This is a genomic window from Xanthomonas sp. LMG 12462, assembly GCF_009192885.1.
GTDB lineage: Bacteria > Pseudomonadota > Gammaproteobacteria > Xanthomonadales > Xanthomonadaceae > Xanthomonas_A > Xanthomonas_A sontii.
In genome coordinates, this window is record NZ_NMPP01000059.1 from 1 (window position 1) to 57,671 (window position 57,671).

Annotated in this window: 45 protein-coding genes (1 of these 45 running past the window's edge); 17 read left to right on the forward strand and 28 right to left on the reverse strand. The window is 66.8% G+C overall.

Going from position 1 to position 57,671, the window contains the following annotated elements; all coding sequences use genetic code 11:
* From CEK69_RS21080 to xerD, 5 genes are all read right to left on the reverse strand, one after another.
* Nucleotides 1-2,974, reverse strand: a 2,974-nt coding sequence (locus CEK69_RS21080; RefSeq protein WP_255424821.1) for an ESPR-type extended signal peptide-containing protein, incomplete at its 3' end; no start/stop codon positions are given.
* 1,095 nt (nt 2,975-4,069) lie between these two features.
* Nucleotides 4,070-8,125 (reverse strand): phosphoribosylformylglycinamidine synthase, encoded by a 4,056-nt coding sequence (purL, locus tag CEK69_RS14515; protein ID WP_152246337.1) that lies wholly within the window; start codon nt 8,123-8,125, stop codon nt 4,070-4,072.
* 300 nt (nt 8,126-8,425) lie between these two features.
* Nucleotides 8,426-9,232, reverse strand: a complete 807-nt coding sequence (locus tag CEK69_RS14520) for a DsbC family protein (protein WP_017915605.1) — start codon at nt 9,230-9,232, stop codon at nt 8,426-8,428.
* 106 nt (nt 9,233-9,338) lie between these two features.
* Nucleotides 9,339-11,534 carry a hypothetical protein gene (locus tag CEK69_RS14525; protein ID WP_152246339.1) on the reverse strand — a complete coding sequence of 732 codons (2,196 nt, stop codon included), beginning with the start codon at nt 11,532-11,534 and terminating at the stop codon, nt 9,339-9,341.
* A 57-nt stretch (nt 11,535-11,591) separates the two neighbouring features.
* Complete coding sequence (xerD, locus tag CEK69_RS14530) at nt 11,592-12,566, reverse strand: site-specific tyrosine recombinase XerD (protein ID WP_152246342.1); 975 nt, start codon at nt 12,564-12,566, stop codon at nt 11,592-11,594.
* 203 nt (nt 12,567-12,769) lie between these two features.
* Between xerD and CEK69_RS14535 the strand changes: the two genes are divergently transcribed.
* Complete coding sequence (locus tag CEK69_RS14535) at nt 12,770-13,246, forward strand: RDD family protein (RefSeq protein WP_152246344.1); 477 nt, start codon at nt 12,770-12,772, stop codon at nt 13,244-13,246.
* 185 nt (nt 13,247-13,431) lie between these two features.
* Here the strand turns inward: CEK69_RS14535 and CEK69_RS14540 are convergent, their stop codons facing one another.
* From CEK69_RS14540 to lptF, 3 genes are read right to left on the reverse strand one after another with little or no spacing between them, the layout of a single operon-like run.
* Complete coding sequence (locus CEK69_RS14540) at nt 13,432-13,761, reverse strand: hypothetical protein (RefSeq protein ID WP_043093260.1); 330 nt, start codon at nt 13,759-13,761, stop codon at nt 13,432-13,434.
* 2 nt (nt 13,762-13,763) lie between these two features.
* Nucleotides 13,764-14,870 carry an LPS export ABC transporter permease LptG gene (lptG, locus tag CEK69_RS14545; RefSeq protein ID WP_017916644.1) on the reverse strand — a complete coding sequence of 369 codons (1,107 nt, stop codon included), beginning with the start codon at nt 14,868-14,870 and terminating at the stop codon, nt 13,764-13,766.
* The gene (gene lptF / locus CEK69_RS14550) at nt 14,867-15,952 is read right to left on the reverse strand and encodes an LPS export ABC transporter permease LptF (protein WP_152246346.1); all 1,086 of its coding nucleotides are present in this window, start codon (nt 15,950-15,952) and stop codon (nt 14,867-14,869) included. The genes lptG and lptF overlap by 4 nt, the downstream gene beginning before the upstream one ends.
* A 107-nt stretch (nt 15,953-16,059) precedes the next feature.
* Here lptF and CEK69_RS14555 point away from each other — a divergent pair, with 107 nt between their 5' ends.
* The 3 genes from CEK69_RS14555 (at nt 16,060) to CEK69_RS14565 (ending at nt 21,295) form a co-directional block, all read left to right on the forward strand.
* Nucleotides 16,060-17,541 (forward strand): leucyl aminopeptidase, encoded by a 1,482-nt coding sequence (locus tag CEK69_RS14555; protein WP_152246348.1) that lies wholly within the window; start codon nt 16,060-16,062, stop codon nt 17,539-17,541.
* Nucleotides 17,542-17,652: 111 nt separating this feature from the next.
* On the forward strand, nt 17,653-18,078 hold the full coding sequence (locus tag CEK69_RS14560) for a DNA polymerase III subunit chi (protein WP_026144777.1): 426 nt from the start codon (nt 17,653-17,655) through the stop codon (nt 18,076-18,078).
* Between the two features lie 115 nt (nt 18,079-18,193).
* The gene (locus CEK69_RS14565) at nt 18,194-21,295 is read left to right on the forward strand and encodes a valine--tRNA ligase (RefSeq protein ID WP_152246350.1); all 3,102 of its coding nucleotides are present in this window, start codon (nt 18,194-18,196) and stop codon (nt 21,293-21,295) included.
* A 447-nt stretch (nt 21,296-21,742) separates the two neighbouring features.
* On the opposite strand, the gene CEK69_RS14570 is transcribed toward CEK69_RS14565, so the two are convergent.
* The 4 genes from CEK69_RS14570 to pssA form a co-directional block, all read right to left on the reverse strand.
* Nucleotides 21,743-22,897: a pectate lyase gene (locus CEK69_RS14570; protein WP_017907928.1), complete on the reverse strand. Its 1,155-nt coding sequence runs from the start codon at nt 22,895-22,897 to the stop codon at nt 21,743-21,745.
* Nucleotides 22,898-23,513: 616 nt separating this feature from the next.
* Complete coding sequence (gene rimI, locus CEK69_RS14575) at nt 23,514-24,002, reverse strand: ribosomal protein S18-alanine N-acetyltransferase (protein ID WP_010343574.1); 489 nt, start codon at nt 24,000-24,002, stop codon at nt 23,514-23,516.
* Complete coding sequence (locus CEK69_RS14580) at nt 23,999-24,475, reverse strand: alanine acetyltransferase (RefSeq protein ID WP_193314001.1); 477 nt, start codon at nt 24,473-24,475, stop codon at nt 23,999-24,001. The genes rimI and CEK69_RS14580 overlap by 4 nt, the downstream gene beginning before the upstream one ends.
* 14 nt (nt 24,476-24,489) lie before the next feature.
* Nucleotides 24,490-25,266 (reverse strand): CDP-diacylglycerol--serine O-phosphatidyltransferase, encoded by a 777-nt coding sequence (pssA, locus tag CEK69_RS14585; RefSeq protein ID WP_017913906.1) that lies wholly within the window; start codon nt 25,264-25,266, stop codon nt 24,490-24,492.
* Nucleotides 25,267-25,343: 77 nt separating this feature from the next.
* Here pssA and CEK69_RS14590 point away from each other — a divergent pair, with 77 nt between their 5' ends.
* The 3 genes from CEK69_RS14590 (at nt 25,344) to CEK69_RS14600 (ending at nt 28,232) form a co-directional block, all read left to right on the forward strand.
* On the forward strand, nt 25,344-25,736 hold the full coding sequence (locus tag CEK69_RS14590; protein ID WP_148828843.1) for a DUF4124 domain-containing protein: 393 nt from the start codon (nt 25,344-25,346) through the stop codon (nt 25,734-25,736).
* Nucleotides 25,737-25,825: 89 nt separating this feature from the next.
* Nucleotides 25,826-27,520, forward strand: coding sequence for a proline--tRNA ligase (locus tag CEK69_RS14595; RefSeq protein ID WP_152246354.1), 1,695 nt, complete (start codon nt 25,826-25,828; stop codon nt 27,518-27,520).
* Between the two features lie 250 nt (nt 27,521-27,770).
* Nucleotides 27,771-28,232 carry an H-NS histone family protein gene (locus CEK69_RS14600; RefSeq protein ID WP_148828841.1) on the forward strand — a complete coding sequence of 154 codons (462 nt, stop codon included), beginning with the start codon at nt 27,771-27,773 and terminating at the stop codon, nt 28,230-28,232.
* 59 nt (nt 28,233-28,291) lie between these two features.
* Here the strand turns inward: CEK69_RS14600 and CEK69_RS14605 are convergent, their stop codons facing one another.
* Complete coding sequence (locus CEK69_RS14605) at nt 28,292-29,551, reverse strand: threonine/serine exporter family protein (protein WP_017907457.1); 1,260 nt, start codon at nt 29,549-29,551, stop codon at nt 28,292-28,294.
* 100 nt (nt 29,552-29,651) lie between these two features.
* Here CEK69_RS14605 and CEK69_RS14610 point away from each other — a divergent pair, with 100 nt between their 5' ends.
* From CEK69_RS14610 to CEK69_RS14625, 4 genes are all read left to right on the forward strand, one after another.
* Nucleotides 29,652-30,764 (forward strand): ABC transporter permease, encoded by a 1,113-nt coding sequence (locus CEK69_RS14610; RefSeq protein WP_010340194.1) that lies wholly within the window; start codon nt 29,652-29,654, stop codon nt 30,762-30,764.
* An 81-nt stretch (nt 30,765-30,845) separates the two neighbouring features.
* Nucleotides 30,846-31,667: an ABC transporter ATP-binding protein gene (locus tag CEK69_RS14615; RefSeq protein ID WP_017914623.1), complete on the forward strand. Its 822-nt coding sequence runs from the start codon at nt 30,846-30,848 to the stop codon at nt 31,665-31,667.
* Between the two features lie 4 nt (nt 31,668-31,671).
* The gene (locus tag CEK69_RS14620) at nt 31,672-32,598 is read left to right on the forward strand and encodes an MlaD family protein (RefSeq protein ID WP_152246356.1); all 927 of its coding nucleotides are present in this window, start codon (nt 31,672-31,674) and stop codon (nt 32,596-32,598) included.
* Nucleotides 32,595-33,269 carry an ABC-type transport auxiliary lipoprotein family protein gene (locus tag CEK69_RS14625; RefSeq protein ID WP_017907454.1) on the forward strand — a complete coding sequence of 225 codons (675 nt, stop codon included), beginning with the start codon at nt 32,595-32,597 and terminating at the stop codon, nt 33,267-33,269. Before CEK69_RS14620 ends, CEK69_RS14625 begins: the two co-directional genes overlap by 4 nt.
* 287 nt (nt 33,270-33,556) lie before the next feature.
* Here the strand turns inward: CEK69_RS14625 and CEK69_RS14630 are convergent, their stop codons facing one another.
* Complete coding sequence (locus CEK69_RS14630; RefSeq protein WP_152246358.1) at nt 33,557-34,132, reverse strand: alpha-ketoglutarate-dependent dioxygenase AlkB; 576 nt, start codon at nt 34,130-34,132, stop codon at nt 33,557-33,559.
* Nucleotides 34,133-34,245: 113 nt separating this feature from the next.
* Between CEK69_RS14630 and CEK69_RS14635 the strand changes: the two genes are divergently transcribed.
* Entirely contained in the window at nt 34,246-35,889 is a 1,644-nt protein-coding gene (locus tag CEK69_RS14635; RefSeq protein ID WP_152246360.1) for an electron transfer flavoprotein-ubiquinone oxidoreductase, read from the forward strand.
* Nucleotides 35,886-37,952, forward strand: a complete 2,067-nt coding sequence (locus CEK69_RS14640) for a glycoside hydrolase family 99-like domain-containing protein (RefSeq protein WP_152246362.1) — start codon at nt 35,886-35,888, stop codon at nt 37,950-37,952. The genes CEK69_RS14635 and CEK69_RS14640 overlap by 4 nt, the downstream gene beginning before the upstream one ends.
* Nucleotides 37,953-37,970: 18 nt before the next feature.
* Here CEK69_RS14640 and CEK69_RS14645 read toward each other — a convergent pair whose 3' ends face one another.
* Nucleotides 37,971-38,603: a CoA transferase subunit B gene (locus tag CEK69_RS14645; RefSeq protein WP_152246364.1), complete on the reverse strand. Its 633-nt coding sequence runs from the start codon at nt 38,601-38,603 to the stop codon at nt 37,971-37,973.
* 1 nt (nt 38,604) lies between these two features.
* The gene (locus tag CEK69_RS14650) at nt 38,605-39,342 is read right to left on the reverse strand and encodes a CoA transferase subunit A (RefSeq protein WP_152246366.1); all 738 of its coding nucleotides are present in this window, start codon (nt 39,340-39,342) and stop codon (nt 38,605-38,607) included.
* 133 nt (nt 39,343-39,475) lie between these two features.
* Here CEK69_RS14650 and CEK69_RS14655 point away from each other — a divergent pair, with 133 nt between their 5' ends.
* The gene (locus tag CEK69_RS14655; protein ID WP_152246368.1) at nt 39,476-40,822 is read left to right on the forward strand and encodes a phosphomannomutase; all 1,347 of its coding nucleotides are present in this window, start codon (nt 39,476-39,478) and stop codon (nt 40,820-40,822) included.
* A 44-nt stretch (nt 40,823-40,866) separates the two neighbouring features.
* Entirely contained in the window at nt 40,867-42,270 is a 1,404-nt protein-coding gene (locus CEK69_RS14660) for a mannose-1-phosphate guanylyltransferase/mannose-6-phosphate isomerase (RefSeq protein ID WP_152246370.1), read from the forward strand.
* An 82-nt stretch (nt 42,271-42,352) separates the two neighbouring features.
* Here the strand turns inward: CEK69_RS14660 and rfbD are convergent, their stop codons facing one another.
* The 4 genes from rfbD to rfbB are packed head-to-tail and all read right to left on the reverse strand — an operon-like array spanning nt 42,353 to nt 45,819.
* Nucleotides 42,353-43,267, reverse strand: coding sequence for a dTDP-4-dehydrorhamnose reductase (gene rfbD, locus CEK69_RS14665; RefSeq protein WP_152246372.1), 915 nt, complete (start codon nt 43,265-43,267; stop codon nt 42,353-42,355).
* Nucleotides 43,264-43,821, reverse strand: a complete 558-nt coding sequence (gene rfbC, locus CEK69_RS14670; RefSeq protein WP_152246374.1) for a dTDP-4-dehydrorhamnose 3,5-epimerase — start codon at nt 43,819-43,821, stop codon at nt 43,264-43,266. Before rfbC ends, rfbD begins: the two co-directional genes overlap by 4 nt.
* A complete protein-coding gene (gene rfbA, locus CEK69_RS14675) occupies nt 43,818-44,705 on the reverse strand; it encodes a glucose-1-phosphate thymidylyltransferase RfbA (RefSeq protein ID WP_152246376.1) in 888 nt (295 codons plus the stop codon). Before rfbA ends, rfbC begins: the two co-directional genes overlap by 4 nt.
* A gap of 58 nt (nt 44,706-44,763) precedes the next feature.
* Nucleotides 44,764-45,819: a dTDP-glucose 4,6-dehydratase gene (gene rfbB, locus CEK69_RS14680; RefSeq protein WP_152246378.1), complete on the reverse strand. Its 1,056-nt coding sequence runs from the start codon at nt 45,817-45,819 to the stop codon at nt 44,764-44,766.
* Nucleotides 45,820-46,045: 226 nt separating this feature from the next.
* Between rfbB and CEK69_RS14685 the strand changes: the two genes are divergently transcribed.
* Both CEK69_RS14685 and CEK69_RS14690 read left to right on the forward strand, forming a co-directional pair.
* Nucleotides 46,046-46,792 (forward strand): electron transfer flavoprotein subunit beta/FixA family protein, encoded by a 747-nt coding sequence (locus CEK69_RS14685; RefSeq protein WP_010340209.1) that lies wholly within the window; start codon nt 46,046-46,048, stop codon nt 46,790-46,792.
* Nucleotides 46,792-47,730: an electron transfer flavoprotein subunit alpha/FixB family protein gene (locus CEK69_RS14690; RefSeq protein ID WP_152246380.1), complete on the forward strand. Its 939-nt coding sequence runs from the start codon at nt 46,792-46,794 to the stop codon at nt 47,728-47,730. Before CEK69_RS14685 ends, CEK69_RS14690 begins: the two co-directional genes overlap by 1 nt.
* 129 nt (nt 47,731-47,859) lie before the next feature.
* Here the strand turns inward: CEK69_RS14690 and CEK69_RS14695 are convergent, their stop codons facing one another.
* The 8 genes from CEK69_RS14695 to CEK69_RS14735 form a co-directional block, all read right to left on the reverse strand.
* Complete coding sequence (locus CEK69_RS14695; protein WP_152246382.1) at nt 47,860-48,423, reverse strand: HAD family phosphatase; 564 nt, start codon at nt 48,421-48,423, stop codon at nt 47,860-47,862.
* Nucleotides 48,420-50,327 carry a lysylphosphatidylglycerol synthase domain-containing protein gene (locus CEK69_RS14700; protein ID WP_167522062.1) on the reverse strand — a complete coding sequence of 636 codons (1,908 nt, stop codon included), beginning with the start codon at nt 50,325-50,327 and terminating at the stop codon, nt 48,420-48,422. Before CEK69_RS14700 ends, CEK69_RS14695 begins: the two co-directional genes overlap by 4 nt.
* An 8-nt stretch (nt 50,328-50,335) precedes the next feature.
* Nucleotides 50,336-51,082 carry an NTP transferase domain-containing protein gene (locus CEK69_RS14705; protein ID WP_152246386.1) on the reverse strand — a complete coding sequence of 249 codons (747 nt, stop codon included), beginning with the start codon at nt 51,080-51,082 and terminating at the stop codon, nt 50,336-50,338.
* A complete protein-coding gene (locus CEK69_RS14710) occupies nt 51,075-51,869 on the reverse strand; it encodes a glycosyltransferase family 2 protein (protein WP_193314000.1) in 795 nt (264 codons plus the stop codon). The genes CEK69_RS14705 and CEK69_RS14710 overlap by 8 nt, the downstream gene beginning before the upstream one ends.
* A gap of 437 nt (nt 51,870-52,306) precedes the next feature.
* Complete coding sequence (locus CEK69_RS14720; RefSeq protein ID WP_152246392.1) at nt 52,307-54,061, reverse strand: hypothetical protein; 1,755 nt, start codon at nt 54,059-54,061, stop codon at nt 52,307-52,309.
* Between the two features lie 262 nt (nt 54,062-54,323).
* Complete coding sequence (locus CEK69_RS14725) at nt 54,324-55,445, reverse strand: hypothetical protein (RefSeq protein ID WP_338420208.1); 1,122 nt, start codon at nt 55,443-55,445, stop codon at nt 54,324-54,326.
* A gap of 140 nt (nt 55,446-55,585) precedes the next feature.
* Nucleotides 55,586-57,154, reverse strand: coding sequence for a glycosyltransferase family 2 protein (locus CEK69_RS14730; RefSeq protein WP_152246408.1), 1,569 nt, complete (start codon nt 57,152-57,154; stop codon nt 55,586-55,588).
* Nucleotides 57,155-57,475: 321 nt separating this feature from the next.
* Nucleotides 57,476-57,671, reverse strand: the final stretch of a protein-coding gene (locus CEK69_RS14735) for a class I SAM-dependent methyltransferase (RefSeq protein ID WP_152246396.1). 1,220 nt of this gene lie beyond the right edge of the window; 196 of the gene's 1,416 nt are visible here — the last part of the coding sequence; the start codon falls outside the window, past its right edge; it ends in the stop codon at nt 57,476-57,478.

Here is a 57,671-nt window from a genome sequence, read left to right on the forward strand (position 1 = left end):
CGCCGGCGGCGAGCGCGTCGTCGCCTTCGACGTAGGCGCCGGCATCGCTGTTGCCGGCGCTGGCCTGCAGGTACTTGCCGGCCTCCTGCAGCTGCGCCACGTTGACCGCGTCGGTGGCTTCGGTGCCGGCGGCGACGCTGGTGATCTGCCGGGTCAGGCCGTTGCCGACATCGCCGACCGACACGCTGTTGTCGCGCGCGGCGTAGGAATGCGCGCCGAGCGCGACCGCATTGGTCGGCGCCTGGTTGCGCGCATCGTCCAGCCAGGTGCTGACCCGCGCGCCGTAGCCGATCGCGGTGGCATCGCTGCCGTTGGCCTGGCTGTCGGTGCCGAGCGCGGTGCCGTTGTTGTTGTAGATCGACGTCACCGCACGTGCGCCCAGCGCGACGCTGTCGGGGTTCCAGGCGGTGGCCTTGTAGCCCAGCGCGATGCCGCTGTCGCCGGCGGCCAGCGCATAGCTGCCCAACGACACCGTGCGCGGCGCGAACGAACCGGCGCTGTGGCCGATGGCGACCGAATCGACGTTGCCCGGAAGGTTCGGGAACACGTTGGCGTTGTAGCCCAGCGCGATCGCGTAGTCGGACTGGCTCTGCGCGCCGGCGCCCAGGGCGATGCCGCCGACGCCGGTGGCGGCGGCGATGCCCACGCTGTTGCCGGCGCTGGCCGCGGCGGTGCTGACGCCGCCCACGGCGACGCTGTCGGTGCCGCTGGCCAGCGCGTTCATGCCCATCGCCACCGCACTGGTGGCGGTGGCGCGCGCGCCGATGCCCATCGCGGTGGCGTAGTCGCCTGCGGCGCGAGCGCTGTAGCCCACCGCCGTGCCCAGGTCGCCGGCCACTTCGGACAGGCCGCCGACCGCGGTGGCGCCATCCTTGAAGGTCTGCGCGTGATAGCCCAGCGCGGTGCTCTGCACACCGCCGGCCGAGGTGCCGGTGCCGACCGCGGTGGTCAGCGGATCCAGCGCCTGCGCGCCGCCGCCGACCGCGGTGGCGGCCACGCCCAGGGCCTGGGTGGTCTGCTCGCGGCTGCCGACGATGAAGCCGTTCTCGTCGTACTCGTACACCGTCGCGGTGCTACCGATGGCCGTGGCCGAGGTGCCGACCGCCGTGGCATCGGTACCGACCGCACTGGCGTGGGCGCCGCTGGCGACCGCGCCGCTGCCCAGCGCCGAGGCGCCGAGGCCGGCGGCGGTGCTGGTGGACCCCACGGCGGTGGTGTAGTCGCCATCGGCCAGCGCATCGGCGCCGGCGGCGGTGGCCTGCTGGCCCTGCGCCAGCGCGGTGCCGTCGCCGCTGCCGGCGAACAGCCGCGCGGTGCCGTCGGCCACCTGCTTGACCGCGTCGAGCTGGTCCAGGTTCACCGCATCGGTGCCTTCGGTGCCGGCGGCGACGTTGGCGATCTGCCGCTCCTTGCCGGCGCTGCCCACCGAGACGGTGTCGGCGCGATCGGCGACCGATCCCTGGCCGAGCGCGACGCTGCCGCTGGCCGCGGCCTTGGCGCCGTAGCCCAGCGCGGTGGAATCGTCGGCCTGCGCCCAGGACGCGGCGCCGAACGCGGCGCTGGACGCGCCATCGGCCGAACTGAGCCAGCCGACCGAGGTGGAGAACGCACCGTTGGCCCAGGCACCGGCGCCGAATGCGCTGCCGCCCTCGCCCTGCGCCTCGGTGGTGAACAGGCCGAGCACGCTGCCGCCGACCGCGGTGCTGGACGCCCCGCTGGCCAGGCTCGAATAGCCCAGCGCCACGGCATTGCCGCCGCTGGCGTTGGCGCCGTAGCCGACCGCGGAAGCGAAATCGCCGCCGGCCTGGCTGAAGCCGCCGTTGGCGGTCGCGGCCAGCCCGGTGGCGGCAGCGGAGAAACCGGTGGCGGTGCTCTGCAGGCCGTCGGCGCGTGCCGCCGTGCCCAGTGCGGTGGAGAACGCGCCATTGGCCTGCGCGCCGGCGCCGAACGCGCTGGCGCCCTGCTCGGCCGCGGTGGTGGTGCCTTCCAGCAACACCTCGCCGTTCTCGTCGACGATCGACAACGCGCCGCCGACCGCCGTTGCCGAGGCGCCGACGGCGGTGGCGTTGCTGCCGACCGCGGTGGCGTTGCCGCCGAGCGTGGTGGCGCCGCTGCCCAGCGCGCTGGCGCCGTTGCCGATGGCGTTGGCGCCTTCGCCAGCGGCGATCGCATTGGCGCCCTCGACGTAGGCGCCGGCATCGCTGGCGTCGCTGCCGCTGGACTGGAAATACTTGGCGGTGGTGTCGGCGGTCTGCCTGACCGCGTCGAGCTGGGCCACGTTGACCGCATCGGTGGCCTCGGTGCCGGCGGCCACGTGGGTGATCTGGCGCTCGCCGCCGGCCTTGCCGACCGAGACGCTGTCGTCGCGGTCGGCCACCGCGTCGGCGCCCAGCGCCACGCTGTTGCGGCCCTGCGCGACGGCGCTGTTGCCCAGCGCGGTGCTGTTGAAGCCGCTGGCGCTGGAGAAGCCGCCGACCGCGGTGGCGTAGTCGCCGGTCGCGTCGGCCGCCACGCCGACCGCGGCGCTGGCCGCGCCGGAGGCGATGCTCTCGGCGCCGAGCGCGGTCGCGCCGTCGCCACTGGCGGTGCTGTAGTAGCCGAGCGCGCTGGCCTCCACGCCGCTGGCGTCGCTGAGGGTGCCGCTGGCCACGCTGCCGTCGCCGCTGGCGTTGCTGGCCGCGCCGGTCGCGGTGCTCTGCGCGCCGCTGGCGTTGCTCTCGGCACCGACCGCGGTGGCGTAGTCGCCGCTGGCGCTGGCGTTGTCGCCGATCTGCAGGGCCTGCGCCTGGGCGCTGGTGGGCAGGACGCCGGCACCCAGCGCCAGCGCGATCGCGCCGGCCAGGGCCAGGCCGTGTGCGCGTGCGGCGCGGCGGTCGCGGACGACGGCCCCGCGCGCATCGCCGCTGGCCAGTTCCGATGCCACGACCCACATCCCCAGTGCGTTGTTCCAGACCTTGCGATAAATCCGATTCATCGACGACTGCTCCTCAATTCGGCTGGTTTTTGGTCAAAAAGCCACCCTCGCCCGGCGTTCCGGCCGGCCGACCCCCTGTCGGTTTTTTGGTGCCGCACGTCCCTTAGCGGGACGCGAGAGGCTCACGCCTGTCGCTGCTCGGAGCTGTAGATGAACCGAGGTGGAATGCGGAACTGACCCGAGTGTTAACTCGGCCTCTCGAGTACGTCAAGTTTTTGACTTAATGCGACACGCGCCGTGACACAGACCGCGAATTCAGCCTGATTTCGTTAAAGTTTCGATAAATATCAATGAAAACAACCAGCTCGCGCCAATTTTTCGGCACATACCTTGCCAGCCTTGACACCCCGCGCTTCGGGCGATTTCGTTTCCTGTCAAGGACTTGACGCAACCGGGTGGTAGAGGCGCAAAAGCGCGCCCAGGCATGCCGGGTGACGGCTCCAGACGGCTGCGCATGGCGCCGACTGCGCGAAATGGGGCGAGCGGTCGCGCGGCGGAGCGACCTTGTGCAGGACGACGGGCGGGTGCTGCCGGGCTGTCGCTACACGGCGAAGAGCACCACGCGCGGGAGGACGCACCATTCGCTTGCAAGCGGTGGCGGATGGCGCAGGCACACGCACGCTGCAGCGATGACGGCACCGCGCAAGGCGCACCGCACCGCGATATCCCGCAGGAACGGCTTCAGCCGCGACAGCGCACGGTCAGCTCATGCAGGCGGGATGCGCCGAGGAAACGCACTCGACACACAGGAAATCGACGGCATCGGCCGTCAAACCGCCAGTTCGGCCGGCCTGGATGCGGTCCTGCGTCGGGACTGAAGTCCCTCCCACATGGGACACTGCGACGCGCGATTCGGCGCATGCGCCACGCCACCAATCCCGGCAGTGCATTCTGCATCCCACGGCGATGGCAGCGCGGCACAGACCCGAGCAACGCAGCCGGCAGCGCCGCCCCGAACATCGCGGCTACAGGCACTGCCGACGGCGCCCTGGCAAGGGCCAGCGCCAGCACGCGATCAGGTCGCCGAACACGTTACCGTCGGAAGCCCACCAGGCAGGCGCGTCGCCATCGCGGCGAGCGCGCCAGGGGCGGGCTTCAGCCCACCCACACCCGCGCATTGCGGAACATGCGCAGCCACGGCGCCTCGTCCGGCCACTCGGCCGGATGCCAGCTGAGGTTGAGCGAGCGCAGGGTGCGTTCCGGGTGCGGCATCAGGATCGTCACCCGGCCGTCGTCGCTGGTCAGGCCGGTGATGCCGTCGGGCGAGCCGTTCGGGTTCAGCGGGTACTGCGTGGCGACGGCGCCATGGCCATCGACGAAGCGCAGCGCCACGCGCGCGGCGGCCTGGTCCACGGCAGTGTCGAACTCGGCACGGCCTTCGCCATGCGCCACCGCCACCGGGATCCGCGAGCCGGCCATGCCGCGCAGGAAGATCGACGGCGATTCCACCACTTCCAGCAGGCTGGTGCGCGCCTCGAACTGCTCGCTGCGGTTGCGCAGAAAGCGCGGCCAGTGCTCGGCACCGGGAATGATGTCCTTGAGCTGGCTGAGCATCTGGCAGCCGTTGCACACGCCCAGGGCGAAGGTATCCGGACGCGCGAAGAACGCGGCGAAGGCATCGCGCAACGCCGGCCGCTCCAGGATCGAGGTGGCCCAGCCGCGGCCGGCACCGAGCACGTCGCCGTAGCTGAAGCCGCCGCAGGCGGCCAGGCCGACGAAGTCGGCCAGGTCCACGCGGCCGGCGATCAGGTCGCTCATGTGCACGTCGAAGGCGCGGAAGCCGGCGCGTTCGAACGCATTGGCCATCTCGATCTGGCCGTTGACGCCCTGCTCGCGCAGGATCGCCACCTTCGGCCGCTGGCCGCTGGCGACGAACGGCGCGGCGACGTCCTCGGCCGGGTCGAAGGCCAGTTTCGGCTTCAGCCCGGGCGCGGCGAAATCGCGCGCCAGCGCGCGTTCCTCGGCGGCGCTGTCGGGGTTGTCGCGCAGCGTCTGCATGGCGTGGGTCACCGACCACCAGGCATCGAACAACTCGTCCCAACGCCATTCGGCCAGGGTCTTGCCGCCCAGGCCCACGCGTACCGCCGCAGCGGTGCTGGGGCGGGCGATGCGCTGCGCACACTCGGTCAGCGCATGGCGCTCGACCAGGTCGGCGAACGCCGCGCGGTCTTCGCGCGCGACCTGCACCACCGCGCCCAGTTCCTCGTTGAACAGGCTGCGGAACGGATCGTCGCCCCAGGCATCGAGGGTGATGTCCAGGCCCTGCCGCGAGGCGAACGCCATTTCGCACAGCGCGGCGAACGCGCCGCCATCGCTGCGGTCGTGATACGCCAGCAGCAGGCCGGCCTCGCGCGCATCGCGGATCAGCTCGAAGAACGCACGCAGCCGCTGCGGATCGTCCAGGTCCGGCACCGCCCCGCCGAACGCCGGCAGCGCACCGTCGCCATGCACCTGCGCCAGCACCGAACCGCCCAGGCGCTGTTTGCCGCCGCCCAGCCCGATCAGCCACAGCTCGCTCTCGGCCTCGCGCGCCAGCAACGGCGTCAACTGCGCCCGCGCATCGGCGACCGGCGCGAAGGCGGAGACGATCAGGGAGACGGGCGAGACGCTCTTGTGCGTCTCGCCGGGACTGGAGAATGGGGAATCGGGAATCGGAGAAGCGGCGGCATCGGTGGCGGACGCATCGCGCTTTTCGCCATTCCCGATTCCCGATTCCCGATTCACGGCGGTCACCGACCACTGCGCCTGCATCGACAGCGAGTCCTTGCCCACCGGGATGCTCAGGTCCAGCTGCGGGCACAGTTCCATGCCCACCGCCTTGACCGCGGCGTACAGGCGCGCGTCCTCGCCGTCGTGGTTGGCCGCGGCCATCCAGTTTGCCGACAGCTTGACCTGGTCCAGCGCCTGCACCGGCGCCGCGCACAGGTTGGTGATCGCCTCGCCCACCGCCATCCGCGCCGCCGCGGCAGCGTCGAGCAGGGCCAGCGGGGTGCGCTCGCCGATCGCCATCGCTTCGCCGGCGTGGGTGTCGAAGCCGGCCAGGGTGATCGCGCAATCGGCCAGCGGCAACTGCCAGGGACCGATCATCTGCTCGCGCGCGGTCAGGCCGCCGACGCTGCGGTCGCCGATGGTGACCAGGAAGCTCTTCGCCGCCACCGTCGGATGGGCCAACACGCGCAGCCCGGCCTCGCGCAGATCCAGCGCCTCGGTGTCCAGCTCCGGCCAGCGCGGCGCCGGCGGCTGCCGGGTGTCGCGGTGCATCTTCGGCGGCTTGCCGAAGAGGACGTCCATGGGCAGATCGATTGGATGCTGGGAATGGGGAGTGGGGAATGGGGAATGGGCAACAGCGGAGCCTGCCTGCATTTCACCATTCCCGATTCCCGATTCTCCATTCCCACCGCCGAGCACCCCGTACCCCACGACGAGCCGTTCCTCGGCGGTCGCCACGCCCACGGCGGCAAACGGGCAGCGCTCGCGTTCGCAGATCGCGGCGAATTCGGCCAGGCGCGCCTGCGGCACGCCGAGCACGTAGCGCTCCTGCGATTCGTTGCACCACAGCTGCATCGGCGACAGCGAGGGGTCGTCGCTGGGCACGCGGTCCAGGTCGATGAGGCCGCCTACGTTGGAATCGTGCAACAGTTCGGGAATGGCGTTGGACAGGCCGCCGGCGCCGACGTCGTGGAACCAGCGGATCGGGTTGTCCGCGCCCAGCGCCACGCAGCGGTCGATGACCTCCTGCACGCGCCGCTCCATCTCCGGGTTGTCGCGCTGCACGCTGGCGAAATCCAGGTCCTCGGCGCTGTCGCCGGAGGCCACCGAACTGGCCGCGCCGCCGCCCAGGCCGATCAGCATCGCCGGGCCGCCGAGCACGATCACCGCGTCGCCGGGCTGCAGCGGGATCTTCTCCGCCTGCACGCGATCGATCGCGCCCAGGCCGCCGGCCAGCATGATCGGCTTGTCGTAGGCGCGGGTCAGGTCCTGCGTCTCCGGCAGCTCGAAGCTGCGGAAATAGCCGAGCAGGTTGGGCCGGCCGAATTCGTTGTTGAACGCGGCGCCGCCGAGCGGGCCGTCCAGCATGATTTCCAGCGCCGGGGCCATGCGCGGGTTGAGCGGACGCGCGCCCTCCCACGGCTGCGGCAGGCTGGGGATGCGCAGGTGCGAGACGCTGAAGCCGGTCAGGCCGGCCTTGGGCTTGCCACCGCGACCGGTGGCGCCCTCGTCGCGGATCTCGCCGCCTGCGCCGGTGGAGGCGCCCGGGAACGGCGCGATCGCGGTCGGGTGGTTGTGGGTCTCGACCTTGATGCAGAACGCCGACGGCGTCACCGCCTCGCTGCGGTACTCGCAGCTGGCCGGATCCGGGCGATAGCGCGCGGCCGGATGCCCTTCCACCACCGCCGCGTTGTCGCTGTACGCGCTGAGCGTGTGCTGCGGGGTCTGCTGGTGGGTGTGCTTGATCATCCGGAACAGCGAGCGGTCCTGCTCCTTGCCGTCGATGGTCCAGCTGGCGTTGAAGATCTTGTGCCGGCAGTGCTCGGAATTGGCCTGCGCGAACATCATCAGTTCCACGTCGGCCGGATCGCGGCCGAGTTCGCCGAAGCGCTGGCGCAGGTAATCGATCTCGTCCTGGGCCAGGGCCAGGCCCAGCCGCGCGTTGGCCGCTTCCAGCTGGTCCAGCGGGATGCGCTCGACCTCGCCGCGCGCCGGCGCCTGGAACAGCGCCTGCGCCTGCGCGGCATCGTCCAGCAGCGACTGCGTCATCGGATCGTGCAGCAGCTTGGCCAGCGCGGCCTGGTCGGCCGGCGCCTGCGGCCAGCCGGCCAGGTCCAGGCGGGTACCGCGCTCGACCCGGCGGATCGCCAGCCCGGCACCGCGGACCAGTTCGGTGGCCTTGCTCGACCACGGCGAGCGCGTGCCCAGCCGCGGCACTACGTAGCGCGAGCAGGTGCCCGCCTCCGCCGGCGCCGGCGCGTCCTGCGCCTGCAGGATGCGGCGGGCCGCGACCAGGTCCAGTTGCCCGGCGTCGTCGCCGTCGAGGAAGTACACGTGCCAGGCGCCGACGATGCGCACGCCGGAAACGAGGGACTGCAGGCGGGTTTCGAGCCGAGCGCGACGGAACGGCGAAAGGGCGGAAGCGCCCTCGAGGACGATCATGTCCGGGGAACCGTGTGAGGAAACGGGCTGGCTATTGTAGCGGAGAGCTGGGAATGGCGATTCGGGAATAGGGAATCGGCACAGCCGGCCGCCGAGCGGGGTCGGCGCCAGCGGACGTGCTAGAGGTGGTTGGGCGACAGCGGACGCGGTGCTCCAGCGGCAAAACGCGCGGTGGCACCAACGGTGGCGCAAAGGCCGCACCGCCGACCAAGGGGGAGAGACGGGCGTTCAGCGGCCGTGGCCGCGGGAACGAGCGACGTCGCACCCATTCCCGATTCCCGTTTCCCCATTCCCGGCCGCTCAGCGGCTTCCGCCCGCCTTGGTCGCTTCCGCCGCGCGCTTGTCCAGCGCCTCGCGCATCTTGGCCGGGGGCAGGTAGCCGCCGATCTGGGTGCCGTCCGGGGCGAAGATCGCCGGGGTGCCGTTGACGCCCAGGCGCTGGCCCAGGTTGTACTGCATGGTCACCGGGTTCTTGCAGTTGGTCGCGCTCGGCACCTTGCCGTTGGCCTTGGCGTCGGTCAGCGCCTGCTTCTTGTCGGCCGCGCACCACACCGCGACCATGTCCTTGTAGTCCTGGCTGCCCAGGCCCATGCGCGGGTACGCCAGGTACTCCACGGCGATGCCCTGCTTGTTGAGTTCGCCGATCTCGCTGTGCAGCTTGCGACAGTAGCCGCATTCGATATCGGTGAACACGCTGATGGTGTACTTGGGATTGGCCGGGGCGAACACGATGCGGTCGGCACGCGGCGCCGACTCCAGCAGCTTGCGGCGGTAGCTCAGCAGGCCTTCGCTGGAGGCGAACTGCTTTTCCTGGATGTCGAACGGCTGCGCCTGGAACAGGTAGCGGCCGTCGTCGGAGACGTACAGCACCTGCCCGCCGACCACCACTTCGCGGAAGCCGGGGAACGGCGCGGCGCCGATGTAGTCGGGCTTGAAGTTGGGATCGAGCTGCAGCAGCGCCGAGCGTACGCGCTGCTCGCCCGGTGCGCCGGCAGGAGCGGCGGCGGCCGGCTTGGCAGCGGCAGCGCCGCCGGTGGGCGAAGCCGGCTGCGCGCAGGCGGAAAGAGAAGTGGCGCACAGCAGCGCAAAAAGAGCAAAACGGAGCATTGGCTATCCATGAGGGCTGCGAACCGGCTGGATTGTCGCATACCCCCTTGTCCGCTCGATGTAGACAGGCTGAGCGGGGGGCACGCCGTCGCAGCAAGGGCGCGGATCAATATTTCGCGTGCTCCGGATAGCCGCCCGCACCCGCCGGATCGCGCAGCGCCGGTGGCAACGACCAGCGCAGCAGGCCGCCATCGGTCAAGGCCCAGAGCGTGGCGCCGTCCCACGAAAACGCCAGTGCGTTCAGCGAACCGCGCGCCGGCGAGGCCAAGCGCAGCGGTGTCTGCGCGGCGGCGATCTGCCACAGCGCCAGCTGCGGCCCGGCCGCGGCGGGGGCATCGCTGCCCAGCGCCAGCAGCCGGCCGTGCGCCGAACGGGCCGCCGCCTTCAGCGCGTCGGCGCACCCCAGCAAGGCCGACAGGCGTACGCGGCCGTCGTCCATATCCAGCACGTGCATACCGACGAAGCGCGCTTCGGGCTGCGCCTTCGACGCGCCGGACGGCGCGAACTGCGGCGTCCCGGTGCCGTGGTCGGCCAGCATCAGCACGAAGCCGCTGGCGATCCAGCGACCCTGCAGCGACCCCAACGGGGTGGGCACCCACTGTGCCACGCCGGAGGCGTCGACCGGATCGGGGCGACCGAAACGCTGCGGCAACGCGAACGCGCGCAGGACACGCCCGCTGGTCGGATCGAGGGCGGCGATGCCCTGGGCATCCTCCACCCACAGCGCATGCGGGTCGCGCAGGCGCACCGGCCACAGCTGCGCATTGCCCTTCTTCGCCGCATCCATCAACGCCTGTCGCGGCGCGCCGAACACCGGCGCGAACGCCCAGGGTCCATCCGCCGCCGGTACCGCGGCGGTCGGCGCATTCAGGATGAACCGACTGCTGCCGAACGCACCGCCGCCGCTAGCGTAGCTGTGATCGAAATACACGGGGCGCTGCGCGGCGTCCAGTTCCCAGCGCGCGTAGCCATCGCTGCCCTCGCCATCGACCCGGTAGCGATGCAGGCGCCGCGAGGCGACGTCATAGGCATACAGGACGGCGGACTCGCCAGCGGCGCCGGCCAGGAACCACACGCGGCCGCCCTGCGCATCGGGCATCAGCCGCTGCGCACCGCCCTCGCCCTGCCAGACCGTTTCTGTCTGCCAGCGCGTGCCGTCGTGATGCAGCCGCCACAGCCGGGTGCTGGCGCCCGTCCCGCCCAGCACCTGCATGCTGAGCAACAGATCGCCGTCGGGCAGCGCCAGCAGATCGCGCGGGTAGCGGGCGCCGCTGTCCGCCGTGGCCAGTTCGCCGCCGAGCGCGTCCCAGGGCAGCGCGTCGAACGGCAACAGCGGCACGTCGTTGCGCGGCGGGACAAACGCGATGGCCGGCGCCGCACCGGCGCGCTGCGGCGGCAACGTCCATGCCAACGGCGACGCGGCCACACGCACCGGCTGCTGCGGCACGCTCGCGGCGAGCGCCTGGCGCACGGCCTGGAACAGCACCGCCGGCACCACGCGCTGGCTCAACCGCGACGGCTGCGACGCACCGCCCAGCGGATTGAACTGGGTGATCTGCCTGATCACGCTGTAATCCGGATTGGCGTAGTTGTCGGTGCGCTCGATGCTCAGCGCGGTGGTCGCATGCCCCATGGCCGCGGTCATGTCGAAGACGCATACCCTCAGTTCCAGACGCCCGCTCATTCCCTGGCGTTCGCTGCGCGTGGCGCAGTATTCCGCATAGCGCGTCTCGCGGAACACAGCCAGTTCGGCGCGATCCTGTGGCGCCCAATCGCTGCGCTCGCGCGCCTGTTGCAGGCGCGTGCGCGCCTCCTCCTCAGTCAGCGCGCCCTGCTCCACCGCCGCCTGCAGCATCGGCTGCGCGAAGCGCTCGGCCAGCGCCGCGCGCAGGTCCTGGCGGCGTGACAGCAGGACCCGGCCCCAATCGTCGGGCAGATACGACAGCGGCAAGGTCTCGTTGCCTTCCTGGAAGCCCCCCTGCGCCTGCACGACGCCACGTACCGCGGCCTGCACCTGGGCATAGGGCGCTGCGATCAGCAGATGCGCAGCCGTGGCCGGTTCGCGCTGCCCGCCCGGCAGCGTCCAGAACAGCAGATCCTCGTGGCGACGCACCGCCGGTGCCTGCGCCTCCAGCGCCGTGCCGGCAGCCGCGATCTGCCACGCGCTGTCGCCAGGCTCGGCCGCCGGCATGGCGGACGGCTGCACCGGCCCGGCCGCGAACGCGCTGCCGAGCGCGAGCAGCAGCAGGCCGGCACAAGCTCGTGCTGGCGCATGGGAAACGCGATGTCGCAACTCGCTCATGGACGCACTCGATGGAAGGAAAAGGATGCCATCGCCAGCGGCAGCTGCAGTTGCCGCTCAGCCACGCGGATGATGCTTGCGGTGCAGGCTCTGCAGGTGCTCGCGCGCCACCAGCGTGTAGATCTGGGTGGTGGACAGGGAACTGTGGCCGAGCAGCATCTGCAGCGCCCGCAGGTCGGCGCCGCGGTTGAGCAGATGCGTGGCAAAGCTGTGGCGCAGGCCGTGCGGGCTGATCCGCACCGGATCGATCCCGGCCACCGCCGCATAGCGCTTCACCAACACCCAGAACTGCTGGCGGGTCAGCGCGCGGCGCGCGGCGTCGATGAACAGCGGCACCACGCCATCGCTGGCCGGGACCGCCTGCCCCGCCGCCAGCGCCGGGCGGGCGCTGTCCAGATAGCGCTGCAGCCAGTGCTGCGATTCCTCGCCCAACGGCACCAGCCGCTCCTTGCTGCCCTTGCCGGTGACCCGCAGCACGCCCTGGCGCAGATTGACCGCGTTGGCCGGCAGGTTGACCAGCTCGCTGACGCGCAAGCCGGCGGCGTACATCAACTCGAGCATGGCGCGGTCGCGCAGGCCTGCCGGCGCGGTCGCGTCCGGCGCCGCCAGCAGCGCATCGATCTGGCTTTCGGCCAGTGCCTTGGGCAGCGACCGCGGCAGCCGCGGCGGCTCCAGCAGCGCGGTCGGATCGTCGCTGCGCTCGCCGCGGCGCACGCGCAGCGCGAAGAACGCGCGCAGCGACGACAGCCAGCGGGCGTTGCTGCGCGGCGAATAGCCCAGCTCGGTACGCCATGCCAGGTATTCGAACAGCGCCTGTCGATCGGCACCGGCCAACCCGCCGCCGGCACCGTCGCGCCAACGCGCGAAGCCCTCCAGGTCGCGGCGGTAGTTGTCCAGGCTCTGCCGCGCCAACCCCTGCTCGGCCCAGGCCGCATCCAGGAACTGCTGGATCGCCGCCGCATCGGCCTCGCGCAGCGGCGCGAGCCGTTGCGTCTGCTGGCGGCGTTCGGCGGGGGAATGCAGGGAGGGCATTTTGGGGATTGGAGATTCGGGAATCGGGAATCGGGAATCGGGAATCGGGAATCGGGAATCGGGAATCGGGAATCGGGAAAGCCTAGCGGCTTTACCGGGGGGCGCAAGGTCGATGTGGGCGGGACGAGCGCAGGGCTGCCCATGCCCGCGCCGCGCGCAACGCAGTCCACCGCAAAGCGTGCGACTGGCTCTAAGCTGTGCCGATGAGCGCACCGCCTCCCGCTTCCGCCCCCCGTCCACGCGCGCTGCTGCTGTGGCGACTGCTGGCACTGTTCTACGACGCCTGGCCGGTGCTGGCGCTGTGGTTCGTGGTCTCGGCGCTGTTCACCCTCGGCTACACGCTGGAAGGCCATGCGCCGCGCGAGAACATCGCACCGTTCAGCGCCCTGCAGTGGCTGCTGTGGCTGTGCTGCTGGGTGGTGGCCGGCCTGTACGCGACGCTGAGCTGGCGTCGCGGTGGCCAGACCCTGGGCATGCGCCCATGGCGGCTGCGCCTGCACGGCGCCGATGGCACCACGCCGCGTTGGGGCGCACTGTGGCGGCGTTATCTGGTCGGTACCGTGTCGTTGCTGCTGGGCGGGCTGGGGTTCTGGTGGGCGCTTTTTGATCGGGAGCGGTTGACGTGGCACGACAGGGCCAGCGGCACCCGCTTGAGCCGCCAGCCCAAGGCCAAGCCCTGACCGCAGCACATGGCCGCGCGGCAGCGCGCCAACCGCTCCTGGCACATCGAGACCGCTGCGGCGCGGCATGACCGCGCCAGCGGCACTCGCCTGACCCGGCTACCGAAAACGAAGCCCTGACTGCACTGCCTGGGCGCGCGGCGGGGTGTGACCCACGTGGCGTGCGAAGACGGCGAGCATCGTCATTACCGATCCTGGTGCTTGCGCAGCGATTCGGCCTTGCGCGAGGCGAGCTTGGCGCCGATCCACCGCTCCAGGAATCGGCCAAGCCAATAGCTCGCCCACAGCATGCACAGGAGCAACAGCAACGGCACGACGGCCTGCGGCAACCGATCCAGCAGCGGCATCAGTCCGATTGTGGCCAGCGGAAGCAAGATGGGCAGGAACGGCAGTATCTTCACCAACGACCGGACATGGCCATCGAAATGCGGATTGCTCGCCAGCCACTGGCAGCACGCCATCGTTGCCAGATACAGAACGCAGAACGCCAGCCCGGTCGTGCTCGGACGCCGCATCGCTAACTGCTGCGTTTGCGGAACAGCAACCAGGACACGGTGAGCATCACCAGCGGCGGCAAGGCGTAGGCGATGCGGTAGTCGAACTTCAGAGCGCCGGCCATGCGGCCAAAGAACAGCTGCAGCAGCCAGAACACCAGGGCGAACAGGATGCCCAGGAACAGGCGCTTGCCCATGCCGCCGCTGCGCAGCGCGCCGAACGCGAACGGGATCGCGGCGAAGCACAGCGCCAGCACGTTCAGCGGATAGAACCAGCGGCTCCAGTACTGGTCCTCGTAGTCGCGCGCGTCCAGGCCGTTGCGGCGGCGGTACTCGATGCTGGTGTGCAGGTCGCGCGCCGACAGGTTGCGCGGCTTGGCCAGGCCCGAGGCCAGCGCCGCCGCGTCCAGCTGCGATTGCCACGGCAGGCTGTCGAACTTCTCGCGCTGCACCGAGCGTTCGGCGAAGGTGTCGCGGTAGGCCTGCTTGAGCGTCCAGCCGTTGTGCCGGTGCTCGGCGATGGCGGCATGGGTCAGCGACGCCAGCCGGCCGCTCTCGTCCAGCGTGTACAGTCGCACGTCGCGCAGCTCCAGCCAGGTGCCGCCCCCGTCCTCCAGGTGCTCTTCGCCGGCCTGGGCATTGAGGAAGGTGTTGCCCTCGCGCGCCCACAGCCCGGAATAGCGCGCCATGCTCATGTCGCCGTTGTACTTGGCGTTGGCCTTGATCGCATCGGCCTGGTTCTGCGCCCATGGCGCCAGGGTCTCGCCGTTGACCACCATGACCACGGTCAGCACGGCCATGGTCGAGGCCGCGGCCAGGCTCAGCCGACGCCGCGACAGACCCAGCGCGCGCAGCGCGGTCAGTTCGGAGGTGGCCGCAAGCTGGCCCAGGCCCATCAGCACGCCGATCACCGCGCCGGTGGGGAACAGGGTGTAGGCGCGGCGCGGCACCGTGTAGGCCACGAACGCGGCGGCATGGCCCAGGCTGTAGCTGCCGGTGCCGATGACCTTGAACTCGTTGGACAGGGCCATGATCACGTCCAGGCCCAGCAGCACCGCCCAGGTCAGCAGCACCGTGCCGAGCACGGCGCGGCCCACGTACACATCGTGCAGGTTCGGACGCAGCCTCATGCCGGCTGCCTCCGCGGCCGCGACAGCCGGCCATCGCGCAGGTACATCCACACCGCCAGCGTCAGCAACGGCAGCGTCAGCCACCACAGGCCGAGCGCGCGCGGCAGCTTCTCGGTGCTCAGCCACTGGGTGCCGAGGAACATCAGGTTGGTGCCGACCAGGTAGGCCAGGAACGCCAGCATGATCCGGCCATAGCGCTGCTGCCGCGGCGAGCTGCGCGACAGCGGCAGGGTCAGCAGCGCGAAGGCCAGCGCCAGCAGCGGCGGCGCCAGGCGCGCATGCAGTTGCGCGTTGGCCTGCGGGCGCGGATCGCCGATCAGCTTGGCGGTGGGCAGCAGTTCGGGGTCATCGTCCTTGCGCGCGGCGTTGCGGTCGGGCAGCGCCACGTCGTTGCTGACGAAGCGCATCATCCGGTAGTCCAGCCCGTCGCCGGCCAGCGGCCCCTCGACCCGGTAGCCGTCCTCCAGGCGCAGGTAGCGGTCGGCCTTGCCCTCGAAGAACATGGCGCCGCGCTGCGCGGTGACCACGTCCAGGCGGCCATCCTTCTGCCGCTGCATGAACACCTTGCTGAGCTTGGTGCCGTCCCCGGACAGGGTGCTGATGTAGACGATGCCGCCATCGGACAGCGGGGTGAAGCGCCCGGCCTCCAGCCCCGCCATCAGCAGGCTGTGGTTGGCCTCGTCGATCAGCCGGTCGGAGGTGCGGTCGGCCCAGGGGCCCAGCCACAGCGAGCACATGCCGACCAGGGTCACCACCGGGATCACCAGCATCAGGATCGGCCGCAGCAGGCGCCGCGGACCCACGCCGATGGCGGTGATCACCGCCATTTCCGAGTCGCGGTACAGCCGCGCCAGCGCCAGCAGCAGGCCCAGCATCAGCGCCAGCGGCAGGATCAGCGGCAGGTACACCACGAACTGCAGGCCCAGCTGTGAAAACAACAACTTGGCCGGGATGCGGCCATCGGCGATGTTGCCCAGGATGTCCACCAGCACACCACCGACGCTGACCACCAGCAGCACGATCAGGGTGGCCGAGAAGCTCTGGACGAAATCGCGCAGCAGGTATCGATCGAGCTTCGGCATGGGGGTGGGTTGATTTAAACTCTCGGATTCGTTCGCGGCTGCCCCAGCCTATCCGACTGGGGGTAAAGAGTCCGCGATTGTACGGATTTGCCAACGGAATCTGATCAATGGCCCTGGAATTCACCCTGAACCACGACGCCCCGGCCACCGCGGCGTTCGACTGCATCGTCGTCGGCGTGTTCGCCGACAAGCGCCTGTCCCCGGCCGCCCAGGCCCTGGACGCGGCCAGCGGCGGACGCCTGACCGCGCTGGCCGAGCGCGGCGACGTCAGCGGCAAGACCGGCGCCACCGCCCTGCTCCACGACCTGCCCGGCGTGCAGGCGCCGCGCGTGCTGACGGTGGGCCTGGGCGACGCCGCCAAGTTCGGCGTGCCGCAATACCTGAAGGCGGTCGGCGACGCCGCGCGCGCCCTCAAGAGCGGGCCGGCGGCCAGCGCGCTGCTGACCCTGAGCGAGCTGGAGGTCAAGGGCCGCGACCAGGCCTGGGCGATCCGCCAGGCGGTGATCGCCAGCGACCACGCCTGCTACCGCTACACCGCCACCCTCGGCAAGAAGAAGCCCGACGACAGCGGCCTCGCCCGCCTGGCCGTGCACGGCGACGACACCACCGCGCTGGCCCAGGGCGAGGCGATCGCCGCCGGCGTGAAATTCGCCCGCGAACTGGGCAACCTGCCGCCGAACCTGTGCACCCCGGCCTACCTGGCCGAGACCGCCGCCGCCTTCGCCCGGGGCGTGGACGGCGCCGAGGCCGAGATCCTCGACGAGACGCAGATGCAGGAACTTGGCATGGGCTCGCTGATGGCGGTGGCGCGCGGCTCGGCCAACCGCCCGCGGCTGCTGGTGCTGAAGTGGCATGGCGGCGGCGACGCCCAGCCCTACGTGCTGGTCGGCAAGGGCATCACCTTCGACACCGGCGGCGTCAACCTGAAGACTCAGGGCGGCATCGAGGAGATGAAGTACGACATGTGCGGCGGCGCCAACGTCATCGGCACCTTCGTCGCCGCGGCGACCGCGCGCCTGCCGCTGAACCTGGTGGTGGTGGTGCCGGCGGTGGAGAATGCGATCGACGGCAACGCCTATCGCCCGTCGGACGTGATCACCAGCATGTCCGGCAAGACCATCGAGGTCGGCAACACCGACGCCGAGGGCCGCCTGATCCTGTGCGATGCGCTGACCTACGCCGAACGCTTCAAGCCGGCGGCGCTGATCGACGTGGCCACCCTCACCGGCGCCTGCATGGTCGCCCTCGGCCACCAGACCGCCGGCCTGATGAGCAAGCACGACGACCTGGCCGCCGAACTGCTGGCCGCCGGCGAGCACGTGTTCGACCGCGCCTGGCGCCTGCCGCTGTGGGACGAGTACCAGGGCCTGCTGGATTCCAGCTTCGCCGACGTCTACAACATCGGCGGCCGCTGGGCCGGCGCGATCACCGCCGGCTGCTTCCTGTCGCGCTTCACCGAAGGCCAGCGCTGGGCGCACCTGGACATCGCCGGCGTCGCCAGCGACGAAGGCAAGCGCGGCATGGCCACCGGCCGCCCGGTGGGCTTGCTGTCGCAGTGGTTGCTCGACCGCGTTGCGGCCGGGAATTGAGAAGCGGGAATCGGGAATCGTGAAAAGCGCATTGTCTGACTCAACCGGAGGCGGCGCACGCGCCGCTACCCGCTGTTCCCATTCCCTATTCCCCATTCCCCACTCCCAGCCCTGATGCGCGCCGACTTCTACCTGATCGCCAAGCCGCGGTTCCTCAACGAACCGCTGCGGCTGGTGTGCGAACTGGCGCGCAAGGCCAACGACGCCAACCTGTGGACGCTGGTGCTGGCGCGCGACATGGCCCAGGCCGAGGAGCTGGACGAGTTGCTGTGGGCGTTCGATGCCGACGCCTACATCCCGCACCAGATCGCCGACGCCGATGCCGACGAGGAAGAGGCGCAGGTGCTGATCGTCCCGCCCGGCGTCGACGCGCCGCAGCGACCGCTGGTGATCAACCTGCGCGATGCGCCCTACCTGGGCGCCTGCGACCGCGTCCTCGAAGTGGTGCCGGCCGACCCGTCCGCGCGCGACCCGCTGCGCGAGCGCTGGAAGCAGTACAAGGCCCAGGGCTACGCGGTCAGCAAGCACGATATGTGATGAAGCGGAGAATCGGGAATGGAGAATCGGGAATCGTTTCTCCAAGCGCCGCATTGAGGCGGCCCCTGCTCTGCGCTCCATCGATTCCCCATTCCCGATTCCCGATTCCCAGCCCATGACCACCCTCGCCTCCAGCTACGATCCCACCTCCTTCGAATCGCGTCTGTACGCGCAATGGGAAGCGTCCGGTTACTTCGCGCCGTCCGGGAAAGGCACGCCGTACACCGTGCTGCTGCCGCCGCCGAACGTGACCGGCACGCTGCACATGGGCCACGCCTTCCAGCAGACGCTGATGGATGCGCTGGTGCGCTACCACCGCATGCGCGGCTTCGACACGCTGTGGCAGGTCGGCAGCGACCACGCCGGCATCGCCACCGAGATGGTGGTGTCGCGCAACCTGACCCTGGAAGGCAAGGGCGAGACCCGCGATTCGCTGGGCCGCGACGGCTTCATCGCCAAGGTCTGGGAGTGGAAGCAGCATTCCGGCGACACCATTGAGCGGCAGATGCGCCGCCTCGGCACCTCGGCCGACTGGTCGCGCAGCACCTTCACCATGGATCCGCAGCCGTCGGCGGCGGTGATCGAGGCCTTCGTGCGCTGGCACGAACAGGGCCTGATCTACCGCGGCCAGCGCCTGGTCAACTGGGACCCGGTGCTGAAGACCGCGATCTCCGACCTGGAAGTGGAGAACGTCGAGGAAGACGGCTTCCTGTGGTCGATCGCCTACACACTGGACGACGGCGCCAGCTACGAACACGTCGAGCACGACGCCGACGGCAACGAGACCCTGCGCGAGACCCGCGACTACCTGGTGGTCGCCACCACCCGCCCGGAAACCCTGCTCGGCGATACCGCGGTGATGGTGCACCCGGAGGATGCGCGCTATGCGCACCTGATCGGCAAGACCGTGACGCTGCCGCTGACCGGCCGCCGCGTGCCGGTGATCGGCGACGACTACGTCGACCGCGCGTTCGGCACCGGCGTGGTCAAGGTGACGCCGGCGCACGACTTCAACGACTACCAGGTCGGCGTGCGGCATGGGTTGCCGATGATCAACGTTTTGGACGATTCAGCACGTATCGTCCATACCGCCCGCACCCAGTTGCGCATGAATACGCCACTGACTAGGTCGGCACCGGGCGCTCCAGACAATCTTTACTACCCCAACATCGACGATCCTGATGGCGATATCACCATGCCATCTAACTTGGCGGGCCTGGATCGCTACGACGCGCGCAAGGCGGTGCTGGCCGATCTGGAAGACCTCGGCCTGCTGGTCGAAACCAAGCCGCACAGGCTACAGGTGCCGCGTGGCGACCGCACCGGCCAAGTGATCGAGCCGTATCTGACCGACCAGTGGTTCGTGAGGATGGACGCGCTGGCCAAGCGCGGCCTGGAGCTGGTCGAGTCCGGACAGATCCAGTTCGTGCCGCCGAACTGGATCAACACCTACCGTCACTGGATGGAGAACATCCAGGACTGGTGCATCAGCCGCCAGCTGTGGTGGGGCCATCGCATTCCTGCCTGGTTCGACTACACGGGCGAAGCACACGTCGGGCGTAGCGAGGCTGAAGTGCGCGAGAAGCTCACGCACAAGATCAGCGAGTGCCAAAAGCGCATCATCCAGGCGGCGCTCGATCAGCGCACCGACGACGATGCATCGGCCGAAAAAGCGCATCTTGAGAAAATTCTAGAGAGTGGATTCACCCAGGACAGCGACGTGCTGGAGACCTGGTTCTCCTCGCAGCTGTGGCCGTTCGCGACCATGGGCTGGCCGGATCCGCAGGCGATGGCCGAGCGCGGCTTCGACCGCTACCTGCCGTCGAGCGTGCTGGTCACCGGCTTCGACATCATCTTCTTCTGGGTGGCGCGCATGATCATGGCCACCGACAGCTTCACCGGCAAGGTGCCGTTCCGCGACGTCTACATCACCGGCCTGATCCGCGACAAGGACGGCCAGAAGATGTCCAAGTCCAAGGGCAACGTGCTCGATCCGCTGGACATCATCGACGGCATCAGCATCGAGGACCTGGTCGCCAAGCGCACCACCGGGCTGATGCAGCCGCGCATGGCCGAGAAGATCGAGAAGGCCACGCGCAAGGAATTCCCCGAGGGCATCATCGCCCACGGCGCAGACGCACTGCGCTTCACCATCGCCGCGCTGGCCGGCCACGGCCGCGATATCAAGTTCGACCTGGGTCGCGCCGAGGGCTACAAGAACTTCTGCAACAAGCTGTGGAATGCCAGCCGCTTCGTGTTGATGAATACGCGCCAGGAAGATGTGGACGCAGCGACCATCACGAACGCGTCGCCACGCGCCCATGCGGCGAACCACGCGGACACCGCTTCGAATGCCGGTTCAGCCTCGCTTGCACCGGTCACCGATGCCGAGAAGTGGATCCTGCTGCGCCTGCAGGCGGTCACGGCCGAGGCGCAGGCGCAGTTCGCCGCGTACCGCTTCGACCTGCTGGCGCAGTGCCTGTACGAATTCGCCTGGAACGAGTTCTGCGACTGGTTCCTGGAACTGGCCAAGCCGGCGCTGAGCGGCGACGATGCGGCCGCCGCCGACAGCACCCGCCACACCCTGCTGCACGTGCTGGAAACCCTGCTGCGCCTGCTGCATCCGCTGACCCCGTTCCTCACCGAGGAACTGTGGCAGCAGGTGGCGCCGCGCCTGGGCATCGCCGCGCCGACCATTTCGCTGCAGCCGTACCCGGAGGCGGCGGCGATGGACGTGGCCGCCTACGCCGGCGCCGCGGCCGACGTGGAATGGCTGAAGGCGATGGTGTCGGCGCTGCGCCGCGTGCGCAGCGAACTGCAGGTGGCGCCGTCGCGGCAGGTGCCGCTGCTGCTGCAGGGTGGCCAGGCAGAAGACCGCGCGCGAATCGAACGTTTCGCCGCGCAGCTGCGCTTCCTGCTCAAGCTGGAATCCATCCAGTGGCTGGACGACGGCGCGCCGTCGCCAGCCGCGGCCACCGCGATCGTCGGCGAACTGACGCTGCTGGTGCCGCTGGAAGGCCTGGTCGACCTGGATGCCGAACGCCTGCGCCTGGACAAGGAGATCGCCCGTGTCGCGTCCGAGAAGGACAAGAGCGAGGCCAAGCTGGGCAAGTTCACCGACAAGGTGCCGCCCGCGGTGATCGAGCAGGAACGCCAGCGCCTGGCCGACTGGAGCGCGCAACTCGACGGTCTGCGCGCGCAGCGCGCCAAGCTGTAGCGCGAGCGATTGGGCCGCCTCCGCCCATCACGGCGGTGGCGGAGGCATCATCATGCAGTATCGCGCGTCTGACGAATGCGCGATGTGGGAGGGACTTCAGTCCCGACGCGCTGCACCATCAGACGGCAAGCAATACTGTCTGTCGTGGCCGAAGCCGCTCCTGAAGCGGGTCCCCGTCGTTATTGGATCCGCTCTGGAGTCGCTCCCACAGAAATTCTCGGCGAGTTGTTTGGTGCACTGGTGGAAGGACTTAGCCCAGACTGCTATCGAAGCCGGTGGCGATCTGCACTTCGCTCGTCGCGACTGAAGTCGCTCCCTCAGTTGGCTCCCACAACGCACCTGCGACGAGCGCGGCCAACGTTGAAAGCGGCTCTGCGCCCGAGCACTGGCATTCCACGCAACAAGCACACCGCCGCCCGGCCTTCCAGGCGGCGGCGTAGCGATCCCTCAGAGCTTCCCGGCGCCGGCCTTGGCCTTGACGTCCGCCGCCACCTTGTTCGCCGGCAACAGCGAATAGGTGTACGGCGGGGTCCAGCCGATGTTGTTGTTCCAGGAACAGTTCAGCGCCTGGCCGTTGAGCAGCGAGCCGAAATCGCGGTAGACGCTGCCGCCGTAGTCGGCCGCGATCTTGTCGCAGCTGCTCACGCCGCTGATGTCGAAGACGTTGTTCTCGGAGAAGATCTTCGATTCCTTGCCGACGCCGTGCGCATAGGAGAACGGATACACCGCATTGCTGGTGCTACCCACGTGGTAGTTGTTGTACAGGTGCACCTGGCCGAAGCGCACCCGCGGCGCGCGCGCGGAGATGTTCTCGAACAGGGTGTTGTGGATGGTCACCTTGAGCTTGCCGCTGTCGGTGCTGGAGGCGCTGTCGCTGGAGCCGATCAGGTTGTTCTTCTCGTGCGACTTGAACACCGAGTACGACACGGTGACGTAGTTGGCGCCTTTCTTGATGTCCAGCGCGCCGTCGTGGTGCTGCTTGGGGCGGCCGTTGGCGGTGCCGTTCTGGTCGTCGGTGCGGCGGCCGTCGGTGAAAGTCACGTGGTCCACCCACACGTTGCTGGCGCCCTCGATGGTCATGCCGTCGTATTCGGAGTTCCAGTTGCCGGCGCTGCCGTCGTTCGGATCCCACACCGGTTGCGGATCCCATGGATTCTCGATGGTCAGGTTGCGCACGATCACGTCGTTGGCCTTGACGTAGAAGTAGCCCTCGCGGATCTCGGCGTTGCTGCCGACGCCGATCAGCGTGGTCTTGGTGGGCACGTCCAGGCGCGCGCGGCTCTTCATGTCCGCGGTGGTGCTGTACGGCGTGCCTTCGCTGATGTCGATGATGCCGTTGACCTTGATGATGCGGCCGTTGCTGCCGGCACTGGCCTTCAGCGCGGCCTTCAGCTGTGCCGCGGTGCTGACGCTGTAGACGTCGGCCGCGGCGGCCTTGGAACCGCCCTTGGTGCCGCCGTTCTGCGTGGCCCAGCCGGTGCTGGCGACCTCCAGGCTGGCGTCGGCATGGGCGGCGCCGGCCAGGCCGGCCAGGCACAGGGCCAGGCCGAACGTGCGCAGCGGCGAGCGCGGCGATGAAGCGATGAGGGACTGCGTGGTCATCCTGGAAACCTCGTGAGCGTGCGTGGTTTGGACGCAGGCGCGCGCGCTCCGCAGCAGCGGAATGCACGGCGACGTCTGCGCGATCGCTGTCCCCTCGGACAACTGCGGGTCATGCCTTCGTGGGAGGCAGGCGCCGAAGAGGCGCGCACTGTAGGCAGCGCGTGGCACGTGTAAAGAGGCGTTGGAGAAACGCGCGATCCAACCGCGCAATGTGTGAACCACGTCGCACGAATCGCCTGCGCGCGCCAGGGCGACGCGGCACCATCGCTGCAGGACAACAACGCTGTCCCACCGACAGAAGGCGACATTGCGGAAGCCGCCTGCGACAGCGCAAAAACACCGAAAGCCGCAAACGGCAGGTGGCAGCCGCCGGGCCTCGCCCATCGACACGCAGCACGCAGGTGCGATTGCCACAACGAACCCTGCCGGCACCATCGCAAACCGCCTGCAGCGGCATCGCCAGGATCAGGTTGGGGGACGCATGCGGCACAGCGCCGTCGCGCCGGCCGGGAGTAGGCCGGTATCACCTACACCGGCGCTTGTGCCACCGCCTTCCGCATCCAGGCGGCAGCACTCGAACGAAACCGCACGCCGCCCGCGGCGGACGCGCAGGAGCTCAGGACATGCCGTCGAAGAACAGCTCGATCGCCATCACCAGCGCGTCCTCGCGGCCGTTCGCGGCCGGGTAGTAGCGCGGGCGGCGGCCGATCTCGTTGAAGCCTTCGCTGTGGTACAGCGCGATCGCATTGGGATTGGACGGCCGCACTTCCAGGAACACCCGGCGCGCGCCGAGATCGACGCCGTACTTGATCAGCGCACGCAGCAGCAGCCGGCCGTAGCCGCGCGACTGCCGCTCGGGCGCCACGCAGACGTTGAGGATATGCGCCTCGTCGGCGGCGACGCTGATCACGCCGTAGCCGACGATCGTGCCCTCCTCCACCAGCACCCAGCCCGGGTAACCGGCCTGCAGACAGTCGCGGAAGATGCCGCGGGTCCAGGGGAACGGATAGGCGCGGCGCTCGATCTCCATCACCGCGTCCAGGTCGGCCTCGCGCAGGGCGCGCAGCGTGGCCGGCGGCGCCGACGCCGAGCCGAGCGCGCTCATCGCGGCGCCCGCTTGCGCAGCGCGCGCAACTGCGGCCACAGCGCGCGTTTGGCCGCCGCATTGCCGCGCAGTTCGTCCAGCGGCCAGGTCGCCATCAGCGCCTGCGTGGCCGGATCGTTGGGATTGAGTCCGGAGGCGCGCAGCAGGGCGATCTGCAGGCGGTCGGGCAGGCGCAGCCCGACCCGGCGCGCCCCTGCCGCGGGCGCCGCACGCACGGAATCCGGCTGCACCGCCGGTGCCGGGGGCGCAGGTGCGCGACGCCGCTCCGGTGCGTCGCCGGCCGGCATGTCGGCGGCATGGCCGCCACGCGGCGGCGCCGATGCCGATGGCGCGCGCTGCACCGGCGTCGCCGGCTCGGTCGCCGGCGACGGGACGGGCTCGGGCTCGACCACGGCCGCGGCATCCACATACACGGTGTGGCCCAGCGCCTGCAGCCAGCCGACCTGTTCGGCCGACCACAACGGCGCATGCATGGACGCGGGCTCGCTCATGCCGCGTCCGGCACCTTGCGCCAGCGCCGCCACAGCCACAGGCACGGCCCGGACAGCGCGTACAGCACGCCGATCGCCAGCAGCGCCCGGGCCAGGTCGATGACCAGCACTGCCAGCACGATCGGCGCCAGCACCAGCATCAGGAACGGCACGCGGTCGGTGCGCGGGCCCTTCTCGCCACTGCCCTTGAAGCTCCAGAAGCGGATGCGGCTGACCATCAGCAGCGCCGCGGTCACGGTCAGGCCCAGCGCCACGTAGCGCAGCTGTTCGCCGTCCCAGCCCAGCGAGCCGTCGGCGAAGGACCACACGAAGGCCATCATCAGCCCGGCCGCGGCCGGACTGGCCAGGCCCACGAACCAGCGCTTGTCGACCGTGCCGACCTGGGTGTTGAAGCGGGCCAGGCGCAGCGCGGCGCAGGCCGCGTACAGGAACGCCGCCGACCAGCCGACCCGGCCGAGCATGCTGCCGTCGAACTTCAGCGCCGACAGCGACCAGTGGTACATCACCAGCGCCGGCGCCATGCCGAAGCTGACCAGGTCGGCCAGCGAGTCGTACTGCACGCCGAATTCGCTGCTGGTGCCGGTCAGCCGCGCCACGCGCCCGTCCAGCCCGTCCATCACCGCGGCCACGAACACCGCCACGCTGGCGTGCACGAACTGGCCGTTGGCGGCGGCGATGATGGCGTAGAAACCGGAGAACAGGCCGGCGGTGGTGAACAGGTTCGGCAGCAGGTAGATGGTGCGCGAACGGGGGGGCGGTCGGGATGGGTCCATCCCGCCAGTCTAATCGACTTGCCAGGCCCGTCGGCGGGTGCTGCAATCGGCGCTCCCGCCGCGCCCTGGAGACCGAGATGCGCGCCCTGCCCCGGTTTTGCTGCCTGCCCCTGCTCGCCGTCAGCGGCATGCTCGGCGCCACCACCCTGTACCAATGGAAGGACGCGCAGGGCGTCACCCACTATGCCGAGACCCCGCCCCCCGGCGGCAAGTACCAGGTGCGCAAGGTCGACACCCGTGGCGATGCCCCGACCGAGACGCCCGAGGCGGCCCCGGCCGAGAACGCCAAGTGCCTGACCGCGCGCAAGAACCTGGACATCCTCGACAAGCCTGGCAAGATCACCACCGACAGCGATGGCGACGGCAAGCCGGACGGAGAACTGGACGAATCCCAGCGCGGCGCGCAGAAGGCCTTGGCCGAGGCCGCGATCAAGGCCTACTGCACCCCGGCCGCCGCACCCGCCAAGTAAGCCGAACGCGCGCGGCCGGCCGCGGGCGATGCCCGCAGCGCCGGCAATGACTGGCAAAATGGGCGACCCGCCGTCTGCGAAGCCCCTCGATGCGCCTTTCCCAGTTCCACCTGCACACCACCAAGGAAACCCCGGCCGACGCCGAACTGGTCAGCCACCAGTTGATGCTGCGCGCGGGCATGATCCGCAAGCTCGCCTCCGGCCTGTACACCTGGTCGCCGCTGGGCCTGCGCGTGCTGCGCAAGGTGGAAGCGGTGGTGCGCGAGGAAATGAACCGCGCCGGCGCGGTGGAAGTGCTGTTCCCGACCATCCAGCCGCGCGAGCTGTGGGACGCCACCGGGCGCTGGAGCAAGTTCGGCGGACTGATGCTGCGCATGCAGGACCGCAAGGAACAGGACTACTGCTACAGCCCGACCGCCGAAGAGGCCGCCGCCGATTTCGCGCGGCAGGAGCTGAGCAGCTACAAGCAGTTGCCGGTCAACTTCTACCAGATCCAGACCAAGTTCCGCGACGAGATCCGCCCGCGCTTCGGGGTGATGCGCGCGCGCGAGTTCCTGATGAAGGACGCCTACTCGTTCCACATCAGCGACGAGGACCTGGCGCGCGAGTACGAGAACATGAAGGCGGCCTACACCCGCATCTTCACCCGCCTGGGGCTGCAGTTCCGCGCGGTGCAGGCCGATTCCGGCGACATCGGCGGCGACGCCTCGCAGGAGTTCCATGTGCTGGCCGCCTCCGGCGAGGATTCGCTGGCGTTCTCCACCGGCTCGGACTACGCGGCCAACGTCGAAGCCGCCGTCGCCGCGGCACCGGCCCCGCGCCCGGCTGCCTGCGAGGAGCTGCGCAAGGTCGCCACGCCCACCCAGAAGACCTGCGAGGCGGTGGCCGAGCTGCTCGGCCTGCCGCTGCAGCGCACGGTCAAGTCGGTCGCGGTGATGGCCGGCGAGACCTTCGTGCTGGCGCTGGTGCGCGGCGATCACACGGTCAACGAGATCAAGCTGGGCAAGGTCGCCGGCCTGGCCGGCTACCGCATGGCCAGCGAGGCCGAGATCCTCGCGCACCTGGGCAGCGAGCCGGGCTTCCTCGGCCCGCTGGGTCCGCGCCAGCCGATCCGCGTGGTCGCCGACCGCGACGTGGCGGCGCTGGCCGACTTCGTGGTCGGCGCCAACGAACGCGGCTTCCACCTGGCCGGGGTCAACTGGGGCCGCGACCTGCCGGAACCGGACGCCGTCGCCGACCTACGCAACGTGGTCGAGGGCGAGCGCGCCCACGACGGCGGCGAGATCCGCCTGGCCCGCGGTATCGAGGTCGGCCATGTGTTCCAGCTCGGCCGCCAGTACGCGCAGGCGCTGGACGCCACCGTGGTGGACGAGAACGGCAAGACCGTGACGCTGGCGATGGGCTGCTACGGCATCGGCATTTCCCGCATCGTCGCTGCGGCGATCGAGCAGAACCACGACGACGCCGGCATCCGCTGGCCGCAGCCGATGGCGCCGTGGACGGTGGCGGTGTGCGTGATCAATCCCAAGCGCGATGCGGCGGTCGACGCCGCCGGCGAGGCGCTGCTGGCCGAGCTGCAGCAGGCCGGACTGGACGCGGTGCTGGACGACCGCGGCCTGCGCCCCGGCGCGATGTTCGCCGATATCGAATTGATCGGCGTTCCGCACCGGGTGGTGGTCTCGGAGCGGGGCCTGGCCGCCGGCACCTTCGAATATCGCGCGCGCAGCGGCGGCGATGCCGAACACCTGGATCGAACCGCCTTGCTGGCACGCCTGCAGGCGTGACGAAAGGGGCCGGGAGGATATCCCGGCCCTTTTTCTTTACGCCGCCGTCACGCGTTATGGGGGAAACCAGGCGGGTATCGGCGCAATTGAATACGCCCGGCATGGATCCATAAGGACATATTCCAACGCCATCGCAACTGGAAATACCCGGCGCGAATAAGCCGAATATTTGTCAAGGCGATTCCGCATCATTATGATTCTGCGCTGCCAGGGAATGGCGGAAGGCCACCACCCATTTTCCGGAGTAAAGATGACCATCGATCTCAGCGGCCTGTCGGCCAAGCAATTGGGCGCGCTCATCAAGACCGCCAAGAAGCAGCAGTCCATCGTCGCCAAGCGCACTCCCATCGCCAAGGTCCGCACCCAGCTGACCCGCCTGGCCAAGAGCCACGGCTACAGCATCGAGGAAGTCTTCGGCGGCGCCCCCGCCGCGCGCGGTCGCAAGGCCGGCAAGCCGGGTCCGAAGCCGGGCCGCAAACTGGGCAAGGTTCCGCCGAAATACCGCAACCCCGCCAATGCCGCCGAAACCTGGACCGGCCGCGGCAAGCAGCCGCGCTGGCTGGCCGATCTGGTCGCCAAGGGCAAGAAGGTCGACGATTTCCTGATCGCCGGCGGCGCCGCCAAATCCGCCGCGCCGGCCAAGAAGACCGCCAAGAAGGCGGTCAAGCGCGTCGCCAAGAAGGCCAGCAAGAGCGCTGCGCCGAAGGCCTGATCCGCCACGGCAACCGCAGTCGAAACGCCGGCGCATGCCGGCGTTTTTTATTGCCGCATTCAAAGATTCTTGCGCGCCGGCACCAACAGATTGCCGAACAGCAGGCCGGCGACCAGCGCCATCACGATATTGGTCACCGTCAGCAGCGCCGATTGCCCACCGAGCACGTCCTGCTGCTGGACCAGGGTCAATAGCCCGCGCAAGCTGGCACTCCCCGGCACCAGCATGATGATGCCCGGCAACCGGACCAGCGCACCCGGCCGGTGCACGATGCGTCCGAACAGATTGCCGGCCGCGGTCAATACCATCGCCGACAGGAAGATGCCGACCGGGCTGCCCCAGGCGTCGCCGGCGAAGCGCGCGATCGCGTAGCCGGCCACCGATGCCGCCATCACGAACGGATAATCGCGCAGGCTGGCCTTGAACAGCAGGGCGAACGCGTAGGCGGCCACCAGCAGCGAGGCCCATTCCACCCAGCCGTGCTGCGGCCGCGACGCCCGCACCATCGGCTCCAGGCCCAGCAGTTGCGCCAGGGTCACCGCGATCACCGCGCCGACGGTCAGCTTGACGATGGTGGTGACCGCGCCGGCGAAGCGCGCCGTGCCCGAGACCCAGTGCTGGCTGGTGAGTTCGTTGACCGCATTGGTCAGCGCCATACCCGGCAGCAGCACGACCAGCGAGGCGATGATCACCGTATTGAGATTCAGCGGCGCCACGAAACTGGCCACCAGGGTCGCGACGAAACCGGCCAGCAACGCCGCCAGCGCGTCGTTGGCTTCCTTGGTGGCCGGGCGCTTGTCGGTGAGCTGGGTGAGCACACCGATCAGCAGGCCGATCGCGCTGGCGGTGGCGATGTCCAGCCACGGCAGGCGCCACAACCCGGCCACGCCGGCCGCGGCCAGGCCGAAGCCGAGCACCTGCATCGCCATCCAGCGCCGCCCCGGCGGCTGGTCCAGCTGGCGCAGCGCGGTGTGGCCCTGGGCCACGCTCATGCGCCCGCTGGCCACGTCGTCGGCGATGCGGTCGGCGACGCTGAGCTTGTGCAGGTCGTTGTCGCCGGGCGCCAGCCGCACCACGCGGGTGATGTCGCTGGAGCCGATCGCCTTGGTCGGGTCGCTGAAGCTGAGGATCAGCCCGGTCGGGTTGGACCAGGGTTCGCAGTCCAGGTCCAACTGCTGCGCCAGCGCCACCACCGCCGCCTCCAGCCGCTGCGCGGTGGTGCCGTAGGTGTGCAGTCGCCCGGCGATGTCGGAAACGAAGGCGATGCGCTGCGCGTAGGTCGCGTTGGCGGAGGGACTGACGGTGGGAGCGGCGGGCATGTCGGCTAGTATGGCGCGAACGCCGCGCCCGGCCACCCCGTCGCGATCACCACATTTGCAACACGGGCGAAACAGGTATGCTCGCGCACCGGACGCCCCCATGATCGAACCGCAACCGCCCAAACTCAGCCAGGACGACCGAGACCCCTCGCGGGTGCGGCTGACCGGCAGTTGGACCCTGGCCACCGCCCTGGCCTCCTCGGAAGTGCTGCGCGGCATGCCCGCCGGCACCACCGGCATCGACGCCAGCGGCATCGGCCAGCTGGATTCGGCCGGGGTGCTGCAACTGATGCGCTACGCCACCCGCAACGGCATCGCCCACGAGGCGCTGGATTTCCGCCAGGACCACCGCGCGCTGGTCTCGACCATCGAGGACGTCGCCGACGACCGCCCCAAGCGCAAGCGCGACTATGGCTTCGCCGCGGCGCTGGAACGCCTGGGCTACGCGGTGCACCGCAACGGCAAGGAAATCGTCGCCCTGGTCGGTTTCCTCGGCGAGACCCTGGTCAAGCTGCTGCGGCTGCTGCACGCGCCGCGCCGGTTCCGCCTGACCGCCACCGTGCACCACATGGAACAGGTCGGCCTGGACGCGGTGCCGCTGGTGGCGCTGCTGTCGTATCTGGTCGGCGCGGTGATCGCCTTCCTCGGCTCCACGATCCTGCGCGACTTCGGCGCCGAGATCTACGTGGTGGAACTGGTCAGCATCGCCTTCCTGCGCGAGTTCGCGGTGCTGCTGACCGCGATCGTGCTGGCCGGGCGCACCGCCAGCGCCTTCACCGCGCAGATCGGCGCGATGAAGGCGCGCGAGGAGGTCGATGCGATCCAGACCCTGGGCCTGGACCCGATGGATCTGCTGGTGATCCCGCGGCTGGTGGCGCTGCTGCTGATGCTGCCGCTGCTGACCTTCGTGGCGATGATCGCCGGCCTGGCCGGCGGCGTCACTGTGGGCGCCTTCGACCTGGGCATCCCGCCGCAGATGTATCTGGCGCGCATGCACGACACCATTCAGATCCGGCACATGCTGGTGGGCCTGTCCAAGGCGCCGATCTTCGCCATCGTGATCGGCCTGATCGGCTGCCTGGAGGGACTGCGCGTTGAAGGCACCGCGCAGTCCGTCGGTGAGCGCACCACCTCCAGCGTGGTGCAGACGATCTCGCTGGTGATCATCATCGACGCGATCGCCGCGCTGTGGTTCATGAACATGGGGTGGTGAGTTGAAGCCGGGAATCGGGAATCGAGAATCGGGAATGGGGAACGCCGGCCGCGTCAGCGACGTCGACCGGGAGCGCATGCCTTGACCATTCCCGATTCCCCACTCCCGATTCCCGACCAGGAACTGGCCATCTCCGTGCGCGGCCTGGTCAATCGCTTCGGCAGCCAGACCGTGCACGAGGAGCTGGACCTGGACGTGCGCCGCGGCGAGATCCTCGGCGTGGTCGGCGGCTCGGGCACCGGCAAGTCGGTGCTGATGCGCACCATCCTCGGCCTGCGCGAGCCCGATGCCGGCAAGATCCAGGTGCTCGGCGTGGATACCGATTCCGGGCGCCGCGCCGATCGCCTGCACGTGGAGCGCAACACCGGCGTGCTGTTCCAGGACGGCGCGCTGTTCTCCTCGCTGACCGTCGGCGAGAACGTGCAGGTGCCGCTGAAGGAGCATTTCGGCGAACTGCCCGACAGCTGGCACTACGAGCTGGCGCTGCTGAAGGTGAAGCTCGCGGGCCTGCCCGCCGACGCATTGAACAAGCTGCCCTCGCAGCTGTCCGGCGGCATGCGCAAGCGCGCCGGGCTGGCGCGTGCGCTGGCGCTGGATCCGCCGCTGCTGTTCCTGGACGAGCCCACCGCCGGGCTGGACCCGATCGGCGCGGCCGCCTTCGACCGGTTGATCCGTACCCTGCAGGAAGCGCTGGGCCTGACCGTGTTCCTCATCACCCACGATCTGGACACCTTGTACGCTATCTGCGACCGCGTGGCGGTGCTGGCCGACCGCAAGGTCATCGCCAACGCGCCGCTGGCCGAGATCGAGCAAGTGGACCATCCGTGGATCCAAGAGTATTTCCACGGCCCGCGCGCCCGCGCCGCGCGCGATGCCAAGACCGCCTGGACCGAGACCCCCTGAGCCCATGGAAACCAAAGCCAATTACGTGCTGATCGGCGCCTTCACCATCGTGGTGGGGATCGCGCTGCTGCTGTTCGGACTCTGGGCCGCCAAGTACTCCTCCGACCGCACCTGGCAGGAATACCGCGTGGTGTTCCGCGAGGCGGTGACCGGCCTGTCGGTCGGCAGCCCGGTGCAGTACAACGGCATCGCGGTGGGCTCGATCACCGAGCTGACCCTGGCGCCGAACGATCCGCGCCAGGTGGTGGCGCGGGTCCGGGTCAATTCGACCACGCCGATCAAGAGCGACACCCGCGCCAAGCTGGGCATCACCAGCCTGACCGGCCCGTCGATCATCCAACTGTCCGGCGGCACCCCGGAAGCGCCGGCGCTGACCTCGATCGACAACAGCGACGCGCCGATCATCCAGACCACGCCCTCGGCGCTGCAGAACATCACCGACACCGCCAACCGCATCGTCGAGCGCCTGGACGAGGTGCTCAGCGACCGCAACGTCGCCAGCATCACCGCCACCCTGCACAACCTGGAGACCATCAGCGGCGGCCTGGCCGACCGCGACCAGGGCATGCAGTCGCTGATCGTCAGCGCGCGCGATGCGGCGCGCAACCTGGACACCACGCTCAAGACCACCAACGGCACCATCCAGCGCCTGGACCAGAACCTGGTGCAGCAGTTGCCGCCGATCCTGGACAAGCTGGAGGACACGCTGAGCAAGCTGGATTCGGCCGCCGGCAATGCCGACAAGATCCTTGGCGAGAACCGCTCGGCGATCAACAGCTTCGCCAACGACGGCCTCGGCCAGCTCGGCCCGACCCTGACCGAACTGCGCGGCCTGATCCGCGACCTGCGCCGGGTCAGCGACCGCCTGGACAACAACCCCGCGCGCTACCTGCTCGGCCGCGACGCCCCGAAGGAGTTCAAACCCAAATGAAGCCGATGCGCGCCTTCCTCCTGCTCGCCGTGCCGGCCCTGCTGCTGGCCGGCTGTTCGCTGCCCGGCGGCAACAAGGAGCCGGTGACGATCTACGCGCCGGACGTGCGGGTCACCGCCGACCCGGCCTGGCCGCAGGTGAGCTGGCAACTGGCGCTGACCAAGCCCAGCGCCGCGCGCGTGGTCGACAGTTCGCGCATCGCGGTGCGGCCGACGCCCGACGAACTGCAGGTATATGGCGGCGTAAGTTGGGCGCAACCGGCCACCGACATGCTCGAGGACATGCTGCTGCGCGCGTTCGAGGATTCCGGGCGCATTCCGGGCGTGGCCCGGCTCGGCACCGGCATCCGCGCCGACTACAAGCTGCTGCTGGACCTGCGCCGTTTCGAATCGGACTACGCCGGGCGCGCGGTGCCGTCGGCCACCATCGAACTCAACGCCAAGCTGCTGTACAGCGCCGACCAGCGCGTGGTCGCCTCGCGCACCTTCCTGGTGACCCAGCCCGCCGCCGGCACAGCCGAATCGCAGGTGGTCGACGCCTTCGGCCAGGCCATGTCGCAACTCGGCCACGACGTGGTCGGCTGGACCCTGCAGCAGGGCCAGGCCGACGCCGCCACCGCGCTGGCGCCCAGCGTGCCACCGCCGGCCAGCCCGAAGCCGCCACGGCGCTGATGGCTCCCCTCTCCCACCGGGAGAGGGGTCGGGGGTGAGGGTGCGACGGCCGCGGAGCCGTCTTCTCCAGACACCTCCCTAGCCACCCAACCCTCATCCGCCCCTTCGGGGCACCTTCTCCCAAAGGGAGAAGGGCTCAAGGCTTCGCTCCCCTCTCCCACCGGGAGAGGGGTCGGGGGTGAGGGTGCGACGACCGCGGAGCCGTCTTCTCCAGACACCTCCCCAGCCACCCCACCCTCATCCACCCCTTCGGGGCACCTTCTCCCAAAGGGAGAAGAACTCAGGCATCACACGATCCTGCGGAAGGTCAGGTTGATCCGCTCCCCCACCGGCTTGGCCGTGCGCGGCAGCGCATGCCGGTACAGGCGTTGGGTCTCGCCCGCCATCAGCAACAGCCCGCCGGAGGTCAGTTCCAGCGCCTGGCGCAGTGCCGGCTGCTGACGATGGCGCAGCACGAAGCGACGCGTCGCCCCCAGGCTCAGCGAGGCGATCACCGGCGTCGGACCGAGTTCGCGCTCGTCGTCGCTGTGCCAGCCCATGGCGTCGCGGCCGTCGCGGTAACGGTTGGCGAGCACGCTGTTGAACGCCACTCCGGTCTCGGCCGCCAAGCGCGCGCGCAGCGGCAGCAGCGCCGCTGGCCACGGATGCGGCGCGAAGCGGGTGCCGGAATAACGGTAGCTGGCGTCGGCGTCGCCGATCCAGCAGCTCAGCCGCGGCGAATCGACCAGCTTGCCGAACAGGCGGATCCGGTGCACCTCCCACGGCACGTCCTGCAGCAACTGCGCGCACAGTGCCGCCGCCACGGCCGGGTCCAGCCACTCGGGATACCAGCGCAGATCGGCGCCAGGCAGGTCCAGTTCCATCGCGCCACGCTAGCATGTCGGCGACAACCATACGCCGGCGTGCGGAATTTGCCCCTTCACGCGCAAACCCTGAAAATGCAGGCAGCCAGAACGAGCCAACGGGAGCGGAGCAGATGACGGGAACCGAGGGCGGCGCCAATGCGCCGGAGCCAGTGGAGCGCGACGTCATGGAATACGACGTCGTCACCGTCGGCGCAGGCCCGGCCGGGTTGGCGTTCGCGATCCGGCTCAAGCAGCTCAACCCCGACATCTCGGTCTGCGTGATCGAGAAAGCCAGCACCATCGGCGCGCACATCCTGTCCGGCGCGGTGATCGAACCGGCGCCGCTGGACGCGCTGCTGCCGGGCTGGCGCGACAACCCGCCGCCGATCTGCGTGCCCGCGGCCGAGGACGAGTTCTGGTACCTGAGCAAGGACGGCGGGCACAAGTTCCCGATGGTGCCGCCGGGCATGCGCAACCACGGCAACTTCATCGTCAGCCTCGGCGCGATGTGCGCCTGGCTGGCGCCGCAGGCCGAGGCGCTGGGCGTGGAGATCTACCCGGGCTTTGCCGCCGCCGAGACCCTGCACGCCGAGGACGGCACGGTGCTGGGCGTGCGCATCGGCGACATGGGCGTGGCCAAGGACGGATCGCACAAGCCCGGCTACACCGCCGGCATCGACATCCGCGCCAAGGTCACGGTGCTGGCCGAAGGCGCGCGCGGACACCTGACCAAGCGCCTGATCGCGCGCTTCGCGCTCGACGCCGGGCACGATCCGCAGGCCTTCTCGATCGGCATCAAGGAGCTGTGGCAGCTGCCCGAGGGCCGCGTCAGCCCCGGCAAGATCGTGCACACCCTGGGCTGGCCGGCCGACAGCAAGACCTATGGCGGCAGCTTCCTGTACCACCTGGAGAACAACCAGGTGGCGCTGGGCTACGTCAGCGGCCTGGACTACCACGACCCCGAATACCGCCCTTGGGAAGCCTTCCAGCAATGGAAGAACCACCCGATGATGAAGTCGCTGCTGGATGGCGGCACCATCCTCTCGGCGGGTGCGCGCGCCATCGCCAGCGGCGGCTGGCAGTCGCTGCCGAAGGTGGAGATGCCCGGCGCGCTGCTGATCGGCGACACCGCCGGCCTGCTCAACGTGCCCAAGATCAAGGGTACCCACCAGGCGATCCGCAGCGGCATGCTCGCCGCCGAACACCTCGCCGCCGGTGCCGCGCTGGACCCGGCCGGCTTCGACGCGCGCCTGCGCAACTCCGAAGTGATGGCCGAGCTCCGTCAGGTACGCAACATCAAGCCCGGCTTCAAGAAGGGGCTGTGGTTCGGCCTGCTCAACGGCGCCTGGGAAACCCTGGTCAAGGGCGCCTCGCCGTGGACGCTGAAGGTCGGTGCCGACTGGAAGAGCCTGGACCGGCTCGGCGAGCACGAGCAACCCAAGCGCGACTACGTGCAGCGCGAGCTGGCGCCGCGCGACCGCCTGCAGGGCGTGTACTTCGCCGCCACCGAGCACGACGAGGACCAGCCGGTGCACCTGCACGTGCTGGATCCGCAGATCTGCGTGACCCGCTGCACTGAGGAATACGGCAACCCCTGCACGCGCTTCTGCCCGGCGGCGGTGTACGAGATCGTCGACGACGCGGCCGGCAAGCGCCTGCAGATCAACGCCGCCAACTGCGTGCACTGCAAGACCTGCGACATCAAGGATCCCTACGCGATCATCAACTGGGTGACGCCGGAAGGCGGCTCCGGGCCGAATTACCAGAACCTGTGAGCGCAGGCCTGCCCGCGCGCCTGAAGACCGCACTGTTCCTGACGCTGCGTGCCGGCTTCCGCGCCCTGCCGCTATCGCAGGCGCAGCGCGACCGCCTGCGCGCGCGGTTCCTGGAACGCCATGCAGACCTGGTGCCGCCACCGCCGCGCGGACAGGTGGGCGGTGGGTTCGGCGAACGCCGGCCGCGCGCGCGCGCCGACGAGCGTGCGATCGGCCATGTCTCCTCGCAGCAGGCGCCGTTGCCGACACTGCTGCCTGCCACCGTGGTGGCGTTCTACCTGCCGCAGTTCCATCCGATCCCGGAGAACGATGCCTGGTGGGGCACCGGTTTCACCGAATGGCGCAACGTCACCCGCGCGCTGCCGCAATTCGAGGGACACGTGCAGCCGCGGCTGCCGGCGGACCTGGGCTTCTACGACCTGCGCAACCCGCACAGCATGCGCCAGCAGGTGGCGCTGGCGAAGCAGTACGGCGTCGGCGCGTTCTGCTTCTACTTCTACTGGTTCGGCGGCAAGACCCTGCTGGAGACGCCGCTGCGGCAGTGGCTGGACGATCCCACGCTGGAACTGCCGTTCTGCCTGTGCTGGGCCAACGAACAATGGTCGCGGCGCTGGGACGGCCGCGGCGACGACGTGCTGATGGCGCAGGCGCACAGCGCGCAGGACGACCTGGACTTCATCGCGCACGTCGCCGACTACCTGCGCGATCCGCGCTGCCTGCGCGTGGACGGCCGGCCGATGCTGCTGGTGTACCGCCCGCACCTGCTGCCGGATCCGCAGGCCACCGCGACGCGCTGGCGCGACTGGTGCCGCGCGCACGGCATCGGCGAACTGCACCTGGCCTACGTGCAGGGCTTCGAGCGACCGGATCCGCGCGACATCGGTTTCGACGCGGCGGTCGAGTTCCCGCCGAACATGAGCAATCCGCGTTCGCTGGCGGCCGATCAGCACCTGCTCAATCCTAACTACAGCGGTGCCGTGCTGGATTGGCGCGCCCTGGCCGCGGAGATCGCCGCGCGCCCGCTGCCCGACTACCTGCTGTATCCGGGCGTCAACCCGGGTTGGGACAACGAAGCGCGCCGCCCCGGTGCCGGCCGCGTCTATCTGCATGCCTCGCCGCGCGGCTACGAGGACTGGCTGCGCACCACGATCCACACGCGGCTGCAGGGCCGCCGCGCCGAGCAGCGCCTGGTCTTCGTCAACGCCTGGAACGAATGGGCCGAAGGCGCCGTGCTGGAGCCGGACGCGCGACTGGGTCATGCCTATCTCGACGCCACCCGTCGCGCGCTTGCACCGCTGCCGGCGCGCGACACGACACCGCACGCGATCATCCACGCCTGGTATCCGCAGGTGCTGCCGGAACTGCTGGCGCAGCTCGCCGCGAGCGCCCTGCCCTGGCGCCTGCTGGTCACCACCTCGCCCGAGCAGGCCGATGCCGTGCGCACGCACCTGCACGCGTGCGCATTCCCGTTCGAGGTGATGGTGCTGGAGAACCGCGGCCGCGACATCCTGCCGTTCCTGCACGCAGCCGAGCGGCTGCTGCGCGACGGCGTGGACGTGGTGCTGAAACTGCACACCAAGCGCAGCACCCATCTGTCCAACGGCGATGCCTGGCGCAGCGAACTGCTGCAGCGCCTGACCGGCACCGACCGCGCCGCGCGCGTGCTGCAGGCCTTCGCGCAGGAACCTGCGCTCGGCCTGGTCGCGCCCGAAGGCCACCTGCTGCCGCTGGCCGACTTCTGGGGCGGCAACCGCGCGGCCGCCGACTACCTGCTGCGCCGGACCGGCCATTGCGATACGCGCCTGGAGCAGGCGCAGTTCATCTCGGGCAGCATGTTCTGGGCACGCCTGCAGGGGTTGCGGCCGCTGCTGGACAGCGGCCTGTGCCCGTCGGAATTCGAGCCGGAGCAAGGGCAACTCGACGCCACCCTGGCGCATGCGGTGGAGCGGCTGGTCGCGCCGCTGGCCGAGCGCGTCGGCTATCGCGTCACTACCGTGGCCGACCTGCTCGGCCAGCCGCCACCAGTGTCCGCCGACTACGCCTACGCGCAGCGGAGCAGCTGAGGGAAGCTGTTCCGGCGCTTACCCGCGTCGGAACGGCACCCCGGTCTTGGCGACCAGTTCGGCCTCGTCCACGCCCTCGGCGGTTTCCACCAGCACCAGGCCGCTGTCGGTGACGTCGAACACGGCCAGGTCGGTGATGATGCGGTCGACCACGCCGACGCCGGTCAACGGCAGGTCGCAGGCCGGCAGGATCTTGTGGCTGCCGTCCTTGGCCACGTGTTCCATCAGCACGACCACGCGCTTGACCCCGGCCACCAGGTCCATCGCCCCGCCCATGCCCTTGACCATCTTGCCGGGCACCATCCAGTTGGCCAGGTCGCCCTTCTCGCTGACCTGCATCGCGCCGAGAATCGCCAGGTCGATATGACCACCGCGGATCATCGCGAAGGAATCGTGGCTGCCGAAGTAGCTGGCGCCGGCGCGGGCGGTGACGGTCTGCTTGCCGGCGTTGATCAGGTCGGCGTCGACCTCGTCCTCGGTCGGGAACGGGCCGATGCCGAGCAGGCCGTTCTCCGATTGCAGCCACACGTCCACGCCCTCGGGAATGTGGTTGGCGACCAGGGTCGGCAGGCCGATGCCCAGGTTCACGTAGGCGCCGTCGGTGAGTTCGCGGGCGGCGCGCTGCGCCATGTCGTCGCGGGTCCAGGCCATGTCAGGCGTCCTTCTGGCGCAGGGTGCGCTGTTCGATGCGTTTTTCGGGATGCGGGTTGTGCACGATGCGGTCGACGTAGATGCCGGGCAGGTGCACCTGGTCCGGATCGAGGCTGCCGGTCTCCACGACATCCTCGACCTCGGCGATGCAGAACTTGCCGGCCATCGCGCAGGCCGGGTTGAAGTTGCGCGCGGTCTTGCGGAACACCAGGTTGCCGGCGGCATCGGCCTTCCATGCCTTGACCAGGGCCACGTCGGCGCGCAACGCGGTCTCCAGCACGTAGTGCTTGCCGTCGAACTCGCGGGTCTCCTTGCCCTCGGCCACCACCGTGCCGTAGCCGGTGGCGGTGAAGAACGCGGGGATGCCGGCACCGCCGGCGCGCAAGCGCTCGGCCAGGGTGCCCTGCGGATTGAATTCCAGCTCCAGTTCGCCGGCCAGGTACTGGCGTTCGAACTCCTTGTTCTCGCCGACGTAGGACGAAATCATCTTGCGGATCTGCCGCGTCGCCAGCAGCTGGCCCAGGCCGAAGCCATCGACGCCGGCGTTGTTGGAGATCACCGTGAGGCCGCCGACGCCGCTGTCGCGCAAGGCCGCGATCAGGGCCTCGGGAATACCGCACAGGCCGAACCCGCCGACCGCCAGGGTCTGTCCGTCCGCCACCACATCGGCCAGCGCCGTGGCCGCATCGGGGAAAAGCTTGCCGCGCCGCCCGCCCGCAGGGGTAGAGGTGTCGCCCATTCGTCAGCTCCGCATTGGAATGTAGACAGCTAGTTTAGCCGCTTGGGGACTGCGCCCACCGCTGCACCGCCGCAACGACCGATTAAGCGCCGTAACGTTACACTCCGGTTTCCCCCAACTAGGACCCTCTTCCATGTCGCTTCCCGCATTCAAGGCCTACGACATCCGCGGTCGCGTACCCGACGAACTGAACGAGGACTTGGCGCGTCGCATCGGCGTGGCGCTGGCGGGGCAATTGGGCAGCGGGCCGGTCGTCGTGGGCCACGACGTCCGCCTGGCCAGCCAGGGGCTGCAGGACGCGCTGTCGGCGGGCCTGCGCGCCAGCGGCCGCGAGGTCATCGACATCGGCCTGTGCGGCACCGAGGAAGTGTATTTCCAGACCGACCACCTGCAGGCCGCCGGCGGCGTGATGGTCACCGCCAGCCACAACCCGATGGACTACAACGGCATGAAGCTGGTGCGCGAGAACGCGCGCCCGATCAGCTCCGACACCGGCCTGTTCGCCATCCGCGACACCGTCGCCGCCGACACCGCGGCGGCCGCCGAGCCGACCGCCGCCGAGCACCACCGCCCGGACAAGAGCGCTTACATCGAGCACCTGCTCAGCTATGTCGACCGCGCCACGCTCAAGCCGCTGAAGCTGGTGGTCAACGCCGGCAACGGCGGCGCCGGCGCCATCGTCGACCTGCTCGCGCCGCACCTGCCGTTCGAGTTCGTGCGCGTCTTCCACGAGCCGGACGGGCACTTCCCCAACGGCATTCCCAACCCGCTGCTGCCGGAGAACCGCGCCGCCACCGCCAATGCGGTCAAGCAGCACGGCGCCGACTTCGGCATCGCCTGGGATGGCGACTTCGATCGCTGCTTCTTCTTCGACGCCGACGGCCGCTTCATCGAGGGCTACTACCTGGTGGGCCTGCTGGCGCAGGCGATCCTGGCCAAGCAACCGGGCGGCAAGGTCGTGCACGACCCGCGCCTGACCTGGAACACCATCGAACAGGTCGAAGAAGCCGGCGGCATCCCGGTGCTGTGCAAGAGCGGCCATGCCTTCATCAAGGAGAAGATGCGCAGCGAGAACGCCGTGTACGGCGGCGAAATGAGCGCGCACCACTATTTCCGCGAATTCGCCTACGCCGACTCCGGCATGATCCCGTGGCTGCTGATCGCCGAGCTGGTGTCGCAGTCCGGCCGCTCGCTGGCCGACCTGGTCGAGGCGCGCATGCAGAAGTTCCCGTGCAGCGGCGAGATCAACTTCAAGGTCGCCGACGCCAAGGCCGCCGTGGCGCGGGTGATGGAGCACTTCGCCTCGCACGCGCCGACGCTGGACTACACCGACGGCGTCAGCGCCGAATTCGCCGACTGGCGTTTCAACCTGCGCAGTTCCAACACCGAACCGCTGCTGCGCCTGAACGTGGAAACCCGCGGCGACGCGGCGCTGCTGGAGCAGCGCACCCAGGAGATCTCCGAGCTGCTGCGCGGCTGATCCCACCACCCTCCCCCTAGACGCACTATGGAGTTCCCCCGCCCATGAGCGACGTCCTTCCCATCATCCTGTCCGGCGGTTCCGGCACGCGGCTGTGGCCGCTGTCGCGCGAGTCGTACCCGAAACAGTTCCTGCCGCTGGTCGGCGAGCAGAGCATGCTGCAGGCCACCTGGCAGCGCGCGGCACCCGTGGCCGCGCACGCGCCGATCGTGGTCGCCAACGAGGAGCACCGCTTCGTCGCGGCCGAGCAGTTGCAGCAGATCGGCGTGAAGCCACATGCGATCCTGCTCGAACCCAAGGGCCGCAACACCGCGCCGGCGATCGCCGTGGCGGCGCTGGAGGCCGCGCGCGATGGCGCCGACCCGCTGTTGCTGGTCCTGCCCTCCGACCACGTGATCGGCGACGAAGCCGCCTTCCAGGCCGCGGTGCGCGTGGCCGCCGTCGCGGCCGAGCAAGGCAAGCTGGTGACGTTCGGGATCAAGCCGACCGCACCGGAAACCGGCTACGGCTACATCAAGGCCGCCGCCGGCGACGGCGCGCACGCGGTCGAGCGCTTCGTCGAAAAGCCCGACCTGGCGACCGCGAAAAGCTACCTGGCCTCCGGCGAGTACTACTGGAACAGCGGCATGTTCCTGTTCCGCGCCTCGCGCTATCTGGAAGAACTGCGCAAGTTCCAGCCCGCCATCGCCGACGCCTGCACCAAGGCCTGGCAATCGGCCAAGCGCGATGCCGACTTCACCCGTCTGGACAAGGAGGCGTTCGCCGCCAGTCCTTCCGACTCCATCGACTACGCGGTGATGGAAAAGACCGCCGACGCGGTGGTGGTGCCGCTGGACGCGAAGTGGAGCGACGTCGGCTCGTGGTCGGCACTGCTGGACGTGTCGCCGCAGGACGCCAATGGCAACGCACACCACGGCGACGTGATCGAGATCGATTGCCGCAACACCTACGCCTACGGCTCGCGCCTGATCGCGATGGTGGGCCTGCAGGACGTGGTGGTGGTGGAGACCGACGACGCGGTACTGGTCGGCCATCGCCAACGCATCCAGGAAGTGAAGGACATCGTCGGCAGGATCAAGGCCGATGGGCGTTCCGAAGCCACCTGGCATCGCAAGGTGTACCGCCCGTGGGGCGCCTACGATTCGATCGACAACGGCCAGCGCTTCCAGGTCAAGCGCATCACGGTCAAACCCGGCGCCACGCTGAGCCTGCAGATGCATCACCACCGCGCCGAGCACTGGATCGTGGTCAGCGGCACCGCCGAGGTCACCCGTGGCGACGAGGTGCTGCTGCTCACCGAGAACCAGAGCACTTACATCCCGCTCGGGGTGACGCATCGTTTGAAGAACCCGGGCAAGCTGCCGCTGGAGCTGATCGAAGTGCAGTCGGGCAGCTACCTGGGCGAAGACGACATCGTGCGCTTCGAGGACACCTACGGGCGCACCTGAGTTCGGCGCAGGCCGCAACGCAAAGAGCCGGGCACTGCCCGGCTCTTTGTTTTTGGCTGCGTGGCGTTCTGCGTACGACGGATCAGGCGGTCGGCGTTGCCGCAGCGAGTTCGCCGATCACCTGGCGCAGGCCATCGCGCCACTGCGGCAGTTCCAGCGCGAAATCGCGCTGCAGGCGCGACACGTCCAGGCGCGAATACGCCGGGCGCTTGGCCGGGGTCGGATACTCCGCGGTGGTGATCGGCAACACCCGCGGCGCGCGCGGCAACAGGCCCACCGCCACCGCCTCGGCGAAGATCGCTTCGGCGAAGCCGTGCCAAGTGGTCTCGCCTGCCGCGGTCAGATGCCAGGTGCCGGACGGCAGCGTCGCGCGCTGGGCCAACACGCGTGCGGTGACATCGGCGATCAGCGCCGCCGGCGTCGGCGTGCCGACCTGGTCGGCGACTACCTTGAGTTCGTCGCGGTCGGCGCCCACCCGCAGCATGGTGCGCAAAAAATTGTGCCCGTGCGCGGCGTAGACCCAGGCGGTGCGGAAGATCAGGTGCTGCGCAGCGGATGCGCGGATCGCCTCCTCGCCGGCCAGCTTGGTCGCACCGTACACGCCCAGCGGCGCGGTTGGCGCGTCCTCGGGATAAGGCTGCGTGCCCTGGCCGTCGAACACGTAATCGGTGGAGTAATGCACCAGCGGCACGCCATGCGCCGCGCACCAGGCGGCGATCGCCGCCGGCGACTCGGCATTGGCGCGGTGCGCCGCCTCGGCGTCCTGCTCGGCACGATCGACCGCGGTGTAGGCCGCGGCGTTGACCACGGCCGTCGGCCGCAGCCGGTCCAGCAGCGCCCCCAGCGTCTGCGGCTGATCGAAATCAGCGCGCTCGCAGGCGCTACCGTCGGGCAACTGGCCGCTGCGGGTGGTCGCCAGCACCGGTCCCTGGCCCGCCAACGCCCGCAGCAGTTCCTGCCCGACCTGGCCGTTGCCGCCGAAGACCAGCACGCTCATGGCTGGTACACCGGCAGGCGCTCGAGCGGGATATCGGCCAGGAACGGCGCAACCGCGTCCTTGCCCGACAGCACCGGCTCGGAGATCGGCCAGTCCACGCCGATCGCGGCATCGTCCCAGCGCACGCCTGCGTCGGCTTCCTTGACGTACACGTCGGTGCACAGATAGCTGAACACCGCCCGCTCCGACAGCACGGCAAACCCGTGCGCGAAACCTTCCGGAATCCAGAACTGCTTCTTGTTCTCCGCGCTCAGCACCACCGCAGCCCAGCGGCCGAAGTGCGGCGAGCCGTGGCGGATGTCGACGGCAACGTCGTACACCTCTCCCTCCAGCACGCTGACAAGCTTGCCCTGCGGCCGCGGCCACTGGTAATGCAGGCCGCGCAGCACGCCCTTGGCCGAGGTGGAGACGTTGCTCTGCACGAACTTGGTCGGCAGCCCGTGCTCGCCAAACCGCTCGGCATTCCAGGTCTCGAAGAAATAGCCACGCGCGTCGCCGAACACCGCCGGCTCGATCACCACGCAGCCGGGCAGATTGGTTTCAATCACTTTCACGGAACGGTTCCTCGTACAGCCAGTTCATGCAGGTAGTTGCCATAAGCGTTCTTGCGCAGCGGAGCGGCAAGTTTCTCCAGCTGCGCCGCATCGATCCATCCATTCCCGAAAGCGATCTCTTCCGGGCAGCACACCTGCAGGCCCTGCCGCGACTGGATGGTCTCGATGAAATTGGAGGCCTCGTGCAGCGACTGGTGGGTGCCGGTGTCCAGCCACGCATAGCCGCGGCCCAGCGCTTCCAGGTGCAGTGCGCCGGCGTCCAGGTAACGGCGGTTGAGATCGGTGATCTCCAGTTCGCCGCGCGGCGAGGGCTTCAGCTCCGCCGCATGGTCGCTGGCCTGGCCATCGTAGAAATACAGGCCGGTGACCGCATAGTGGGAGCGCGGCTTGGCCGGTTTTTCCTCGATGTCGATGACCTTGCCAGAGGCGTCGAACTCGGCCACGCCGTAGCGTTCGGGATCGTTGACCCAGTAGCCGAACACGGTGGCACCCTGTTGCCGCGCATCGGCGCGCTGCAAGGTCTCGGTCAGACCGTGGCCGTGGAAGATGTTGTCGCCCAGCACCAGGCAGCTCGGCTTGCCGGCGACGAAGTCGCGGCCGATCAGATAGGCCTGAGCCAGCCCGTCCGGACTCGGCTGCACCGCGTACTGGATGTCCATGCCCCACTGCGCGCCATCGCCCAGCAGCGCCTGGAACAGCGCCTGCTCGTGCGGGGTGTTGATGATCAGCACCTCGCGGATCCCGGCCAGCATCAGCACGCTGAGCGGGTAGTAGATCATCGGCTTGTCGTACACCGGCAGCAGCTGCTTGCTGACGCCCTTGGTGATCGGATACAGCCGCGTGCCGGAGCCGCCAGCGAGAATGATGCCCTTGCGTTGTGTCATGAGGTCTTTCCTATGGACGTCCGCACATGGAGGTGCGGACGCATGCGAGGGACGCGGGTTATGCCGCGGTGCCGATCCGTTCCAGCCGGTAGCTGCCGTCGAGCACACCCTGCACCCAGTCCTGATGGCTCAGGTACCAGTCAACGGTGAGCGCGATGCCCTGTTCGAAGGTGTAGTGCGGCTCCCAGCCCAGCTCGTTCTTCAGCTTGGACGCATCGATCGCGTAGCGGCGGTCGTGCCCGGGCCGGTCGGCGACGTAGGTGATCTGGCTGGCGCGCGGCTTGCCGTCTTCGCGCGGACGCCGCGCGTCCAGCAGCGCGCAGATCGCCTGCACCACCTCGATGTTCTGCTTCTCCGAGTTGCCGCCGACGTTGTAGGTCTCGCCAACCTTGCCCTTGGCCAGCACGGTGCGGATCGCCTCGCAGTGATCGCCGACGAACAGCCAGTCGCGCACCTGCTTGCCGTCGCCGTACACCGGCAGCGGTTCGCCGGCCAGCGCCTTGGCGATCACCAGCGGGATGAGCTTCTCCGGGAAGTGGTACGGGCCGTAGTTGTTGGAGCAGTTGGTGGTCAGCACCGGCAGACCGTAGGTGTGATGGAACGCGCGCACCAGGTGGTCGGATGCGGCCTTGGACGCCGAGTAAGGCGAGTTCGGCGCATACGGCGTGGTTTCGCTGAACTTGCCGGTCTCGCCCAGCGTGCCGTAGACCTCGTCGGTGGACACGTGCAGGAAGCGGAACGCATCGCGGCGGTCCTGCGGCAGCGCCTTCCAGTGATCGCGGACCGACTCCAGCAGGCCGAGGGTGCCGACCACGTTGGTCTGGATGAAGGCGCCGGGGCCGTCGATCGAGCGGTCCACGTGGCTTTCGGCGGCGAAATTGACCACCGCGTCGGGCTGGTGCTCGGTGAGCAGGCGCCCCACCAGGTCGCGGTCGCCGATGTCCCCGTGCACGAACACATGGTCGGGGTTGCCCTCCAGCGACGCCAGCGTGTTCAGGTTTCCGGCATAGGTCAGCGCGTCCAGGTTTATCACACGGATGCCGCGCGCCACCGCCTCGAGCACGAAATTACCGCCGATGAAACCGGCGCCGCCGGTTACGAGCCAAGTCGCCACTATGTGTTTCTCCTGATTCGGCGCCGTCGGCGCCCGCTATTCGAACGGCACAGGATATACGGTTTATATGAACCAGTCGTCGTTGCTGCACGGCAGGATCCGGGCCTACGGATCCCGCCACCATACGCCCTCGCATGGTCCCCCGCGCCCGGTTAGAATCCTCCGACTGCCCCGTGCCAGCCGCCGCGGCCGGGCCTTCCCGCACTGCTGAAGGATCTCGTACACGATGAAAATCCTCGTCGCCTACAAGCGCGTGGTGGACTACAACGTCCGCATCCAGGTCAAGCCGGACGGCTCCGGCGTGGTCACCGAGGGCGTCAAGCTCTCCGCCAACCCGTTCGACGAAATCGCCCTGGAAGAGGCGCTGCGCCTGCGCGACGCCGGCATCGCCAGCGAGGTGGTGGTGGCCACCATCGCCCCGGCCGACGCCGCCGCGCACCTGCGCAACGGCCTGGCGATGGGCGCCAACCGCGCCATCCACGTGGTCGCCGACGCGGCGATCCAGCCGCTGACCGCCGCGCGCACCCTGCTCAAGCTGGTCGAGCAGGAGCAGCCTGACCTGGTGATCCTCGGCAAGCAGGCGATCGACGACGACGCCAACCAGACCGGGCAGATGCTGGCCACGCTGTGGGGCCGGCCGCAGGCGACCTTCGCCGGCAAGCTGGTGGTGGCCGACGGCAAGGCGACGGTGACCCGCGAGGTCGACGCCGGCCTGGAGACCCTGGAAGTGGACCTGCCGGCGGTGGTCACCACCGACCTGCGCCTGAACGAGCCGCGCTTCATCAAGCTGCCGGACATCATGAAGGCCAAGAGCAAGCCGCTGCAGACGCTGGCCTTCGCCGACCTGGGCGTGGAGGCCAACGACAGCCTCACCACCACCCACTACGCCCCGCCGGCCAAGCGCAGCCGCGGCGTGATGGTCAAGGATGCCGCCGAACTGGTGGCCGCACTCAAGCAGAAGGGGTTGCTGTAATGGCCAAGATCCTCGTCGTCGCCGAACATCTCAACGGGCAGCTCAACGCCGCCACCGCCAAGTGCGTCAGCGCCGCGCAGGCGCTGTCGGCCGAGGCCATCGACATCGTGGTGCTGGCGTCCGATCCGGCCGCGGTGGCCGCCCAGGCCGCGCAGATCGCCGGCGTCGCCCGCGTCCTCACCATCGCCAATCCCGCCAACGAACACGCCATCGCGCAGGTGCTGGGCCCGCAGATCGCCGCGCTGGCGAAGGGCTACAGCCACGTCTTCGGCCCCTCCACCACCTTCGGCAAGGACCTGATGCCGGTGGTGGCGGCCCTGCTCGGCGTCAACCAGATCTCCGACCTGATGGCAGTCGACGGCAAGTACGCGTTCAAGCGCCCGATCTACGCCGGCAACGCCATCATCAGCGTGCAGGCGCCGGCCGACCAGATCGTAGTCGCCACCGTGCGCAGCGCCTCGTGGCCGGAAGCGGCGCAGGGCGGCAGCGCGGCGGTCGAAGCGGCCAGCGTCGACGCGGCGCTGCCGAGCCACACCCGCTTCGTCGGCCTGGCCGCGGGCAAGTCCGATCGCCCCGACCTGCAGAGCGCCAAGCGCGTGGTCTCCGGCGGCCGCGGCGTCGGTTCGGCGGAGAACTTCCAGATCGTGTACCAGCTCGCCGACAAGCTGGGCGCGGCGGTCGGCGCCTCGCGCGCGGCGGTCGACGCCGGCTACGTGCCCAATGAGCTGCAGGTCGGCCAGACCGGCAAGATCATCGCGCCGGAGCTGTACGTGGCGATCGGCATTTCCGGCGCCATCCAGCACCTGACCGGCATCAAGGACGCCGGTACCATCGTCGCGATCAACAAGGACCCGGAGTCGCCGATCTTCGAGATCGCCGACATTGGCCTGGTCGGCGACCTGTTCACGGTGCTGCCGGAACTGGAAAAGGCGCTTTGATCAACCTTTTGCAGGCGGACGGGACATCGCATGATGTCTCGCCCGACACAGCAACTGCCTTGTTAGCATCAGAAAACGATGCCAACCCTCAGCTCTCGCCAGGCGTGGCGAGGGCCGACGCCTGTGACTTCAGCCAGCGTTTATCCACTCAACACGCCACACCTGCGCTCCAAATGCCTTCGCTGCCGCAGCGCCAACATCCGAATCCTCAAGCACGACGCAATCCGCTGCGGCGACCCCTAGCGATAGCGCAGCTCGAGCATAAGGCTCCGGATCGGGCTTCTGCCTCTCCACGTCATCACTTGTGATGACCAACGAAAAGACATCGTCCAATGCTTTTGCACGCAGGAGCGGCTCCACAGATCCGCGTGAAGCCGATGTAACCAGGGCTATCGGAACTTTACCCTGATGCATTCGCAGAAAACTGACCAGCACGTCGTTGACGGCCACCATATCAAGCAAGCCAGCATAGATCTCACGCTTGCGCTGTGCGATCGCAAAGTGTCGACTCTCGTCCAAATCAGGAAGCACGTTTGCAAGCATCGGCTTCCACGCAAGACGCCCCACGTATCGCTCTAGTAGAGGGCGGTCGTAGACGACCCCAGTCTCATCGATAGCCGCTTTGTAAGCTGCGAGATTGGCGGCGTGCGTGTCGGTAAGAGTGCCATCAAGGTCGACGAGAATCGCTTTCACGCCCCAATCTCCCCTGGATACATGCGGTCGAACTCACGAACGAGAATGCACAAGCAGCCAAAAAAAGCCAGTCCGGCTTCTCGACTAGCCCGGAGCTGATAGGGAATCAGACGGAGATAATTGACGATCTCGTGCAAGGCAACCTCCTTCACCACATCAGAACCGAATCGCCGTTCGATTTCCTTGGTCACATGCGCATGAATTCGCTCGTACTGGGCCGAGCGGTGAAGCCCGACGCTCATCTTGTTATCGGACAGCGTCGCTCTCGGCATCTTATGCAACGCCTCATAGCCAAGATGCAGCGACTGCATCAGCTTGGCGAAGTCGATCAATGGCGACTGAAACCCGTTCACTGGATTAGGATCGATGAGAAACCATTTCGAATTTTCCGCTGACGCGTCGAGCATGATGTTCTCAATGGTGAGGTCGCCATGGATGCTTGCCTGCTGGCGATGCCGAAACTTTGAAACGAACCATGCGCGATTCTTCAAAAATTGAAGCTTGGACAATTCGAAGGATTCACCATTCAGATTGATCACCTGCAACTGGAAAATGTCTTCGAACTCACGCTCGATCACGGCGAAGTTGGCGATGACCTTGGCGTCGACATAGGCGCCTACCACGTCCGCGCCCGCATCCTCGGCTCGAGTCAACTGGTGGAATGCCGCCATGGCGTCGATGACATGGTCTAGCGTGGAGATCGAATGTTCCAGCGGATCGGTATGGATGCCTTCGTAAAGATCACGACTTCCACCTACATACGCCATATCGTAGAAGTAATCGCCGTTGTCAGCGCGGGTTGACAATACTTGCACGAGCGGCAGTTCCTCACGATGAGCGTGCAACCAATCATGCTGTATAGCAAGCTTGTCCGCGAGCGAGCCACTGGCGAACTTGCGTACACGCAGCCGATTGTCTACCTCGACTAGAGCGGTGATTGCACCCGACCCACCGTGAAACACACGATGGACCTGAACATCGCCTATTCCCCGCTGCTCGAAATCGGATAACAGCCCGCCTTCGCCTCGAAAATAGCGATCGAGAAAGGAGTGATACTGATCATCCGAACGAAATCCATGAAGGCGCCCCCCCGGCACTGAACCAGAATAATGCTCAAGCCGCGTGGCGGCGCGGAGAGCCGCCCTGAGACCCGACAGCGCATTGAATCCCGACAGATACGCGTAGATGAGGATCAACGGAACAGGGAGAGTCAGGTAGGTAAGGAGCCAGGCATCATGTAAGTTCAGGCTCAGCAACGAGCGCAGATCAAGGGCATGGACATAAACACTTGAGAAGAGCGCCCACAGCGAAGCTTGACTCGCACGTGCAAACAGAACCAGGGAGCCAAGATAGAGGCCCCACATCAATAACGTAAGCCCCCAAAAACGCGCGCTACGGAATATCCTTCTGTTAAAGATCAGCTCCAGCACCACGAAGAACAAGTGCAGGATCGCAGACTTTATTCCCTCGTTGAAAATCGAAGCCAATAGCCAAAGGCTGCGACGGAGGCCCAGCAGGCTTCTAATGGCGAACAGGCCAAGCACTGCAGCAAAGGGGATTAGCAGCGTCCAGGCAACAGCATTTAGCCGCGCGTGATAGCCCACGGTTACCGACATGAGCAAACCGACCACCAGCAAGTCTACAAGGCGCTCAACCACCACAGTTCCCAAGACCGTGGAAAACCGGCTACGAGTGGTGGACGACAGCAACCACGTCCTCACCAACTCCCCTAGCCGCAGTGGTAGCAAGGTATTAACAAGATAGCCGACGCTGAGGGCGGTCAAAGGCCTGACGTTAGAAACCTGCACATCGCAAGCGGAAAGCAAGATGCGCCAGCGCACCGTCCTAACAACGTGTGCCGTCATGAGGGCGATTACTGCGAGAACGAAGAGCGGTAAGGACATGACTTCCCTCATTGCTCCAGACTTTCAAGCTCTGCCACCCTACCCAACGCACGCCCGTACTCTTCAGGCGTTCCGAATGGAATATGGAAATCGACAGAGAAGCCGCGAACCAACGCGCCCTTCTTCAACATCTCGTTGTATACGCCACTTATGAACAACTCCGGGTAGGGACAATCGAGGGCGTACCGCTCACTGGCAAGGCTGAGTGCACGAAAGCTGCTGAATCCATAAATCCCAGCGATAGCCAAATTGCTAATGGCATCCTTCTCTGCGGTTCTCACTAGCGCCCCATCTCCCGAGTACTCGGCGAACGAAAAATGTGGCTCACGCGACTGAAAGTGGGACAAGAATCCATCCACACCGGAAGACAGAGCTTCACAGGCAGAATTTAAGCGAGAATATGAAAACGCGTGATCACAATCATTGACGATGATTGAAGCCTCTTGGTCAACATGGGTAGACGCTTTGAGCGCAGTCTCAAGCGCACCAGAGGTGACCTCGGCAATCGCAACGACCTCCGCATCGGGAAAGTAATCTCTAATCTTATGATCGATTGCAAATTTCTCCACATGCTCTTGAAGCACAATATAGACAAGTTGGATGCCAGGCACCTCTCGAACGATACCCAACGTTGCCCAATAGAAGAAAGGCTTGCCTGCAATCTGGATCAAAGGTTTTGGCAGAATCTCGCCTTCCTTGGCAAACCTCGAGCCACGACCTGCCATCGGCATGATCATCGCAACATGCTTAGACATTTTTGACCTCCCAGCTATAGGCAGCCACTTTCACCTGCCTATGCTCAGAGGAGGCAAACTTACCACGGCGAAAAAATGCAGCGAGAGCAATCTTAAGCGTCTGGATGGACTGCCTGAACAATTTGACGTTCGACACCTGGTCGTCTTCTCTCCAAGTAATCGGAGCAAACATGATCGAATCGCGCTTGATAACCTGCGAGCACAACATGACGCAATTAAACGTCAGGTTATCTGGATATTTTACGTACTCCTGCTTTCTCAAGCTCGAAACACGATACATATTAAGCCCCGCACCCAGATCGTGGATTCTTCTGCCCAAACATGCTGAGTAGACAAGGTTAAATACCAAGTTACCGAAGATTCGAAACCTCGAGTATCCAGGCGCGGAAGCGCCGCGCATGAACCTGCTTCCAAGAACCGCATCGATGGACAAATCCTTGCTTATATCGATGAAGGGACGGAAATCCACAATCGAGCCCTGGTCATCGCCGTGCAGTACTACGAGCCACTCGAAGCCATGTTCCGCCGCATATTGAAAAGCAACCTTATGGGAACCACCCAGACCGTAATTGGAGCTATTGCGGAGGAGCTGGATATATTTGTCACCCCGCGCCTGGATTCTCTGCGCTACAACACTTGCGGTCTGGTCGGTACTCTGGTTGTCCACAACGATGACGGCAGAGACCGCGCCGACAACCCAATCCTGCTCCAACTGGTCCAGGACGCGAGAAATCTGCTTCTGGCAGTTGTACACAGGCACGAACACAAGAACATTTTTTTTATTCATTGGAACCATCTCGGGAAAGTCTGCGAGAGACCACAAAGTTAAGGAAGAGCGAGATTGGGGTCACAATTATCTTGGCAATCACAGCCCCAGTAGCGGTCGCAAGCGATGTCCAGGAATGAAGAAGCGAAGCAACGAATGATATAACCAACGCCCAAACCACGATATTAAATTCCGTGTACGCGAGATAGATGATGGTTGACCGAAATGACCGGGACCCGGAGTCGAATATTACCCATCGCGCGATAACAAAAACCGTCATCGCGGCGACTGTGGCGCTGATCATGTTGGCCCAAGCTGGCTGAAGTCCGAGCCAGGCTATATTGGCGTAGAAGATCGCGAAGTCCAGACACCAACCAAATCCCGAGAGGAGCACGAACTGCCCCCCTCGCGAGGAGACAAGACCGGAGATGACAGGCTTCATCCTCAGCACCTTCCAATCATGAGGCAGGATCAAAACTGAGCAAATACGCCTTACCCACGCCTTCGGGAAGGTCAAGTCGGAACTTGTTTGGATTGATGGTGCGATCTAAGACCACGACGAACTCATCCTTGCCTGCTGGTACATGGAAGTACAAGCTACTTGGTTCCGAATAGTTCACTTCCTGCGACTTGAGATAGAACAACTGTAGTGTCGATGGAACCTCAGCGCTAACGGTCAGATAGATTCGTGCATCGGCACCACGAAGCGCGCTGGGCTTTGCCAGCTCCAGCACAACGCCGGGATCGGCGCCAGTCACCAGAATCTTGACTTTTCCACGGCCGACAGGAATCAGCTCAACAGCATTATTGACCTTCAGCGCCCCAACCTTCACCGCACCAGGACCGCCAGCACCGCCTTCTTGCACCGTCACGGACGGACGCATGTCCTCTACAAACGGGAGTTCATAGAAGTTCGACACACGACACTGACTGGCAAGTGCGTTGGTTTTTGCGGACCTTGGCATCAGGGCACTCCAACCTTCCGGAGGAATGGGAACACTGAAGCCTTGCGCCGACGTCGGAAGGTCGGCCCCGCACAGCTCGGTTGTCCAAGGTCGAACAGACCCAAACTTTGTCGCCGGCTTGTCCAACTCTATGCGCTGCGAACCAGTCGCAATGAAGGGCGCCGCAAGCACCAAAGATACGATCCAACCTTTCTTGAAACGGTCTACTGAGAATATCAAAGCAGTAAATACAGCGAGATTCAGCCCGGTAAAGTAACGATCAGGGTATGTTCCGGTGTAGTGATCAAATGCGCTAGTCAACCCCGAGCGCATACCGATCATGGCAAGCAGATAAACTGCTGCCGAACCCCAAAGAAGGACAAGCACGTAGCCAAATCCATCACTACAATGTTTGGAGAACTCAGCATTCCGATATGCTCGCCACATGCCAGCAGCGCCGACCACCAAAACAACTGCAGCAATGAGCAAAACAGCGATATCGTTGAGATGCTTATAGAAGGCAAACAGAAACAGGTAGAGAGCCGAGCGCGCAACAGCGAACTCGATGAAAGATGAAGCCTTGAATGGGAGATCAGCACCGCCTTGACTAGTGAATGCATCTCGGCTGAGCGCGAGCAATGGCAACACGCCGACACAGAAGAGCGCAATTGCCAAGCCACCGTCTCTCTCAGCCTTACCGGCAAGAAAATATCGAAGAAACAGAACGCCCGAAGCCACCACACACACGCCCATGCCCACCGGGAATGTCAGGCCACAGATGAGCGAAACAATCAAAGCTGCCGCAATCTGCCCCCTTGTGCACTTGGGCGCCATGAGTGGAATAAGCAGAAGTATTTGCAGGTACGGAAAAAAGAAGCCAAGATTCAGCACCCTTCCGTATATCTCATTACCATCGATACCCACAGGCAGCAGAACCACGGCTATCAAAATCGCCAATACCGCCCAGAACGACAACATTGTCCGCGTGCGAGCGAACGCAACAACGGCGATACCAGCCATGAAAAGGTTGGAAAGTATGTAGTATACGGCAGGCAGGTAGAATGCCGGATCGTCAAACAGCAGCCCCGCGATTGCATTTCCAAGCGCATAGAAGAGCATGAAACCAAGAATCGGAAAGCTTCTTGCACCGAATGCGGTATCGAAGAAACCATTTGATAGCATCTTTCCCGTCCACGATCCATCTTCTGCGTAAAGAGTTGGATAGACGATAGGATCAAGATTCCTTACGCACAAGACAACGAAAGCCACGGCGAAGATCAGTAGGCCGAGAAGAAAAACGAGCCTACGCGCCCTTCGGCGATTAGTGATGCTCTTACCTGTAATTTCCACGACTTCTTCCCGAATTTAAAAATCTACTGACCTTAATGCCCAACCACTTTGAGGCCTCAACCGGAGTCGACAGCACCCCAAGCATATCGAAGCTGCTATCGATACGGCAGGCGTCCAAGTCCGTTGTTGCGACTGCGCGATGGTTATCCTGCCCGCAGCAGCTCATATCACGCGATGTTGACTACACTACGACAGCCGAGCCTCGATCCCGCAACTGCAAGATCTCCAGCGCAAGCTGGTCGAAGCGTCCACTCGACATCAGCGAGCACTCGTGGCCAGCGAAGGCGCCTGGCGCCATCTGTCGTTGCTCGCATGCATCGACCAATGCAGTGAGACCAGCGCAAATAGCCTCTGGTGTCATCGACTTCACGGAGACAACATTGTCCACAGCGTCTTCCAGCTGCTTGTTGCCGTAGCGATTGGTCAGAACGGCCATTCCAAAGGCAGACATCTCCAGGGGGGGATAGCTCGGATGCGGCGAAACCATCAACGACAAGCCGATGGCTGATGTCGACAGCAGTTCGGAATAGGCTTCGATGCTCAACTTCCCCAGGGCCCTGAGCTTGAATGGCCCAAGATCCAGATCGATCTCAAGCTCCCCTGGTGCCACAACCTCCCACTGAGACGAGCGTGGATCCTTCCAACCCCACATTCGTAAGCCTTCGCAGATCAACTCGAACGCGTTGCGTGGCGTGCCTGGGCGTGCGTAGACCACAATCTGACGCTGCCGCGTTGCTTTCACGGCACGCGCTTTCTCCAAAGCCGGGCGCAGCCCGTCATGGAGAACCGGCTCAAAGGTCGTGTGATACTTGTATTCAAGTCCGTTCTGCCGGAAGAAATCAGCCAGCAACCCGGTATTGAAGACACCGATGTCACACTCTGGCCGATAGGTGCTCAACGCAAGTGCGTATTGGCTCGACCACGCATAGAAGCCTGGCTCGAAATCTTGGATCAAATAGATCAGCGGACTTTCTACGCCACCATTTTCTACCTGCCACGACGACATGCGCTGGGCCGCGTATGCGGTCCACCACGCCGTTGCCACCCAAATGTCTTGTTTTGCTACCGGAATGGTCTTTTGATAGCGATCGCTGAACGGCACAATCTGCCTAGCAGCGCTCGATACCCCATCCGCCTGGACAAGCACATGATCAGAAAATCGAGATAGCGCCTCGTCATCTGGGATGCTGTCCACCAACACGATACGTGAGGCAGAGAAGTGCCGGCACAGCTCCCGATAGATCAACACGGCGGTATGGATACCGCCAAAATAGTGCTGCTTATTGATGGAAGGCAGGATCAGGTTTAGCCGTGCGCCAGTCCAAGGGTCATGCCGCGGCAGGCATGGAGTAATTTCAGAGACATGCGTGGTAGGCACGCGTGCTGCAGGCGCCCCCGCATCCAGACGTGCTGCGATGCGCTTCAGGAGGTAACTGATCTGGCTCATTGCGGAAGTCCGCGCAAGCGGGGAGAAGAAGCCATGTAATCGAGATTTGGGCTGAAGAAGGGGTCGCCTTCCTCGCGATACGGGGAATAGGCCTGCGCCGACCTGACGAAATCGCTTTCCGGGATTGCCCGAGGATCGCGCGTCTTTGATTCGTGATGGATCATCGCAGCACGTGCGACATACACCGTTTTCAAGCCATGCGAGTAGGCCCGAAGGCACAGTTCCACGTCGCTGCCGCACACGACGAATGATTCATCAAACCCACCCAGGGATTCGAAAGTCCCTCTTGCTACAACCATGCACGCGCCAGTTACGGCCATCACCTGCCGCTGCAGCACAGGTGACACAAACAGATTCTGGCTGTGTAAAGGCATCTCACCCTTGAACACGTGATCTGCCCAGCCGCCCATGCCAATCACGACACCAGCATGCTGGATCGTTCGATCACCATACAGCAGGAGAGGACCACACACCCCGACATCCGGACGCAACGCGTTCTCAGCCAGCCGTTGCAGCCAGTCCGAATCAAAAACTTCGGTATCATTATTGAGGAAAACCAAGACTTCGCCGCGCGCCTCACGGGCAGCGAGATTGTTCAGTGCGGACCAATTGAACGGCACATCCGCACGAATGACACGGAAATCGTTCCGGCCGGACATCTCGCCCAGCCACTGCAATGTCTCTGGCTCGCTGGAACCATTATCGACGACGATAATCTCGAAAGCGCGATACTCAGTCTTTGCAATCAAAGATTCGACACAGGCTCGCAAAAGCTCCAACCCATCGCGCGTCGGAATGATAATGCTCGCCAAAGGCTGCTTGTCCGCATATGGATAACGCACGTCGTAACAGAACAGATGCGCCCCATCGTCAACGCTGCTGCCAGGGTAGACCGACTGTACGAAGTTTTGGATCGCCAGCTTGCCGGCGTCATGCGCGTACGGCTTCGAGTCTGCATTGGCGGCGGTCGAGCCCGCATGGGCACGCCAGTGATAGAGAACATGCGGCACATGCGCGACAGCGGCTCCAGCGGCCACACACCGTAAAACCAGGTCGTAGTCTTGCGAGCCATCGCAGTCACTACGCAAGCCGCCCATGCTGCGGACCAGATCGGCATCGAAGCTCACTAGGTGCCCGATATACATCTGGGAGAGGAAAAGATCCAGGTTCCAGTCCGGCTTGAAATAAGGATGCCGCAAGCGACCATCCTCCCCCAGGACGTCATGGTCCGTATAGACTACATCGGCGCCGGATTCAAGATGACAGCCAACCACCGCGGCGAGTGCGCTGGGCTCAAGAAGATCGTCATGATCTAGGAAGGTGATCCAACGCCCTTGTGCAAGGGATATCGCCGCATTCGTGGTCGCAGCGATACCTTGCCGAGACGTTGAGCGGGAAATCCGGAGATGGGGTATGCGTTTGCCAAGCTCTTTCAATATTCGCGCAACATGCGGCTGGTCAGAAGCATCGTCGTGTATGCAGAGCTCCCAGTTCAGATAAGTCTGCGCTTCCACGCTCGCCACGGCTTCACGCAAAAATTTCTCAGGGGTATTGCAAACCGGCATCACCACGCTAATCAAGCCCGCATCGGCAGGCACAGGGACGCTTGCTTGTGCACGCAACCAGCCAGTGTAGATATCAGGCGGGGCAGTAGCAGATTGTGATTGGGAGCTGGAGCCATTAGCGTACGCAACGACACTCCTCACCAGATGTCGAGGCCCCTTGCTCGACGCACGCGCCAACGCAAGAACGACGCGCCTGAACGAGACCCCCTGCCCTCGGGCACGACAGATACTCCAGTACATGGCGCGAAGTAAACTACGCAGCTTGGATAACATTACACGCCCCTTCTTGATTAACGCGACTGCGCCGCCATATAACTTCAATTAAAACAAAATCCAAGCCAGAATAACGCCCGCGCCTATTCCGATCAGCCCCGCCCCAACCATCCCGACCTGCCACTTCCTGCGCGATTTCGCATAGGCAGCGGCCTGGCGCTGCTGATCCTGAAGCATCTTCGTTTCAGCCTGCATCATCGCATGACGCAGTGCATCATGCTCATGCTCCAGCGATGAGATCCTT

Excerpts from the sequence above, each read along its gene's own strand:
- CEK69_RS14645 (WP_152246364.1), bottom strand. The coding sequence starts at position 38,603 with ATGGCCTGGACCCGCGACGACATGGCGCAGCGCGCCGCCCGCGAACTC.
- CEK69_RS14525 (WP_152246339.1), bottom strand. The coding sequence starts at position 11,534 with ATGAGCGAGTTGCGACATCGCGTTTCCCATGCGCCAGCACGAGCTTGT.
- rfbD (WP_152246372.1), bottom strand. The coding sequence starts at position 43,267 with ATGAGCGTGCTGGTCTTCGGCGGCAACGGCCAGGTCGGGCAGGAACTG.
- CEK69_RS14705 (WP_152246386.1), bottom strand. The coding sequence starts at position 51,082 with ATGTCTAAGCATGTTGCGATGATCATGCCGATGGCAGGTCGTGGCTCG.
- purL (WP_152246337.1), bottom strand. The coding sequence starts at position 8,125 with ATGATCGTCCTCGAGGGCGCTTCCGCCCTTTCGCCGTTCCGTCGCGCT.
- CEK69_RS14650 (WP_152246366.1), bottom strand. The coding sequence starts at position 39,342 with ATGGGCGACACCTCTACCCCTGCGGGCGGGCGGCGCGGCAAGCTTTTC.
- CEK69_RS14685 (WP_010340209.1), top strand. The coding sequence starts at position 46,046 with ATGAAAATCCTCGTCGCCTACAAGCGCGTGGTGGACTACAACGTCCGC.
- CEK69_RS14600 (WP_148828841.1), top strand. The coding sequence starts at position 27,771 with ATGACCATCGATCTCAGCGGCCTGTCGGCCAAGCAATTGGGCGCGCTC.
- CEK69_RS14660 (WP_152246370.1), top strand. The coding sequence starts at position 40,867 with ATGAGCGACGTCCTTCCCATCATCCTGTCCGGCGGTTCCGGCACGCGG.
- CEK69_RS14520 (WP_017915605.1), bottom strand. The coding sequence starts at position 9,232 with ATGCTCCGTTTTGCTCTTTTTGCGCTGCTGTGCGCCACTTCTCTTTCC.
- rimI (WP_010343574.1), bottom strand. The coding sequence starts at position 24,002 with ATGAGCGCGCTCGGCTCGGCGTCGGCGCCGCCGGCCACGCTGCGCGCC.
- CEK69_RS14655 (WP_152246368.1), top strand. The coding sequence starts at position 39,476 with ATGTCGCTTCCCGCATTCAAGGCCTACGACATCCGCGGTCGCGTACCC.
- CEK69_RS14580 (WP_193314001.1), bottom strand. The coding sequence starts at position 24,475 with ATGCATGCGCCGTTGTGGTCGGCCGAACAGGTCGGCTGGCTGCAGGCG.
- rfbA (WP_152246376.1), bottom strand. The coding sequence starts at position 44,705 with ATGACACAACGCAAGGGCATCATTCTCGCTGGCGGCTCCGGCACGCGG.
- CEK69_RS14690 (WP_152246380.1), top strand. The coding sequence starts at position 46,792 with ATGGCCAAGATCCTCGTCGTCGCCGAACATCTCAACGGGCAGCTCAAC.
- CEK69_RS14730 (WP_152246408.1), bottom strand. The coding sequence starts at position 57,154 with ATGCCGGTTTGCAATACCCCTGAGAAATTTTTGCGTGAAGCCGTGGCG.
- CEK69_RS14535 (WP_152246344.1), top strand. The coding sequence starts at position 12,770 with ATGAGCGCACCGCCTCCCGCTTCCGCCCCCCGTCCACGCGCGCTGCTG.
- CEK69_RS14620 (WP_152246356.1), top strand. The coding sequence starts at position 31,672 with ATGGAAACCAAAGCCAATTACGTGCTGATCGGCGCCTTCACCATCGTG.
- CEK69_RS14555 (WP_152246348.1), top strand. The coding sequence starts at position 16,060 with ATGGCCCTGGAATTCACCCTGAACCACGACGCCCCGGCCACCGCGGCG.
- xerD (WP_152246342.1), bottom strand. The coding sequence starts at position 12,566 with ATGCCCTCCCTGCATTCCCCCGCCGAACGCCGCCAGCAGACGCAACGG.
- CEK69_RS14565 (WP_152246350.1), top strand. The coding sequence starts at position 18,194 with ATGACCACCCTCGCCTCCAGCTACGATCCCACCTCCTTCGAATCGCGT.
- pssA (WP_017913906.1), bottom strand. The coding sequence starts at position 25,266 with ATGGACCCATCCCGACCGCCCCCCCGTTCGCGCACCATCTACCTGCTG.
- CEK69_RS14710 (WP_193314000.1), bottom strand. The coding sequence starts at position 51,869 with ATGAATAAAAAAAATGTTCTTGTGTTCGTGCCTGTGTACAACTGCCAG.
- CEK69_RS14610 (WP_010340194.1), top strand. The coding sequence starts at position 29,652 with ATGATCGAACCGCAACCGCCCAAACTCAGCCAGGACGACCGAGACCCC.
- CEK69_RS14540 (WP_043093260.1), bottom strand. The coding sequence starts at position 13,761 with ATGCGGCGTCCGAGCACGACCGGGCTGGCGTTCTGCGTTCTGTATCTG.
- lptF (WP_152246346.1), bottom strand. The coding sequence starts at position 15,952 with ATGCCGAAGCTCGATCGATACCTGCTGCGCGATTTCGTCCAGAGCTTC.
- lptG (WP_017916644.1), bottom strand. The coding sequence starts at position 14,870 with ATGAGGCTGCGTCCGAACCTGCACGATGTGTACGTGGGCCGCGCCGTG.
- CEK69_RS14700 (WP_167522062.1), bottom strand. The coding sequence starts at position 50,327 with ATGTCCTTACCGCTCTTCGTTCTCGCAGTAATCGCCCTCATGACGGCA.
- CEK69_RS14635 (WP_152246360.1), top strand. The coding sequence starts at position 34,246 with ATGACGGGAACCGAGGGCGGCGCCAATGCGCCGGAGCCAGTGGAGCGC.
- CEK69_RS14630 (WP_152246358.1), bottom strand. The coding sequence starts at position 34,132 with ATGGAACTGGACCTGCCTGGCGCCGATCTGCGCTGGTATCCCGAGTGG.
- CEK69_RS14605 (WP_017907457.1), bottom strand. The coding sequence starts at position 29,551 with ATGCCCGCCGCTCCCACCGTCAGTCCCTCCGCCAACGCGACCTACGCG.
- CEK69_RS14590 (WP_148828843.1), top strand. The coding sequence starts at position 25,344 with ATGCGCGCCCTGCCCCGGTTTTGCTGCCTGCCCCTGCTCGCCGTCAGC.
- CEK69_RS14625 (WP_017907454.1), top strand. The coding sequence starts at position 32,595 with ATGAAGCCGATGCGCGCCTTCCTCCTGCTCGCCGTGCCGGCCCTGCTG.
- CEK69_RS14595 (WP_152246354.1), top strand. The coding sequence starts at position 25,826 with ATGCGCCTTTCCCAGTTCCACCTGCACACCACCAAGGAAACCCCGGCC.
- CEK69_RS14570 (WP_017907928.1), bottom strand. The coding sequence starts at position 22,897 with ATGACCACGCAGTCCCTCATCGCTTCATCGCCGCGCTCGCCGCTGCGC.